Origin of the sequence: Streptomyces sp. NPDC020747 (assembly GCF_044334695.1) — a bacterium.
Taxonomy (GTDB): Bacteria; Actinomycetota; Actinomycetes; order Streptomycetales; family Streptomycetaceae; genus Streptomyces.
Map to the genome: position 1 here is coordinate 57,143 of NZ_JBIRTJ010000014.1, position 56,416 is coordinate 113,558.

A 56,416-nucleotide genomic window follows, 5' to 3' on the forward strand; every position below is an offset into this window, starting at 1 on the left:
ACCCTCAAGGCCCTCACCTACGCGCCGAGCGGCGGCATCGTCGCGGCGCCCACGACGTCGCTCCCAGAGGAGATCGGCGGCGTACGCAACTGGGACTACCGCCACTGCTGGCTGCGCGACTCCACACTCACCCTGGGCGCGCTGCTCGCGTGCGGCTACCAGGAGGAGGCGGCGGCCTGGCGCGACTGGCTGCTGCGCGCGGTGGCGGGCGACCCCGCGGAGCTGCAGATCATGTACGGCCTGGCGGGCGAGCGGCGGATCCCCGAGTTCGAGCTGGCGTGGCTGCCCGGTTTCCGCGGCTCGGCGCCGGTCCGGATCGGCAACGACGCCGTACGGCAGTCGCAGCTCGACGTGTACGGCGAGGTGATCGACTCGCTCTCGCTGGCGCAGCACGCGGGGCTGCCCGCCAAGCCGCACGTGTGGCGGCTGCGCCAGGCGCTGATGGACTTCCTGTGGTCGGCGTGGCGCGAGCCGGACGAGGGGCTGTGGGAGGTCCGGGGTCCGCGCCGCCACTTCGTGCACTCGAAGGTGATGGCGTGGGTGGCCGCCGACCGCACGGTCCGCACGCTGGAGGAGAACCCGGGCCTGAGCGGCGACGTGGACCGCTGGCGCGCGATGCGCGACGAGGTGCACCGCGAGGTGTGCGAGCGCGGCTACGACCCTGAGCGCAACACGTTCACACAGTCGTACGGCTCCCGCGAACTGGACGCCGCGCTGCTGCTGATCCCCCGCCTCGGCTTCCTGCCGCCGGACGATCCGCGGGTGGTCGGCACGGTCGACGCGGTCCGGGCGGAGCTCACGCGCGACGGCCTGGTGCGCCGGTACGACTCGGACCCGACGGCCATCGACGGCCTGCCGGGCGACGAGGGCTCGTTCGTCGTCTGCTCGTTCTGGCTCGCGGACGCGCTGCACCTGACGGGCCGTACGAAGGAGGCCCTCGACCTGTTCGAGCGGCTCGTCGCGCTCCGCAACGACGTGGGGCTGCTGGCCGAGGAGTACGACCCCGTGGCCGGCCACCAGCTCGGCAACTTCCCGCAGGCGTTCAGCCACATCGGCCTGGTGGGCACCGCCCTCGCCCTGTTCGACGGGGAAGGGCACCGGGGCGGCTCTGGAGGGCCGGACGAGGAGGGGGCAGGATAGGGCCATGGATCTTGGACTGAAGGACCGCGTCTACGTCGTCACCGGAGCCACGCGCGGCCTGGGCCACGCCTCCGCGCGTGAGCTCGTCGGCGACGGCGCGAAGGTGATCATCACGGGGCGCGACGAGAAGACGGTGGCGGAGGCCGCGACGGCGCTCGGCCCGAACGCGCACGGCGTGGCCGTGGACAACTCGGACCCGGCGGCCCCGCAGAGCCTGATCGCGGCCGCGCGCCAGCACTTCGGCGGTTTCGACGGCATCCTGATCAGCGTCGGGGGCCCGCCGCCCGGGTTCGTCGCCGACAACACCGACGAGCAGTGGCAGTCGGCGTTCGAGTCCGTCTTCCTGGGCGCGGTCCGGCTGGCCCGCGCGGCCGCCGCGGAGCTCGGCGAGGGCGGGGTCATCGGGTTCGTGCTCTCCGGTTCGGTGCACGAGCCGATCCCGGGGCTGACCATCTCCAACGGCCTGCGCCCCGGCCTCGCGGGGTTCGCCAAGTCGCTCTCCGACGAGCTGGGGCCGCGGGGGATCCGGGTGGTCGGGGTGCTGCCGGCCCGGATCGACACGGATCGCGTGCGTGAGCTGGACGGGTACGCGCCGGATCCGGAGGCCGCGCGGGCCGCCAACGAGGCGCGGATTCCGCTCCGCCGGTACGGGACGCCGGAGGAGTTCGGCCGGACGGCCGCGTTCTTGCTGTCCCCGGCCGCGTCCTACCTGACGGGGATCATGGTTCCTGTTGACGGTGGGGCTCGGCACGGGTTCTGAGGCTGCGGGTTCGTCTGTGGCGCCCTAGTTGACCCTCTCCGCCCCGTGCTTGACCCCTCGCAGGCGTACCTCCGCCGGGAGGGCTGCCAGGCCTGCCGAGTCCCTTGCGTGGGCCAGGGCCTCCGTGGTCAGGCGGTGGAGGGCGTCGCCGGGGTCGGCGTGGGGCTCCAGGAGGAGTTGGACGCGTGCCTCGGGGACCGTGCGGCGCCCGGTGAGTGCCACCTGGGCCCGCTCGACCCCGTCCAACGCGCCCGCCTCACCGGCCAGTACGCCTTCCAGGGCCCGACCCCGCAGCAGCGCGCCCTCGCCGTCGCCGGTGTCGACGAACACCTCGGCGAGCCGGCGCCGCCGCAGTACCGCCGAGAGCCACCACAGGGCGAGCAGCACGGCCACGGCGAATACGGCGATGACGGTGGGCCACCACCAGCCGTCGTCCCGCCACCGCGCCCGGTCCGCGTCGCTCAGCAGCACGTCGTGCCGTCCGTCGTGGATCCACCACGAGGGCGGGTCCGCGCCGAGGCCGACGGCCAGCGCGGAACCGCCGAACACGACGAGGAGCAGGCCCGCGAGACCCAGCAGCACCCGGTTCACGATCCTCAGCATCCGGCTCATCCCTTCCGGCCCGGCCGTGCGACATGCACCGACAGCGCGGGACGCCGGGCGAGCCCGAGTCCCCTGATGCCGTCGGCGAGCGTGGCGTCCAGATCGGCGCGTACGTCGTCGAGTTCACGGAAGTGCGACACCGCGCGGACGTCGACCTTCCTGCGCCCCACCCGGACCCGCACCGACCGTACGCCGGACACCTCCATGGCCCGGTCGCGCAGAACCATGGCGGCGGCGCCCCGGTGGAGGCCGGCCCGTACGTCGGTGTGGGCGCGGCGCATCGGCAGGACGTCCCGCAGGCCAGGTGTCACGGCGAGCACGAGCAGCCAGACGCCGAGGGCCGTCGCGAGCCCCGTGCCGACGAGGACCCAGGTGTCGTCGAGGGGCCGCTCGGCGAGTTCGTGGGCCAGGGACCTGCGCCAGTGCATGGCGGGCCGGTCGGCGCGGACCGCGGTGACGTCGTACAGCAGGAGGCCCGCGCCGACCACGACCAGCAGCGCGAGGATGCCCGCGGGGACGCGGCGGGACGACCAGAAGCGGCCTTCCGCGTCGTCGGCCTCTTCGAGGACGGGCAGGGGTTTGTAGTCCGCCGCGGAGGCGGACTGGCCGAGTTCGCTCTCGGCCGTCTTCTCGATGACGGGCAGGTGCTGGGTGCTCTCGGAGCCGTGGGACTCGCTCATTGCGTCCTCCCCTGTGCCGCGCCGCGCGTCTGCGCCGAGTGCAGCCGCTCCACCTGGACGGAGACCTCGGGCACTTCCATCCCCGCCAACGCCTCTACCCGCTGAGCGACTTGGTGACGCACGGCAGCGCACTGGCCACCGATGTCGGAGGGGTAGTCGAGTTCGACGCTGACCCGGACACGGGCGACCTCGTGGTGGACGATCACGGTGGCGTGCGGGCGCGCGGCGTCGGGCGGCAGCACGTCGAGGGCCTCGCGCGCCGCGTGTGCGGCGATCTTCGCGACGACCCGGTCGGCGATCCGGAGCGCGCCCCGGTCGGCCGCCACGACGGTCCGGCCGGGACTGCCGGGCCGGACGACCGCACGGGACCCGGCGGACTCACCGGCCTCCCCGGCCGCGGTGGACTCACCGGACACGCGCGTCACCGCCGCCGGTCGTCGCGGGTACCGCGGGTGCGGAAGAAGGCACCGGGGTCCAGATCCCCTTCGAGGAACCGGCCCACCACGAAGCCGATGGCGCCCAGCGCCGCCACCAGGAGGAAGGCACCGAACCCGCCGAAGTACCCGGCGAAGCCCAGCGCCATTCCGGCGATCATGCCGATCACGGCCAAGCTCATGGTGCGCTCCTCAGCAGGTCACTGGCTGACACGGGCGGGTCGGGTCAGGTCTCCGGCGAGCACCGGCGGATCACCGGTACGGCGTCACTGGAGCCTGGTCTCCGGTTCCTCGTCCTCTTCCTCCGGCAGTTTGACGTCGCTGACCGCGATGTTGACCTCGACGACCTCAAGGCCCGTCATGCGCTCGACGGCCGCGATGACGTTCTCCCGTACGTCACGGGCGACGTCGGCGATCGATACGCCGTAGTCGACGACGATCTCCAGGTCGAGCGCGGTCTGCACCTCGCCGACCTCGGCCTTCACACCGCGTGTGGCGGACTTCGAACCGCCGCCGCCGGGGACCCGGTCGCGCACCGCGCCGAAGGTCCGCGAGATACCGCTGCCCATCGCGTGCACGCCGAGGACGTCGCGGGCGGCGAGCCCGGCGATCTTCTCGACCACGCCGTCGGCGATGGTGGTACGTCCCCGGCCGGCCGGGTCTCCACCACCACGCTTGGTCACACCGGACTTCCGTAGCGGCTGCGGGTCGGGCTGCTCGACCTCGGGGGTCTCCGGACGCTTCCGCTGAGTCGTGTCGCTCATCGCCGTACATCCCTTTCGGTAGCCCCCTCCACCCACACTAGGTCGGGTTACCCGGTCGCGCGCCGGGGATGCGGCAGGCTGGGGCAATGACGGCGGACCGATGGACCCAGGCGGTCAGAAATCAGCTCGGCCTCGGCAGACTGCTGCCCCTCGGCGGCCCGCACGACGGCGCGTGGCTCACCGAGGCGGCGGCCACCGCGGTACTGCGCCACGCGGCCCGCGACGTACCTGGCGTACGCCTCACCGCCGTACGCCTCTCCCTGACCGACCCGGACAGCGCACCCGAGCCGGCCGTACCGCCGCCCCCGAGCGCGCTCCCGCCGGGCCCCCTGCGCATCACCGCGGATTTCGCGGCCACTCCCGCAGAGCCCCTACCGGCGACCGCGTCCCTCCTGCGGACGGCCCTCGCCACGGCGGCGACGGACCGGCTGGGGCTGACGGTCACGGAGGTGGACCTACGGGTGACGGAGTTGCTGGAGGAGGGCGCGGACACGGCGGACGAGGACGAGTCCGACGGACGCCCTGGGGACCCTGATCTCCGGCTGGACGCCGACGAGTCCCGCGTGGCCGCGGCCGTACGATCCGTCCCTGGCGTCACTCGTCTGGGCGCGGTCCACATCGCAGCCCGCCCCGGCACCATGTCCCTCCCCCGCCGCCATGTCCGCGTGGAGTTCGAGACGGGGGCGTCCGTACGCACGCTGGACGTGGCGAGAGCAGTCCGCACGAGGGTCACCGAGGCACTGCCCGATCACCCGTCGGTGGCTGCCTTGGTAACAGCAGTGACCCAAGGCACCCTAGGGGCGCGGGGCTGTGACATTGTGCGGCTCCGCCGCGGGGCGCACTAAGCCCTCGCTCACCCGCACACAACGAACAACCTCAGTCACCCACACCCGCAAGATCCCGAAGCCGCCGCCCCTGAGCGGCCCGCTCGGCAACCCGCTGATCCTCATACGTACGCGCCACGGCCCCCTGCAACAGGGCCTTGGTCTCGATCAGCGCGTCCCGAGGCGCGGCAAGCAGCGCCCCGGCGAGATCACGCGCGGCGTCGTCGAGCTGATCGGCAGGCACGGCGATACTCGCGAGCCCGGTCCGCTGCGCCTCCTCGGCCGGCACGAACCGCCCGGTCGCACAGATCTCCAGCGCCCGCGCGTAACCGACGAGCCCCACCAGCGGATGCGTACCCGTCAGGTCGGGTACGAGCCCGAGGCTGGTCTCGCGCATGGCGAACTGCACGTCGTCCGCGACGACGCGCAGGTCACAGGCGAGTGCGAGCTGGAAGCCCGCCCCGATGGCATGCCCTTGCACAGCGGCGATGGACACGATGTCGCTCCGTCGCCACCAGGTGAAACCCTCCTGGTATTCGGCGATGGCAGCGTCGAGCTCGGCGTCGGAACGGCGCGCGAGATCGATGAAGGACGGCTCGCCGTCGAACCCCTCGGGCGTGAACGCCTGCCGGTCGAGCCCCGCGGAGAAGGACTTGCCTTCCGCGCGCAGCAGGACGACACGGACGGTGCCCGGCAGCAGCTGTCCCGCCTCGGCCAGTGCCCGCCACAGGGCGGGGCTCTGCGCGTTGCGCTTGGCCGGGTTGGTAAGCGTCACCGTGGCGATCGCGTCGTCAACGGTGAGCCGTACGCCGTCCTTGTCGAGCAGCGGGTCGAACGAAGCCATGAAGGGCCTCCGATGTGTGCGGTCAGAGCGGGTGCCGTACGAGCACACCCTTAAGTGACTGCACAGTAACCACCCGGGCGGTCAAACGACCGACCGGGTGGCCACCATCGGAGAACGAGGAGCCGCCCGGCGTCAGGCCGACGCGGCCTTCTTGCCCCGCGTCGCTCCGCCACGCCCACGGAGCGTGACGCCCGACTCACTGAGCATCCGGTGTACGAAGCCATACGAGCGGCCGGTCTCTTCGGCCAGCGCCCGAATGCTCGCACCGGAGTCGTACTTCTTCTTCAGGTCTGCCGCGAGCTTGTCGCGCGCGGCGCCGGTTACCCGGCTGCCCTTCTTCAGAGTCTCGGCCACCCGTGCCTCCTCGTGGGAAGTGCGCTCTGGACTTCTCATGATCACCCCTCAAGAGCTTCCTGGCCACCCATTCGGCAAGGTCCGTGCGACGAGCTTTGGGTCACGGAAGCCCGTCACCATGAGCGGAATACGGAATTCCGCCCGCGCTTGTCCGTACGGCCGAACGGGTTCATCGACGAAGTGCCAGGTCAGCGAGGCGCGACGGTCGGACCCTTGGGAATGAAGGGCCCGGCCGGAAAATCGATGTAGGACACACCTCGGTACGAGGAGATCTCACACAGATGATGGATCACGGATAAGCCGAATGATCCATACGCAGTGGATCAGTGGTTCGATCAAGCACCGCTGACCGCTTCGGTGGGCCGTGCCGGGCTCAGGCGAGGGCCACCAGATCCGCGTAGTCGGACCCCCAGAGGTCCTCGACGCCGTCGGGCAGCAGGATGATCCGCTCCGGCTGGAGCGCCTCGACGGCACCCTCGTCGTGGGTGACGAGGACGACGGCACCCTTGTAGGTGCGCAGGGCGCCGAGGATCTCCTCGCGGCTGGCCGGGTCGAGGTTGTTCGTCGGCTCGTCGAGGAGGAGGACGTTCGCGGAGGACACCACGAGGGTGGCGAGCGCGAGGCGGGTCTTCTCGCCGCCGGAGAGGACGCCCGCCGGCTTGTCCACGTCGTCGCCGGAGAACAGGAACGAGCCGAGCGTCTTGCGGACCTCGACGAGGTCCAGGTCGGGGGCGGCGGAGCGCATGTTCTCCAGGACCGTGCGCTCGGGGTCGAGGGTCTCGTGCTCCTGCGCGTAGTAACCGAGCTTGAGGCCGTGACCCTCTATGACCTGGCCGGTGTCGGGCTTCTCGGCGCCGCCGAGGAGCCGGAGCAGGGTCGTCTTGCCGGCGCCGTTCAGCCCGAGGATGACGACTCGGGAACCCTTGTCGATGGCCAGGTCGACGTCGGTGAAGATCTCCAGCGAGCCGTACGACTTCGACAGGCCCTCGGCCATCAGCGGGGTCTTGCCGCAGGGGGACGGCTCGGGGAAGCGCAGCTTGGCGACCTTGTCGGACTTCCGCACGGCGTCGAGGCCCGCGAGGAGCTTGTCCGCGCGCTTGGCCATGTTCTGGGCGGCGACGGTCTTGGTGGCCTTGGCGCGCATCTTGTCGGCCTGCGAGTGGAGCGCGGTGGCCTTCTTCTCGGCGTTCTGCCGCTCGCGCTTGCGGCGCTTCTCGTCGGCCTCGCGCTGCTGCTGGTAGAGCTTCCAGCCCATGTTGTAGACGTCGATCTGGGCGCGGTTGGCGTCCAGGTAGAACACCTTGTTGACGACCGTCTCGACCAGGTCGACATCGTGGGAGATCACGATGAAGCCGCCGCGGTAGGTCTTCAGGTAGTCGCGCAGCCAGACGATGGAGTCGGCGTCGAGGTGGTTCGTCGGCTCGTCGAGGAGCAGGGTGTCCGCGTCCGAGAAGAGGATGCGGGCCAGCTCGATACGGCGGCGCTGACCGCCGGAGAGCGTGTGGAGGGGCTGGCCGAGCACCCGGTCGGGCAGGTTGAGCGCGGCGGCGATGGTGGCGGCCTCGGCCTCGGCGGAGTATCCGCCCTTGGTGAGGAACTCCGTCTCCTGGCGCTCGTACTGGCGCATCGCCTTCTCGCGGGTGGCGCCCGAGCCGTTCGCGATGCGCTGTTCGTTCTCGCGCATCTTGCGGATCAGGGTGTCCAGGCCACGTGCGGACAGGACGCGGTCGCTGGCCAGCATGTCGAGATCGCCGGTACGCGGGTCCTGCGGGAGGTAGCCGACCTCGCCGGAGCGGGTGACGGTGCCGCCGGCGGGGGTGCCCTCGCCCGCGAGGACCTTGGTGAGGGTCGTCTTGCCGGCGCCGTTGCGGCCGACCAGACCGATGCGGTCGCCCTTGGTGATGCGGAAGGTGGCGGACTCGATGAGGACGCGGGCGCCGGCACGGAGCTCGACACCGGAGGCGGAAATCACGGACAGACTCCTGGGCGGGGTTGATGACGGGGTGGGCGGCTGGGATCGTTCACGCCGTCTAGTGCGCGAGGAGAATGGCCATGGGCCAAGTCTAACGGTGCGGTGCAACCATTTTTTCTGCGTGCGGGTGTTCGGAAGTGTGACTCTCATTGCCCCGCGAGCCGGTGGTGAGGCGTCCCCCGTTCGGCCCTCCGCCCGGCGCCGCGCCCAGGGAGCCCGGCGAGGATGGCGCCAGGGGGACGACGTCCGCAGAGGGTGGTGCGCCCATGCAGTTCGACGACGACGCCGATCTGGACACCTCCGAGGTGCAGGACGTACGGGGCAGTCGGATCCCCGGCGGCAGGGCGACCGTCGGCGGTGGCGCGGCCGCTCTGATCGCGCTCCTGTTGGGGCTCTTCTTCGGTGTCGGTCCCGACCAGCTGGGCCTGTCCTCCGGCGGCGAGGAGCCCGCGGCGACCGCCTCTTCCCTCGCCCAGGTCCAGCAGACGTGCCGTACGGGACGGGACGCGAACACCAAGGAGGACTGCCGCATCGTGGCGGTGGTCAACAGCGTCCAGGACTTCTGGGCGCAGGAGTTCGAGCGCCGCAGCGGTACGTACACGCGGTCGCCCACCGTTCTCTTCGGTAATCAGGTCGGCACGGCGTGCGGCGCGGCGACGTCGGCGGTCGGGCCCTTCTACTGTCCCGCCGACCGGAAGGTCTATCTGGACCTGGGCTTCTTCGAGGAGCTGCGGACGAGGTTCGGCGCCAGCGGCGGACCGTTCGCGCAGGCGTATGTGGTGGCGCACGAGTACGGGCACCACGTGCAGGACCTGATGGGGACACTGAGCCGCTCCCAGGACGGGCGGACGGGCGCGAACAGCAACGCGGTGCGCGTGGAGCTGCAGGCGGACTGCTACGCGGGCGTGTGGGCCCACCACGCGACGACGACGAAGGACGAGTCGACGGGCAGGCCGCTGATCACCAGCCTCCACGGACGCCGACATCCGTGACGGACTGGACGCGGCGGCCGCCGTGGGCGACGACCGGATCCAGGAGCGGTACCAGGGCCGGGTGACGCCCGAGTCCTGGACACACGGGTCGGCGAAGCAGCGGCAGCAGTGGTTCTACGAGGGGTACCGCACGGGCGACATGGCGCGGTGCAACACCTTCCGCTGAGCGTCGAACTCTGCCGAATCCCTGTCGGGGCCGCCCGGATCCCGCTCGGCAGGGCGTTGTCGGTGCCGGGTGCAAGACTGTGGAGCAGGTCACATTCAGGCGATGTTCCGGCACCGGGACCAGAGGGAGTGATCGGCATGGCAGGCACGGACGGCGGGCGCCCGAGCATCTACCCGACACTGCTGTACACGGACGCGAAGGCGGCGATCAAACAGCTCACGGAGGCCTTCGGCTTCAGCGAGGCCTCGGTGTACGAGGGCGAGGACGGCAAGGTCCTGCACGCCGAGCTGGTGCAGGGCAACGGCGCGGTGATGCTCGGCTCCCGAGGCACCGGCGGCCGTTTCGACGAGGCGATGAAGGGCTCGACACACACCGGGGTGTACGTGGTCGTGGACGACATCGACGCACACCACCAGCAGGCCGTGGCCCACGGGGCGGACATCCTGATGCCCCCGACGGACCAGGACTACGGCTCCCGGGACTACATGGCCCGCGACATCGAGGGCAACATCTGGAGCTTCGGCACGTACTCCCCGGAGATAACGGCCTGACGCCACTGGCCCCGCCCGCGCCCCCACTGCCTGGGGGCGCGGGGCTGGTCGCGCCCGAACGCGCACCCCCCGCGGAGCGGCTAGCTGCCCCCGGTGTGCACCTGGAACGCGGCCCGCCGCACGGCTTTGGCGAGCGCCGGATCGGGATGGGCGGCGGCGAGCGCGACCAGCACCTGCACGGTGCGCGGATGCCCCACCGCCCGCACCTCGTCGAGCAGCGCCGGCACGGTCGGCTGCACGGCGGACTCCAAGTGCCGTACGAGAAGCGGGGCTTCGCCGTGGTCGGCGACGGCCGCGGCCGTGTCGACCCACAGCCAGGTGGCCTCCTCGCGGGTCAGTACCTCGTGGGCGTCCTCGGGGTCGTGCCCGTCGTGCTCGGCGAGCCACAGCAGGGCGTACGGCCGCAGGTGGGTCTCGTCGGACACGGAGCGGACATCGGGCTCGGCGGGGGCTCCGACGACGCGCAGGGCCTCGAAGGCGAGTCCGCGCAGGAGGGCGTCCTCGCCGCGGGCGGCGTCGAGGAGTTCGGTAACGGCGCTGCCGACGGGGCGGGCCGCGAGCCAGGCCCGGTACTCGGCGCGGGCCGCGTTCGGACGCAGCTGGGCGCAGCCGCGGAGCATGGCGTCGGCGCCCTGCTCGATGTTCCCGGCGGGGCTCTGCGCGGCGACGCAGATCTGCTCCAGCTTGACCCAGACCGCCCAGCTGCCGAGCGGGGTGAGGGTGGCCTGGCCGTCGGCGCAGGTGAGGGCGCCCACGTCGGCGATCGCGTGCAGGGCCCAGTCGAGGAGGGGGGCCAGCGGGGTGTCCTCGGCGGGGCTCTCGACGGGCTCGGGCTGCGGGCCGTAGGGGATCTCGCAGCGCTCGGTGCGCAGTTCCGTGACGCGCTGTCCGAGCAGGTCGAGGAGTTGCGGTACGGGGACGGGCCCCGCGGACAGCTGGAGGAAGGAGAGGACCTGAGGCATCGCGGAGACGACCTCGGCGACGGCGGCGGGCTCGCGTCCGTCGGGGCCGGGGTGGGCGATCGACCAGGCGTCGAAGAGGGCGACCCAGCCGCGCAGCACGGCGCTGTCGTCGCGGTTCCAGGCGCGCAGCCGCCAGCCGGGGCGCGCGATGCCGCCGTGCACCTCGACGAGGCCCGCGAGACGTGCGGTGTCCCAGTCCGCGCGGGCCTGAGCCGGGGTCAGGGCCAGATCCGTGGCGGCCCGTTGGGCGGTCGCGTCGGAGAGTGTGCCGGTGCCCTCGGGGGTACCGCCTGAAGCGGTGCCCTGACGGCCCTTGGCCGGGCTCAGGACGGCGTCGGCCCAGCGGGCGACGCGGGCGGCGCCGGAGAGTACGGAGCGCGCCATGCGGGCGAGTTCCGCGGGTGCCGGTGTGCCTTCCGGCGGGCGGGGTGCGGGTCGGCGCGTGGGCCTCTGGGTCATCGCTCGGGGGGCGGCGGCCAGGGTTCGCGGGCGGACGAGTCGGAGCCTGGAGTCGCGCGGGATACGGGACGTCACGGGGGCAGTCTTCCGGTTGACGGTCCGAAAACCCAAACGGAATGCAACAAGGGGCCACGGGGGCGGCCCGCGCACCGGTCCCCGCGGGCACTCCCGGGGCGCGAACGAGTAGGTGGTACGGAGCTAAACGGAAGCTCCGGGACCGGGTGGAACGGACGCCTCGGGGCGGGCGGTGAGGGGGGCCGCGTCAGGAGATGAGGTCGCTGGACGAGACCGCTGGACCGGACCGCTGCACCGGACCGCTGGACGAGGTCGCTACATCAGGGGGGTGAGGAAGCGGCGGAGGGCCTCCTCGTAGCCGGCCGGGTCGGCGTTCCACATGGCGCCGTGCGGGGCGCCTCGGACCGTGTGCAGGGTGACGAGGTCGGGGCGGCGCTCGGCGAGGCGGCGTGAAGGGCCCCAGGGGGCGACCGTGTCGTCCGGGCCGTGCAGGACGAGGATCGGCACCTTGAGCCGTTCGGGGTCGGCCGCGCCCTCGATGCCGTCGCCGTGCAGCCCTGTGCGGCCCTGGGCGGCGCGGACGGCCAGCGGCAGCAGGACGCCGGGAGTGCGGCGGGCCGTGGCGAGGGCGCGCAGCGTGGTCTCCCAGCTGAGGACGGGCGAGTCCAGGACGAGGCCGGAGATCCTGTCGCGCAGCGCCGAGTGGGACGCGGCACGCAGGGCCATCGTGGCGCCGGTGGACCAGCCGTGCAGGACGACCCGTTCGGCGCCGTGGCGCACGGCGTGGCGGATGGCCGCGTCCAGGTCGCGCCACTCGGTCTCGCCGAGATGGTTCAGGCCGTCGGGAGGGCGGGGCGCGCCGAGGTCACCGCGGTAGGCGAGGTCGAGAACGGGGAACTGGTGGCGGTGCAGGAACTCCATGACGTTCATGGGGTGTTCGCGGGTGGCGCCGAGGCCGTGCACGGTGATCACCCAGGTGTCACGGGCGGCGGGCACGAACCACGCTGGCAGGGCTCCGAGTTCGCCGGGGACGTCCACGTCGGCGTGGTCGAGGCCGAGGGCGGCGCTCGGGTCGCCGATGTGCACGCCCGGGGTGAACCACACCTTGTCCCCGGGTTCCAGGGTGCCGTGCGTGACCCGTTCCAGTCGGCGTACGACCGTGTCGGCGGAGTGCGGGGCGGCGCTCAGGAGCGGGCCGACGACCGCGTGGCTGCCGTCGCCGGCAAGGCCGTACACGCCCGGGCGCTGTGAGGCCAGGGCGCGGGTCAGGGTGATCTGTCCCGCCGCCGTGGAGTGCACGGTGAGGCGGGGTTCGGTGGGCAGCGGTTTGCCCGGCGGCGCCTTGAGAGCGGCGTCGCCGGCGAAGCGACCTGCCGCCACCGTGGCGGCGACGGTGGCTGCGCCGGCTATGGCGACGGTGACGGCTGCTGCCGTCGGATTCACGGTGCGCACGGGTCCAGTCTCCTGACGGAACCCGTTGTCGGCCAGTCAAATGGGGCGAATGTGGGTTCGGTGCCGCCGGAACGGTGCGCGTCGGCCGACCGCCGCGGCGGCGGGGACCGACGACGCGAGCGTCGTTCACACCGGCGATCGGCCACGTCAGCACCGTGGCGACGGGGTCCGGCACGGCGGCCGCACCCGGTCGGACGGGCGGCCGCGGTCGGATGGGCGGGCCTACCCGGTCAGGTCGGCGGCTGCATCGGCCGCCCCCAATCGCCCGCCTCCCCCAGTGACCGTCACCGGCCCCCGGTCACGGCCTCTGGCCGTACCCCCCGAGCCTTTCGCCCACCTCGTTCACCTGTTCCCGGGTCAGCAGTGTGGGTGTGTGGCCGGGGAGGGACGAGGCGGTCAGCCAGAGGTGGCACATCCACTCCAACTGGGCCGTGCGGTCGTAGGCCTGGGGGAGAGAGGCTCCGTATGTGAGGGTCCCGTGGTTCTGAAGGAGACAGGCGGTGCGGTCCCTCAGGGCCCGGAGCATGTTCTCGGCCAACTTTTCCGTGCCGTAGGTGGCGTAGGGGGCCACCCGGACGGGACCGCCGAGCGCGGCGGCCATGTAGTGGATGAGCGGCAGCTCGGTGACAAGGGTCGAGACGGCCGTGGCGTGCACCGCGTGGGTGTGGACGATCGCCCGCGCGTCGGTGGCACGGTAGACCGCCAGATGCATGGGCAGTTCGCTTGTCGGAACGAGCGAACCGAGCACCTGCCGGCCGTCGAGCGAGACCCCGCAGAGATCCTCGGGGGCCAGCCGGTCGTACGGGACTCCGCTCGGCGTGACCAGGACGGTGTCGCCCACGCGCACCGACACGTTGCCCGAGGTGCCGACGACCAGACCGTCGGCCGCCGTCCGACGGGCCGTCGCCACGAGGTCGTCCCACGCCCGCTCCAGCGCCTCCCGCGCCGGGGGCGCGTCCCGCTGCCCCGAGTCACGTCCGTCTCCTGGGTCCCGCCGCCGCTCAGCCATGCCGCGATCCTGCCAGCCACGCGGCTCAACCCCGGCGCGGGCGGGGCACTTTAAGGCGCAATCGACGCAACCGAAAGGTCACACACGGACATGAATCGCCCGCCGGGAGCGAATGACCGGCATGCGACGGGCTTTCGGGGATCTTCCAGTAGCCTCTGGGAGATTTTTCGTGCACGTCGCCATTCCGGGGGGAAACATGGCTCGTGATCGCAAACCGTCCCTTCAGCGCGCTCGGTTCGTCGCCGCCTCCGTGGCGACACTGGCGCTCGGCGGCACCGCTCTCGCCGAGGTGCCGGCCTCGGCGGCCGCCAAGCCCAAGGGCCACGACGTGTCCTCGCACCAGAAGAACGTCAACTGGTCGAGCGCGAAGAGCAAAGGCGCCAAGTTCGTCTATGTGAAGGCCACCGAGTCGCACACGTACCGCAACCCGTACTACAACCAGCAGTACAACGGGGCGCGCGGCGCGGGCATCGTCCGCGGGGCGTACCACTTCGCACTGCCGCACAAGTCCTCGGGGACGAAGCAGGCCGCGTACTTCGTGCGCAACGGCGGCGGCTGGCGGGCGGACGGCTGGACGCTGCCGCCCGCGCTGGACATCGAGTACAACCCGTACGGCAAGAAGAAGTGCTACGGCCTGAGCAAGACCGGGATGGTCAGCTGGATCAAGGCCTTCAGCAACGAGGTGAGGCGGCAGACCGGCCGTCGGCCGGTGATCTACACCAACTACAACTGGTGGAAGATGTGCACGGGCAACAGCGCCGCGTTCGCCGCGAACCATCCGCTGTGGCTGGCCCGCTACAGCTCGACGGCGGGGTCGCTGCCGTCCGGCTGGAACTTCTGGACCTTCTGGCAGTACGACAACGGCGGCAGCCTGCCGGGTGACCAGAATCTCTTCAACGGATCCCTGAATCAGCTCAGGGCGTTCGCGAGGGGACGGTAGAGGTAGCGGACCACTGAATTCCGCCTCTGTTCGAGGGCTCCCGCCGCCACTCCGACACAAGCGGAATGCCGGCACCTTCATCGGGCCACCCTGTCGCCCTCCCCAGTTCATCTTCCGTTCATCCAGGTTGCCTACGGTCCCTGTGCCACTGACGTCCAAGAGAAGCCTGGGTAAATGGAACACATCACGCTCCTCCTCGGAATCGTGATCGTTACCGCTCTCGTGTTCGATTTCACGAACGGTTTCCACGACACAGCCAACGCGATGGCGACGACCATCTCGACCGGTGCCCTGAAGCCCAAGACGGCGGTGGCCATGTCCGCCGTGCTGAACCTCGTCGGTGCGTTCCTCTCCGTGGAGGTCGCCAAGACGATCTCCGGCGGCATCATCAACGAAGAGGGCATCCGCACCGAAGTGATCTTCGCGGCGCTCGTCGGCGCCATCCTGTGGAATCTGCTGACCTGGCTCCTGGGTCTGCCCTCCAGTTCCTCCCACGCACTGTTCGGCGGCCTGATCGGCGCCGCGGTCATGTCGGCCGGCTGGTCGTCGGTGAACGGTTCGACCGTCGTCACCAAGGTCCTGCTCCCCGCGATCGCCGCGCCGCTGGTGGCCGGACTCGCCGCAACGCTGGCCACCCGGCTGACGTACCGCATCAGCAGCAAGGCCGGCGAGCAGGCGACCTCCAAGGGCTACCGCGCGGGTCAGATCACCTCCGCGGGCCTGGTCTCGCTGGCCCACGGCACGAACGACGCGCAGAAGACCATGGGCATCATCACGCTCGCCCTGGTCACCGGCGGTGTGATCGTGCCCGGGTCGAACCCTCCCCTGTGGGTCATCGTCTCGGCCGGTATCGCCATCGCGCTCGGCACCTACCTGGGCGGCTGGCGCATCATCCGCACCATGGGCAAGGGCCTCACCGACCTCGCGCCGCCGCAGGGCTTCGCCGCCCAGACCAGTGCCGCGACGGTCATCCTGGCCTCCTCGCACCTCGGCTTCTCGCTCTCCACCACCCAGTCCTGCTCCGGCGCCGTGATGGGTTCGGGCCTCGGCCGCAAGGGCGGTGTCGTCCGCTGGTCGACCGCGACCCGGATGTTCGTCGCCTGGGGCCTCACGCTGCCCGCCGCCGGACTGGTCGGCGCGGGCGCCGAGTTCCTCACCAAGCAGGGCACCTGGGGCATCGTCCTCACCGGCGCGCTGCTGGTCGCGGGCTCGGCGGTCATCTGGGTCCTCTCCCGCCGCCAGCCGGTCACCCGCGACAACGTGAACGACGTCGAAGGCGAGCCCGCGGGCGTCGTGACCACCGCCATCGCCGCCGTCACCCCGCCGCCCGCGGGCACGGTCGCCCCGGCGGAGGACCTCAAGACCACCATCCCGGGCCCGGACGCCACCGAGCCCGCCCGCCCGGCCACGGTGTAAGGAACCCACAGAATGAAGATCGACTGGGCAGCCCTCGGCTCCGTCTTCGGAGTCAGCCTCATCGTCACCGTCGCCCTCGTGGGCCTCTTCACCCTCGGCATCGTCGGCCTCTCCAAGCGCGAGTCGGCCTCCGCCCAGGGCGGCACCGCGACCCTCGCGGTCACGGGCGCGTACGCCTGCTTCGCCGCGTGCGCAGCGGCTGTGACGTACGGCATCTATCTGATCGTCGCCTGACGCGCACGGCACCTCCGTCCCGTACGACTCCGCCCCGTCGCCCCCCGGTCGGCGGGGCGGAGTCGTGTCCGTGTGTGGGCCTCAGCACACTCTCCCGTCGCAGGTCAACAGCAAGTTGACGGGTGTTCGTGGGCGTGGTGGACTGCCGGAGCCATGTACGGCGGCAGGAGAGGAAGCCGGTGCGAATCCGGCGCGGTCCCGCCACTGTTACCGGGGATTCGACACCCCGGGAGCCAGGAACTCTCGCCGTCTGTCTCGTCGAACCAGGGCGTGGACACCCTGAGTGAGGACAAATCGCCATGCGCGGCTGCCCAAGTGCCTTTCCAGCGACGGTTGTGCCCGACCTGACGGTCGGCTGAACCGATGCGTGCCGATCGCGTCTTCGCGTACGGCGCCGCCGCCGGCCTTCTCGGTGACCTGCTGCTCGGCGATCCACGCCGGGGGCATCCGGTCGCCGCGTTCGGACGTGCCGCGGGTGCCGTGGAGCGGGTGTTGTGGCGGGACCACCGGGGGTGGGGCGCGCTGCACACCGCCGTGTGTGTGGGTGGCGCTGTATCCCTCGCCGCCCTGGCCGACCGTTCCGTACGGACCTCTCGCATCGCGTCCGTCGCGTTGACAGCCGCCGCCACCTGGTCCGTCGTCGGCGGTACGTCGCTCGGCCGGGAGGCCCGGGCCATCGGCGGGGCGCTCGCCGCCGGGGACGTCGAGGTGGCCCGGGAGCGGCTGCCGCACCTGTGCGGGCGGGATCCGCAGGCTCTGGACGCCGACGGGATCGCCCGGGCCGTCGTCGAGTCCGTCGCCGAGAACACCTCCGACGCCGTCGTGGGCGCCCTCGTGTGGGGTGCCGCGGCCGGTGTGCCGGGGCTGGTCGCGTTCCGTGCCGTGAACACGCTCGACGCGATGGTCGGGCACAGGTCGGCCAAGTACCGGCGGTACGGGTGGGCTTCCGCGCGGCTCGACGACGTCGCGGGGTGGCCGGGGGCTCGGCTCACCGCCGTCCTCGCGGCCGTCGCGGGAAGCGATCCGCGCGGGGCCGTACGCGCCTGGCGTGCCGACGCCGTCAAGCATCCGAGCCCCAACGCCGGGCCCGTGGAGGCCTCGTTCGCGGGGGCGCTCGGCGTGCGGCTGGGCGGGACGCTCTCGTACGCCGGAAGGGTCGAACACCGGCCCGTACTCAATGGTGGTGGCCGGGCCGTGGAGGTCGGGGACATCGAGCGGGCCGTACGGCTCTCGCGGCGCGTGGGTCTGCTCGCGCTCGGCGTGAGTGTCGCCGGGCGGCTCCTCGTCAGCGGCCTTCGCGCGAAGGGGCGTACGTCATGAGCCGGGGAACGAGCGGGGGAACGGGTGGCGGGCTGCTCGTCGCCGGTACCACCTCCGACGCGGGCAAGAGCGTCGTCACCGCCGGGATCTGCCGGTGGCTGGTGCGGCGCGGCGTCAAGGTCGCGCCCTTCAAGGCGCAGAACATGTCGCTCAACTCGTTCGTCACGCGGGAGGGCGCCGAGATCGGGCGGGCGCAGGCCATGCAGGCGCAGGCCGCTCGTGTGGAGCCCACCGCGCTCATGAATCCCGTGCTGCTCAAGCCCGGCAGCGACCGGAGCAGTCAGGTCGTCCTCATGGGTAAACCCGTCGGTGAGATGAGCGCCCGCGGCTATCACGGCGGGCGGCAGGAAAAGCTCCTCGGGACCGTGCTGGAGTGCCTCGCCGAGTTGCGGGGCACGTATGACGCGGTGATCTGTGAGGGGGCGGGCAGTCCCGCCGAGATCAATCTGCGGCGGACTGACATCGTGAACATGGGCATCGCGCGCAACGCGCGACTGCCCGTGCTCGTCGTCGGCGACATCGACCGCGGGGGCGTCTTCGCCTCCTTCTTCGGGACCGTGGCGCTGCTCTCGCCCGAGGACCAGGCGTTCGTCGCCGGGTTCCTCGTCAACAAGTTCCGCGGGGACGTGTCCCTGCTGGAGCCCGGCCTCGACATGCTCCAGAACCTCACCGGACGTCGTACGTACGGCGTCCTGCCCTTCCAGCACGGTCTCGGCATCGACGAGGAGGACGGGATGGCGGTCTCGCTGAGAGGCTCGGTCCGGGAGTCGGCTGTCTCCTCCCCCGTCGGCGAGGACATCCTGCGGGTGGCCGTCTGCGCGATTCCGCTGATGTCCAACTTCACGGACGTGGACGCGCTGGCCGCCGAACCGGGCGTCGTGGTGCGGTTCGTGGACCGGGCGGAGGAACTCGTCGACGCGGACCTCGTCGTGGTGCCCGGCACCCGCGGCACGGTCAGGGCCCTGGAGTGGCTGCGGGAGCGCGGCCTCGCGGACGCCCTCGCCAGAAGGGCCGCTCAGGGGCGTCCCGTCCTCGGCATCTGCGGTGGCTTCCAGATCCTCGGCGAGCACATCGAGGACGAGGTCGAGTCGCGCGCGGGCCAGGTGGACGGGCTCGGACTCCTTCCCGTGCGCGTGCGGTTCGCGCGGGAGAAGACCCTCACCCGGCCCGTCGGCGAGGCACTCGGCGAGCATGTCGAGGGGTACGAGATCCACCACGGGGTCGCCCAGGTCACGGGCGGGGAACCCTTCTTGGACGGCTGCCGGGTTGGCGAGGTCTGGGGGACCCACTGGCACGGCTCGCTGGAGTCGGACGGCTTCCGCCGGGCCTTCCTTCGCGAGGTGGCGGCCGCCGCGGGGCGCCGCTTCGTACCGGCCGCCGACACGTCGTTCGGGTCGCTGCGCGAGGAGCAGCTGGACCGGCTCGGCGATCTGATCGAGGAACACGCGGACACGGACGCGCTGTGGCGGCTCATCGAGTCCGGCGCGCCGACAGGACTGCCTTTCATTCCACCGGGAGCGCCCGCATGAGCACAGTGTTGTTGTTGTCGACCGCCGACACGGATCTGCTGGCGGCACGCGCCGCCGGCGCCGCGTACCGGATCGGCAATCCGACCCGCGTGGATGTCGCGGAGGAGCTTCCCGCGCTGGTCCGGGGCGCGGACGTCGCGGTCGTACGGCTGCTGGGCGGCAAGCGTGCCTGGGAGGAGGGGCTCGCCGCGCTCAGGGCGTCCGGCATTCCGACCGTGCTGCTCGGCGGGGAGTCCGTCCCCGACGCGGAGTTGATGGCCGAGTCGTCCGTGCCCGCCGGGGTCGTGGCGGAGGCGCTTCGCTATCTGGTCGAGGGCGGTCCGGAGAACCTGGCCGAGCTGGCCCGCTTCCTGTCCGACACCGTGCTGCTGACGGGCGAGGGCTTCGAAGAGCCGCGGAAGATGCCCGAGTTCGGGATCCACGGCGAGCGCGCGCACGTCGAGGGCCGTCCGACCGTGGGTGTGCTCTTCTACCGGGCGCACCAACTGAGCGGCAACACCGGTTTCGTGGACACCCTGTGCGACGCGATCGAGGCCCGGGGCGCCAACGCCCTTGCCGTGTACTGCGGTTCGCTGCGCGACGCCGACGCGGGCCTGTACGAGCTCCTCGGCAAGTCCGACGCGCTGGTGGCCACGGTCCTCGCCGCCGGTGGCACGCACGCCTCGCAGGCGTCCGCGGGCGGCGACGAGGAGGCCTGGGACATCGGCGCGCTCGCCGACCTCAACGTCCCTGTCCTGCAAGGGCTCTGCCTCACCTCGTCGCGGGCAGCCTGGGCCGGGTCGGACGCCGCCCTCTCCCCCATGGACGCGGCGATGCAGGTCGCGATCCCGGAGTTCGACGGACGCCTCATCACGGTCCCGTTCTCGTTCAAGGAAGAGGGTCCCGACGGCGTTCCGGTGTACGTCGCCGACCCCGAGCGGGCCGCGCGGGTCGCCGGAATCGCCGTGCGCCACGCCCGGTTGAAGCACAAGCCGAACGCGGAGAAGAAGCTCGCGCTCGTCTTCACCGCCTATCCGACCAAGCACTCCCGCGTCGGCAACGCGGTCGGTCTCGACACCCCCGCCTCGGCGGTACGGGTGCTCGACGCGCTGCGGGACGCCGGGTACGCCCTGACCGAATACCCGGACAACGGCGACGAGTTGATCCACCGGCTCATCGCGGCCGGCGGCCACGACGTCGAGTGGCTGACCGAGGAGCAGCTCGCCTCGGCCCCCGCGCGCGTGCCGCTGGCCGACTACCGGGCGTGGTTCGACAAGCTCGACCCCGACCTGCGCAGCGGGATGCTGGAGGCGTGGGGCGAGCCGCCGGGCAACCTGTACGTGGACGGCGACGACATCGTGCTGGCCTCCCTCCAGTTCGGGAACGTCGTCGTGATGATCCAGCCGCCGCGCGGTTTCGGCGAGAACCCGATCGCGATCTACCACGACCCGGACATGCCGCCGTCGCACCACTACATGGCCGCCTACCGCTGGCTGGACAACAGCTTCGGCGCCGACGCCGTGGTGCACATGGGCAAGCACGGCACGATGGAATGGCTGCCGGGCAAGGGACTTGGGCTGAGCGGTGGCTGCGCACCGGACGCCGTCCTCGGTGAACTCCCCCTCGTCTACCCCTTCATCGTCAACGACCCCGGCGAGGGCACTCAGGCCAAGCGCCGCGGCCACGCCACGGTCGTCGACCACCTGGTGCCGCCGATGGCGCGCGCGGACACGTACGGCGATCTGGCGAAGCTGGAGCAACTCCTCGACGAGTACGCGCTCGTGTCCGACCTGGACCCGACGAAGGCCCCGGCCGTGCGGGCCCAGATCTGGACGCTGGTCAAGGCGGCCGAGCTGCACCACGACCTGCATGTGGACGACCAGCCGGACGACGACGCCTTCGACTCGTTCGTCATGCACATCGACGGCTATCTGTGCGAGATCAAGGACGTGCAGATCCGCGACGGCCTGCACATTCTCGGCGGCGGCCCGGAGGCCGAACCGCGTGTGAACCTCGTACTGGCCGTGCTGCGGGCCTCTCAGGTGTGGGGCGGGACAGCGAACGCGCTGCCGGGGCTGCGGGCCTGCCTCGCCGAGCACTTCGGCCTGGTCGAGAAGGAGTTGCTGCACGAGCCCGGCACCCCGGTGAAGGTGCCGGTCGAGCTGACCGACCTGGTGGCGGGTCCTGCCCGGACGGCGGCCGACGCGATCGACCTCCTTGAGCAGCTGTGCCGCCGGTTCGCGGAGGGCATGGAGGAGCGCGCCTGGGCCGTAGCGACCGTGCCCGCTCTCGTGCGCGAGGTTCTCGGCGGCACCGAACTCCCCGACGCCGTAGCCGTGTTGGAGTTCGCGTGCCGTGAGGTGGTGCCGCGTCTGGCCCGTACGACGGACGAGATCGACCACATCCTCCTTGCCCTGAACGGCGGTTACGTCCCGGCGGGCCCCTCGGGTTCACCGACCCGCGGACTCGTGAACGTCCTGCCGACCGGCCGCAACTTCTACTCGGTCGACCCCAAGGCGATCCCGTCCAGGCTGAGTTGGGAGGTCGGGCAGTCGCTCGCCGACTCGCTCGTGCAGCGGTACCTCCAGGACACCGGCGACTACCCGAAGTCCGTCGGTCTGACGGTCTGGGGCACCTCCGCGATGCGCACCCAGGGCGACGACATCGCGGAGATCCTGGCGCTGCTCGGCTGCCGGCCGGTGTGGGACGACGCCTCGCGGCGCGTCACCGGCTTCGAGGTCGTCGGCCTGGAGGAACTGGGCCGGCCGCGCATCGACGTCACGGTCCGCATCTCCGGTTTCTTCCGGGACGCCTTCCCGCACGTGATCGGGCTGATCGACGACGCGGTACGCGCGGTGGCCGACCTGGACGAGCCCGCCGACCGGAACTTCGTGCGCGCGCACGCCGACGAGGACACCGCCGAGCACGGCGACCGACGGCGCGCGACGTCCCGTATCTTCGGCTCGAAGCCGGGCGCGTACGGGGCCGGTCTCCTCCCCCTCATCGACGCGCGCAACTGGCGCTCCGACGCCGACCTCGCCGAGGTGTACGCGGTCTGGGGCGGCTACGCCTACGGGCGCGGGCTCGACGGGCGGGCGGCGCGCGGGGACATGGAGACCGCGTTCAAGCGGATCGCCGTCGCTGCCAAGAACGTCGACACCCGCGAGCACGACCTCGTCGACGCGGACGACTACTTCCAGTACCACGGCGGCATGGTCGCCATGGTCAGGCATCTGACGGGCGCGAGCCCCGAGGCGTACGTCGGCGACTCCGCCACCCCCGACCAGGTCAAGACCCGCACCCTCGGCGAGGAGACCCACCGCGTCTTCCGCGCCCGCGTGGTCAACCCGCGCTGGATGGCGGCCATGCGGCGGCACGGCTACAAGGGTGCCTTCGAGATGGCGGCGACCGTCGACTACCTCTTCGGGTACGACGCCACGGCCGGGGTCGTGGACGACTGGATGTACGAGAAGCTCAGCGCGGAGTACGTCTTCGACGCGGAGAACCGGGACTTCATGAAGAAGTCCAACCCCTGGGCCCTGCGCGGCATCACGGAACGGCTCCTTGAGGCGGCGGACCGCGGGCTGTGGGCCGAGCCGGACGCCGAGACGCTGGAGCGGCTGCGCGCCACGTATCTGGAGCTCGAAGGCGACTTGGAGGGCGACGACCAGTGAGTACCCCCTTTCCGTTCACGGCTGTCGTCGGGCAGGACGACCTGCGGCTCGCGCTGCTCCTGAACGCCGTGTCGCCCGCGGTCGGCGGTGTGCTCGTACGCGGCGAGAAGGGCACCGCCAAGTCGACGGCTGTCCGCGCTCTCTCGGCGCTCATGCCCGAGGTGGACGTCGTCGCCGGCTGCCGGTTCTCGTGCGCTCCCGCCGCTCCCGACCCCGCGTGCCCGGACGGGCCGCACGAGGTGGGGCCGGGAGCTCAACGGCCCGCGCGCATGGTCGAGTTGCCGGTCGGCGCCTCCGAGGACCGACTCGTGGGCGCGCTGGACATCGAGCGTGCGCTGGCCGAGGGCGTGAAGGCCTTCGAGCCCGGCCTGCTGGCCGACGCGCACCGCGGGATCCTGTACGTGGACGAGGTCAACCTCCTCCACGACCATCTGGTCGACCTGCTGTTGGACGCGGCGGCGATGGGTGCCTCGTACGTGGAGCGCGAGGGTGTCTCCGTACGGCATGCCGCGCGGTTCCTGCTGGTGGGGACCATGAACCCCGAAGAGGGCGAGCTGCGACCGCAGTTGCTCGACCGGTTCGGGCTGACGGTCGAGGTGGCCGCCTCGCGCGAGCCCGATCAGCGGGTCGAGGTCGTGCGGCGGCGGCTCGCGTACGACGACGATCCGGACGGCTTCGCGGCGCGCTGGGCCGACGAGGAAACGGCGGTACGGGCACGGATCGTGGCCGCGCGGAAGCTGTTGCCGTCGGTCGTGCTCGGCGACGGGGCGCTGCGGCAGATCGCGGCGACCTGCGCCGCCTTCGAGGTGGACGGCATGCGGGCCGACATCGTGATGGCCCGGACCGCCACCACACTGGCCGCGTGGGCCGGGCGCACAGAGGTGCTGCCCGAAGACGTACGGCAGGCCGCGCTGCTCGCGCTGCCGCACCGGCGTCGGCGAAACCCCTTCGACGCGCCGGGACTTGACGAGGACAAGCTCGACGAGACGCTGGAGGAGTTCGGGAGTGACGACGGCTCCAACGGCTCGGGCGGTTCCGATGATTCGGGCGACTCCGGCGACGAGGATCCGGATCCGGACGGGCCCGACGGGGGCGGCGGACAGCCCCCTCAGGACGGGCCCGACGACGACGGCAGCGGTGAGAGCTCCGGTGAGGTGCCCGCGCAGGGCGAGCCCTCCGAGAGCGGGCAGGCGCCGTCGCCCGGCGCGGGCGAGCAGGCCCCCGTGCGGGCCGCCGAGCCGTTCCGTACGAAGATGTTGAGTGTGCCGGGTCTCGGCGAGGGTGCCGCCGGGCGGCGGTCGCGGGCGCGGACCGAGCACGGGCGGACAACCGGGGCGCGTCGGCCTCAAGGGGCCCTGACCAAGCTGCACTTGGCGGCCACCGTGCAGGCCGCGGCCCCGCATCAGCGGGCGCGCGGCCGGTCGGGACCGGGTCTCGTGGTCCGGCGTGACGATCTACGGCAGGCCACCCGGGAGGGGCGCGAGGGGAACCTCGTGCTGTTCGTCGTGGACGCCTCCGGGTCGATGGCGGCCCGGCAGCGGATGAGCGCGGTCAAGGGGGCGGTGCTGTCGCTGCTCCTCGACGCCTACCAGCGGCGGGACAAGGTGGGGCTCGTGACCTTCCGCGGTTCGACGGGCGAGGTCGCCCTGCCGCCCACCTCCTCGGTGGACGCGGCGGCGGTACGGCTGGAGTCGCTGCCCACCGGCGGGCGTACGCCGCTCGCCGCCGGGCTGCTGCGGGCGCATGACGTGCTGCGGGTGGAGCGGTTGCGGGATCCGGCTCGGCGGGCGTTGGTGGTCTTGGTGACGGATGGCAGGGCGACGGGCGGGCCCGAGCCGGTGGCACTGGCGGGGCGGGCCGCTCGGCTGTTCGCCGCCGACGGGGTCGCGTCCGTGGTCGTCGACTGCGAGTCCGGGCCCGTACGGCTCGGGCTCGCGGGACAGCTCGCGGGCGAACTCGGCGGTACCGCCGTGACGTTGGACGAGCTGCGTGCCGACTCGATCGCCGGACTCGTCAGGGATGTTCAGGGCAACAACAGGAGGGCCGCGTAATGCCGCAGGGACAGCCGAGTGTCGTACCCGACGACGGGCTGACGACTCGTCAGCGGCGGAACCGGCCGCTCGTGATCGTGCACACCGGGATCGGGAAGGGCAAGTCCACCGCCGCCTTCGGGCTCGCGCTGCGGGCCTGGAATCAGGGCTGGCCCATCGGGGTCTTCCAGTTCGTCAAGTCCGCGAAGTGGAAGGTCGGCGAGGAGAACGCGCTTCGGGTGCTGGGAGCATCCGATGAAGGTGGGGCCGTCGACTGGCACAAGATGGGCGAGGGGTGGTCGTGGGTGCAGCGCGACTCCCAGATGGACAACGAGGAGAAGGCCCGCGAGGGCTGGGAGCAGGTCAAGCGCGACCTCGCCGCCGAGACGTACAAGCTGTACGTGCTCGACGAGTTCGCCTATCCCATGCACTGGGGGTGGATCGATGTCGACGAGGTCGTCTCCGTGCTGCGGGACCGGCCCGGGACCCAGCATGTCGTGATCACCGGGCGCAACGCTCCCGAGAAGCTCGTCGAACTCGCCGACCTCGTAACGGACATGTCCAAGGTCAAGCACCCCATGGACGCCGGTCAGAAGGGGCAGAGGGGCATCGAGTGGTGAGTTCTTCCGTCCCTCGGCTGGTCATCGCCGCGCCCTCCTCGGGCAGCGGCAAGACCACCGTCGCCACGGGGCTGATGGCCGCGTTCGCCTCGCGGGGGCTTGCCGTGTCCCCGCACAAGGTGGGGCCCGACTACATCGATCCCGGGTATCACGCGCTCGCCACCGGGCGGGTGGGGCGGAATCTCGACGCCTATCTGTGCGGGGCGGAGCTGGTCGCGCCGCTGTTCGCCCATGGGGCTCGGGGGTGTGATCTCGCCGTCGTCGAGGGCGTGATGGGGCTGTTCGACGGGGCCGCGGGGGAAGGGGAGCTCGCCTCCACCGCTCATGTGGCGAAGTTGCTGCGGGCGCCTGTGGTGTTGGTCGTGGATGCCTCGTCCCAGTCTCGGTCCGTGGCCGCGCTCGTGCATGGGTTTGCGTCCTGGGATCCGGAGGTGCGGATCGGTGGGGTGATCCTCAACAAGGTGGGGTCCGAGCGGCATGAGGGGATGCTGCGGGAGGCGTTGGACGCGTCCGGGGTGCCTGTGTTGGGTGTTCTGCGGCGGGTTGAGCGGGTGGGGACGCCTTCTCGGCACCTGGGGCTGGTGCCTGTTGCCGAGCGGCGGGCCGAGGCGGTTGCTGCTGTTGACGCGATGGCCTCGCAGGTGCGGGGTGGGTGTGATCTGGATGCGTTGTTCGCGTTGGCGCGCAGCGCTGGAGGGTTGTCGGGGGCGGCTTGGGATGCGGCTGAGGCCTTGGCTTTTTCGCCCCCGCCGCCCCTTCCCGTTCCCGTCCCTGGGGGCTCTGCCCCCAGACCCCCGTATCGCGCTGAACGCGCTCGTCCTCAAACGCCGGACGGGCTGAAAGTTGCCGTTGCCGGCGGGGCCGCCTTCACCTTCTCCTATGCCGAGCATGCCGAGTTGCTTGCCGCCGCCGGAGCGGAGGTTGTCACCTTCGATCCGCTTCGGGATGAGGAACTGCCCGAGGGGACGCGGGGGTTGGTCATCGGGGGCGGGTTTCCCGAGGTGTACGCCCCTGAGCTGTCCGCGAATGAGCCGCTGCGCAAGGCCGTTGCCGCGTTTGCCGGGAGTGGGGCGCCGGTCGCCGCCGAGTGTGCGGGGCTGCTGTATCTCTCGCGTGAGCTCGACGGCCTGCCCATGTGTGAGGTGATCGACGCGAAGGCGCGGATGGACGAGCGGCTGACGCTGGGGTATCGGGATGCCGTCGCCGTGTCCGACAGTGTGCTGGCCGAGGCCGGCAGCCGGATGCGCGGGCATGAGTTTCACCGGACCGTCGTCGAGCCCGGGGCGGGGGTCGCTCCGGCCTGGGGCGTCCGTGCTCCGGCACGGCGGGTCGAAGGTTTCGTACAGCAGGGCGTGCACGCGAGTTATCTGCACACGCACTGGGCATCGGCGCCCGGTGTCGCCCGTCGGTTTGTGGAGAGGTGTGTCGGGTCATGGGCAACAGCAGGCTGATCGGGGTCGGGGTCGGGCCCGGGGATCCCGAGCTCGTGACCGTCAAGGGGGTCAACTGCCTTCGGGCGGCCGATGTCGTCGTCGTGCCCGTCATGGCTGCGTCTGATGGAAAAGACGGCGGCGAGCCGGGGCGTGCCGAAGCCACCGTGCTGCACTACGTGCCCGACGAGAAGGTCGTACGCGTCGTCTTCGCGCTCAACGAGCGGTCCGACCGGGAGCGCCGTGAGGCCGCCTGGGACGCCGCCGGGGAGCGGGTGGCCGGGCTGCTTCGTACGCACGGGACCGTGGCGTTCGCGACCATCGGGGATCCGAACGTGTACTCCACGTTCACCTATCTCGCGCAGACCATCGAGCACGTCGTGCCGGGGACCGTCGTCGAGACCGTGCCCGGTATCACCGCCATGCAGGATCTCGCCGCCCGGTCCGGGGCCGTGCTGACGGAGGGCACCGAGCCGCTGACGCTCGTGCCCGTCACCGCCGGGTCCGGTGCGCTCAAGGACGCGCTCAACGGGCCCGGGACCGTCGTCGCGTACAAGTTCGGGCGGCTGGCGCAGGAGGTCGCCGCGGCACTGCGGGAGACCGGGCGGCTCGACGACGCCGTGTGGGGGTCGGCCCTGGGGCTGCCGGACGAGTCCATCCGGCCCGCCGCCGAACTGGACGGCGCCCAACTGCCCTACCTCTCGACGCTCATCGCGCCCGCGCGGCGCGACGGCGGACGCGGCGGCAAGCTGTGACTCCCGTCAGAACAGTGACTCCCGTCAGAGGGCGGTACCGGCACGTCGTCTCACTCCGCGATGCCCACCACCAGCCAGATGAAGGACGCCCCCGCGATCGTGCACAGCAGCGTGGAGCGGGCCGGGTGTTCGTGGTGGGCCTCGGGGAGGATCTGGGCGGCGGCGAGATAGAGCAGCGCGCCGCCGAAGAAGCCGAGATAGCCGCCGAGCAGATGCTCGGGGATGGTGAACAGGAGCGTCGAGGCGGCGCCCACGACCGGGGCCGCCGCGTCCGCGAAGAGCATCGCGACCGCCTTGCGGCGGGCGTTCCCGTACAGGGTCGTGATCGTGTACGTGTTGAAGCCGTCCGCGAAGTCGTGGGCGATCACGGCGACGGCCACGGCCGCTCCCATGCCGCCGCCGACCTGGAAGGCCGCGCCGATCGCCACGCCGTCCATGGCGCTGTGGCCGACCATCGCGGCGGCGGCCGTCAGGCCCACTTCGGGGGCGCGGCCGTTGTCTTCCTCCCCGCCGTGCGCCGCCTGCCGTACGGCCAGCAGGCGTTCCACCATGTGCGCCAGCAGGAAGCCCGCCACGAACAGCAGCAGCGCGGCCGGGACGCCGAAGATCTCGTCGCCCGCCGCGTCGAGCGCCTCCGGCAGCAGGTCCAGGCCGACGACGCCCAGCATCAGACCGCCTGCCAGACCGAGTACGAGGTGGCGGCGGTCGGTGACGCGTTGCGCCGTCCAGCCGCCGGCCAGCGTCATGAGGAACGCGCCGAGCGCGACGAACACCGCCATGTGCCCTTGCTATCCGATCGACCCGTGTTCACGCACGTCCGCCGCACGTCCGAGGCTTCACGGCTTCCGGAATCCGTGCGCTGATGTCCGCAAGCACCCGTGAGAACCGCAGTACTCGTAGGACTCATAGGAGAGGACCCCATCCCATGGCCGATGCCCCCACCGGCAAGGTGACCTTCGTCGGGGCCGGGCCCGGTGCCGCCGACCTGTTGACGTTCCGCGCCGCGCGCGCCATCGCCGAGGCCGACGTCGTGATCTGGGCGGCCAGCCTGGTGCAGGCCGAGGTCCTCGAACACGCACGTGAGGGTGCGGAGATCCTGGACTCGGCGACGATGTCGCTGGAGGACGTCGTCGCCGTCTACGAGCGCGCTGCCGAGGCCGGGCTGAAGGTGGCCCGCATCCACTCGGGCGATCCCGCGCTCTGGGGCGGTACGCAGGAGCAGGTCGACCGGTGCGCGGCGATCGGCATCGAGACCGAGATCGTGCCCGGTGTCTCCTCCTTCTCCGCCGTCGCCGCGCTCGCCCAGCGGGAGCTGACCATCCCTGAGGTCGCGCAGTCCGTGATCCTCACCCGGCTCGGCGGCGGCAAGACGCCGATGCCGCCCGGTGAGGAGGTACGGGAGTTCGCGCGGCACGGGACGACGATGGCGCTGTTCCTGTCGGCCGCCCGCAGCGGGCAGCTCGTACGGGAGCTGCTGGAGGGCGGTTATCCGACGTCGACGCCGGTCGTGGTCGCGTACCAGGCGACCTGGCCGGAGGAGCTGATCGTGAAGTGCACGATCGGCACGCTGGAGGAGACCGTCAAGGAGCACAAGCTCTGGAAACACACGCTGTTCCTGGTCGGCCCGGCCCTCGACGCGCACGGCACGCGCTCGCACCTCTACCACCCCGGCCACTTCCACGGCTTCCGCAAGGCCGACCCCGAGGCCCGCAGGGCACTGCGGACCCAGGGCGCACAGGGTGCGCGAGGTACGCAGGGCGCGCAAGGTACGCAGGGTGTCACGCCGTGATCACCGTCGTCGGTACGGGCACGGGGGCGCCCCTTCCTCCGGACGCCGGGGCCGCGTTGGCCGGGGCGGGGCTCGTCGTGGGCGGCCGACGGCATCTGGCTGCCGCGACGGCGATGCCGGACACGGCCGAGCGGGTCGTCCTGGGGCCGCTCGCGCCCGCCCTCGACGCGATCGAGCAGTTCCTGGAGAAGCCCGCCGACCAGGGGCGGGTCGTCGTGCTGGCCTCCGGGGACCCCGGGTTCTTCGGGATCGTCCGGGCCCTCGCCGAGCGTTTCGGAGCCGAGCGTCTTGACGTCCACCCGGGGGTGTCGTCCATCGCCACCGCCTTCGCACGGCTCGGCCTGACCTGGGACGACGCGGTGGTCGTGAGCGCACACGGGCGCGATCTGCGGACCGCCGTCAACGTCTGCCGGGCCCATCCCAAGGTGGCGGTGCTGACGGGGCCAGGTTCCGGGCCCGCGGAACTCGGCGCCGCGCTGCGGTCCAGCGGGCGGGTGCTGGTGGTGGCTTCGGCGCTGGGGGCGGGCGCGGGCTCTGGCCCCGCCCCGGGCTCGGACTCCGCCCCGCACACCAGCGAGCGGGTCGAGCGGGTCACGCCCGCCGAGGCCGCCGCCCGGGACTGGGGGGCGGCGGTGAGTGTCGTGCTGTGTCTCGACGAGTCGCGTGTCCTCTCCCCCGTGCGTACGGTCGCCGGGCCGCCGCCCGGGCCCGCCCGATGGGCGCTGGAGGAGGGCGAGTTCGCCCACCGTGACTCGATGATCACCAAGTTCGAGGTGCGGGCGTTGGCGCTGGCCCGGCTCGGGCCGCGGCTCGGTGAGCATGTGTGGGACATCGGCGCGGGCTCCGGCTCGGTCGCCGTGGAGTGCGCGCGGCTCGGGGCCGCCGTGACCGCGGTGGAGAAGACCCTGGACGGTGTGGGGCGGATCCGCGCCAACGCCGCCGCGCACGGGGTCGACGTGACCGCCGTGCACGGCGCCGCGCCGACCGTGCTGTCCGACCTGCCCGACCCCGACGCCGTGTTCATCGGCGGGGGCGGACGGGAACTGCCCGCCATCGTGACCGCCTGTGCCCGGCGGGCGCGGCGGTCGGTCGTCGTGGCGATGGCCGCCCTCGACCGGGTTCCGGCGGTCCGGGACGCGCTGGTCGCGGCCGGGCTCGACTGTGACGGCGTACTGCTGCAGTCGTCCCGGCTGGCGCCGCTGCCGGGGGACGTCACCCGGCTCGCGGCGACCAACCCCGTTTTCCTGCTGTGGGGCGTCCGGCCTCCGGTGCGTAGTGAAGGAGTCGCTCAGTGATCGGCCTGATTTCCGCGACGGCCGCCGGTTCGGCGGGCTGTCGGCGGGTGGCCTCGGCCTGGCCGGGCCGTACCCGCGTGTACGAGGGCCCCGTGGGGGACGCCGTGCGGCGGGCCTTCGCGGAGTGCGAGCAGCTCGTGTGCTTCCTCGCCACGGGGGCCGTGGTGCGGCTCGTCGCGCCGCTGCTCGGCGACAAGGCGTCCGACCCCGGGGTGGTGTGTGTGGACGAGGGCGGGCGGTTCGCGGTGTCCCTGGTCGGGGGCCACGGCGGCGGAGCCAATGAACTCGCCCGCGAGGTCGGCGAGTTGCTCGGTGCCGAGCCTGTGGTGACCACGGCTACCGACTCCGTGGGCGTGCCGGGGCTCGACACGCTCGGCCTGCCGGTCGAAGGGGATGTGGCCGGGGTGTCCCGGGCCATGCTGGACGGGGAACCGGTCGCGCTGAACGCCGAGTTGGCCTGGCCGCTGCCGCCACTGCGGGTCGCCGAGGCCGGTGAGTACTCAATTCGCGTCAGCGACAGGGCTGTTGAACCCGCCGAGCGTGAGGTCGTCCTCCGGCCGCCCTCCCTCGTCGTCGGCGTCGGCGCCTCCAAGGGCGCCCCCGTCGACGAGGTGCTCGGGCTCGTCCGGGACGCGCTCCGGGACGCCGGTCTTTCGGTGAAGTCCGTCGCCGAGCTCGCCACCGTGGACGCCAAGGCCGAGGAGCCCGGCATTCTCGGGGCGGCCGAGCGGCTCGGGGTGCCCGTGGTGACGTACGGCGCCGAGGAGTTGGCGGCGGTCGACGTGCCGAACCCCTCGGACGCGCCCCTCGCCGCCGTCGGCACCCCGTCGGTGGCGGAGGCCGCCGCCCTGCTGCGCGGCGGCGAACTCCTCGTCCCCAAGCGCAAGTCGGCCGCGCGGCCCGCGATGGCGACCTGCGCGGTCGTACGCCGGCCTGGGCGCGGGCGGCTCGCGGTGGTCGGCCTCGGACCCGGCGCCCGGGACCTGCTGACGCCCCGCGCGAGGGACGAGTTGCGCCGCGCCTCGGTGCTCGTCGGGCTCGACCAGTACGTCGACCAGATCCGCGACCTGCTCCTGCCGGGCACCCGGATCCTGGAATCGGGGCTCGGGGCCGAGGAGGAGCGGGCCAGGACCGCCGTGGCCGAGGCCCGGCTCGGGCAGGCGGTCGCGCTGATCGGCAGCGGTGACGCGGGCGTGTACGCGATGGCCTCGCCCGCGCTCGCGGAGGCGTCCGACGACATCGACGTGGTCGGGGTGCCGGGGGTGACCGCCGCGCTCGCGGCTGCGGCGATCCTGGGAGCGCCGCTCGGCCACGACCATGTGTCGATCAGCCTCTCCGACCTGCACACGCCGTGGGAGATCATCGAGCGCCGGGTGCGCGCGGCGGCCGAGGCAGACATCGTCGTCACCTTCTACAACCCGCGCAGCCGGGGCCGCGACTGGCAGCTCCCCAAGGCGCTCACGATCCTCGCCGGGCACCGGAAGCCGACGACGCCCGTGGGGGTCGTACGCAACGCCTCGCGGCCGGACGAATCCAGCCGTGTCACCACCCTCGCGGGACTCGACCCGGCGACGGTGGACATGATGACGGTGGTGACCGTGGGCAACACGGCGACCCGTGAGATCGCCGGCCGTATGGTGACGCCGCGCGGCTACCGCTGGCAGGAGGAGCCCAAGTGAGCGCAGTCAGCCGGGTGTTCCCGGAGAGCCGGATCACGGACCCCGGGACCGGGACCATAGATCCCGGGACCCGGACCGTGGACCCCGGGACCCGGATCGTGCACCCCATCGAGCAGGAGTCCTTCCGGCGGCTGCGAACCCGCCTGGACACCTCGCACTTCCCGCCGCTGACCCGTGCCGTCCTGGAGCGGGTGATCCACTCCGCGGCCGATCTCGACTACGCGACCGACCTCGTGACCGACGAGGGCGCCCTTGAGAAGGCCCACCGGGCGCTGCACGACGGGGCGCCCGTCGTGGTGGACGTGGAGATGGTCGCGGCGGGTATCACCCGGCGCGACACCGTCTGCCGCCTCAAGGACGCCGTGTCCGGTCCGGGGCTGACCCGCTCCGCCCATGCGATCCGGCTCGCGTACGAGCAGGTCGGGCCCGGCGCGCTCTGGGTGATCGGCTGCGCCCCGACCGCGCTGGAGGAACTGCTCACCCTGGACGCCGCCCCGGCGCTCGTCATCGGGCTGCCCGTCGGCTTCGTCGGCGCGGCGGAGTCCAAGGCCGCGCTGCGCGAGAGCGGGCTGCCCGCCGTGAGCAACGTGTCCGAGAAGGGCGGTTCGGCGGTCGCCGCGGCCGCGCTCAACGCCCTGCTGTACCACCCCGTTTCCCACCCGGTGCCTGACGCCGTGTCCCACCCCGCGCCCGAGGCCGAGTCCCGGGCCGGTTCCCCGTCCGAGTCCAAGGAGAAATCGTGACCACCCCCGCCCCCGCCCTGCTCATCGCCGGACACGGTACCCGGGACGAAGCGGGTGCCGAGGCTTTCCGCGACTTCGTACGGGAGTTGGGCCGCCGCAACCCCGGGCTGCCCGTCGCGGGCGGCTTCATCGAGCTCTCCCCGCCGCCGCTGGGCGACGCCGTGACCGAACTGGTCGAGCAGGGGGTGCGCCGGTTCGCGGCCGTCCCGCTGATGCTGGTGTCCGCCGGGCACGCCAAGGGCGACATCCCGGCCGCGCTGAGCCGCGAGAAGGAGCGGCACCCCGGGATCTCCTACACGTACGGGCGTCCGCTGGGCCCGCACCCGGCGTTGCTCGCGGTGCTGGAGCGGCGGCTCGACGAGGCGCTCGGTAGTTCGGCGCGGATCCCCGCGGACCGTGCCGAGGTGACCGTCCTGCTCGTCGGGCGCGGCTCGACCGACCCGGACGCCAACGCCGAAGTGCTCAAGGCGGCAAGGCTGTTGTGGGAGGGGCGGGGCTACGCGGGCGTGGAGACGGCGTTCGTGTCGCTGGCCGCGCCGGACGTGCCGTCGGGCCTGGACCGCTGTGTGAAGCTGGGCGCGCGCCGGATCGTGGTGCTCCCCTACTTCCTGTTCACGGGTATCCTCCCGGACCGGGTGCGGCAGCAGACCGAGGGGTGGGCGGCCGCGCACCCGGAGACCGACGTGGTCTCCGCCGATGTCATCGGGCCGGAGCCGGAGCTGCTCGACCTGGTCATGGAGCGCTATCGGGAGGCGGTCGAGGGTGATCTGCGGATGAACTGCGACTCCTGCGTCTACCGCATCGCGCTGCCCGGCTTCGAGGACAAGGTGGGGCTGCCCCAGCAGCCGCACTTCCACCCGGACGACGACGGGCACCACCACGGGCATCACCACCACGACGGCCACGCGCCCTCCCATGCACACTGACGGGGGCGACGGAGACGGCCCGGGCGGGCACCGCCACCGCCCCGGCCGCGGACAGGGCGTCGGGGCGCGGGACACCGGCGGACAGGGCTCCGGCGGACACGGTGAGGCGCACGACCTCCGGCACCACGGCGACGCCGAGGTGCGCGATGACGGATCGGCGCTCGTCGACCTCGCGGTGAACGTCCGCGCGGACACTCCGCCGGCCTGGCTGCGCGAGCACATCGCCGAGTCGCTGACCGGGCTCGCCGCCTACCCGGACGGGCGGGCCGCGCGGGCCGCGGTGGCGGCGCGGCACGGGCTGCCCGTGGAGCGGGTGCTGCTCACGGCCGGCGCCGCCGAGGCCTTCGTGCTACTGGCTCGCGCCCTGAAGGTCCGTCAACCCGTGGTCGTACACCCCCAGTTCACCGAGCCGGAGGCGGCGCTGCGGGACGCGGGGCACACCGTGGATCGGGTGCTTCTGCGGGCCGGGGACGGTTTCCGGCTCGACCCGTCGGCCGTCCCCGAGGACGCGGACCTGGTCGTGATCGGCAACCCGACCAACCCGACGTCCGTCCTCCACCCGGCCGCTCTGATCGCCGAACTCGCCCGTCCCGGGCGGACGTTGGTGGTCGACGAGGCGTTCATGGACGCGGTTGTGGACGAACGGGAAACCCTCGCGGGGCGCACGGACGTGCCGGGTCTGGTCGTGCTGCGCAGCCTCACCAAGACGTGGGGCCTGGCGGGGCTGCGTATCGGGTACGTCCTGGCCTCACCCGAGACGATCGACGAACTCGAACGGGCCCAGCCGCTCTGGCCGGTGTCCACGCCCGCGCTGGCCGCCGCCGAGGCCTGTATGACTCCCCGGGCGCTGGCGGAACAGGAGCACGCGGCCCGTCGCGTCGCGATCGACCGGGCCCATCTGGTCGCCGGGCTCAGGGAGTTCGCGTCCGACGGCGTCCGGGTCGCGGAGCCCGCCGAGGGCCCCTTCGTCCTCATCGGGCTCCCCGGGGCGGCGGCCGTCCGCGCCCGGCTGCGCCGGCTGGGCTTCGCCGTGCGGCGCGGCGACACCTTCCCGGGGCTCGACGACACCTGGCTGCGCCTGGCGGTGCGCGACCGCGCGACGGTCAACCGCTTCCTCCAGGCCCTGGACCAGGCCCTGAGCGTCTCTGATCAGCTTAGGGAAACGTAGTCAGGCCTAGTGTCTGGTACGTGTTCCCACCGGGGAGGAGTGGCGTGGTTGTGCAGGTGGAAACCTGCACCCCGTGCTGCTCCTCGCGGATGGTGTGTGCTGATCGTTGTCACGCCCTGGTTCCGGAGGGCTGCACGAGGCAGCCGGGTCCGGTCCGTGTGAGCGTGTCCCTCCGGACGCTGGCCCGCCGGGGCGGGGGAGGGTGTCCGGCGTCGCCTGGGCGTCGGACATGCTGCTTTCGTCGGGCCGGTCTTGGACCTGTCCCGACTGGTCTGGGTGGCAGTCGGTGTGATGACTCCCTTGGTTTCGAGTTTGTCGAGCACGTTGCGGATGGCCATGGCGCCGCTGGTGCGGTCGGTGACCGTCTTGGCCTGGTGGGTGAGTCCGCGTGCGGCGATACGGCGCCAGGCGCCCTGGTCCCGGTCGCCCTGCCAGTTGCATGACGGGCAGATCGCCCACTTCCAGCCCGGCACGGTCGGCCGGTCGGGGGCCTTGCGGTGGCGTAGCGGGACCAGACACTGCGGGCAGTGCTTGGAGGTGTTGCGGGCCGGGACGGTCACCACGGCGATGCCGGTCTCGGCGGCCAGGTGGCACATCCGGTCCACGATCTGCCCGCGCACCCTCTGTGACATGCGGGTGTTGTGGCCCTGGCCCATCCCGCGGGCCTCCATCGAGCGGAGATCCTCAACGTAGATGACCGTGGCCCCGGCGCTGATTGCCTGGTCCACCGCCCACCGGGCGGCCGACCACGCCAGAGCGTCGTTCAGGTTCGACCGGCGGGCCGAGACGTGTCGGATCTCGTCGGTGAGAATCTGACGCCTGCCCGTCAGGGCGTGGTGCTCCGCACCGCTGATGAGCCGGTCGTAGTGGTCGGCCTTGGTGTGCAGGGACTCGCCCTGTCGACGCAGCCGGTGCTGCCTGGCGAGGACACCGCAGGCGCGGAACATGCCGCCACTGCCGAGCGTGGTGATCCGTCCGTCGTCGTGGAGCCGGGTGGCACCCGCGCTGAGCAGGGTGTTCAGGCCCCAGTCCACACCGAGAGCGACCGTGTGGCCGGTGCGCTGCGTCTTCGGGACGGCATGCGTGAAGGCAAGGTCGGCCCGCACGTGGTCCTGGTGAAGACGCAGAGTCGGCAGGTGCAGCACGGCACTGGCGGGAACGGTCGGCGGAAGTGTGATCGGACAGACCACCCACGTCCAGTCCGCATACGACTGCGGATCCGGACGGGTCGGCAGCTGAAGTCGCAGCAGCGCCCGGCCCGGATCATCAGATCGTTCGATGCCGGCCTGCTGGCTGTCGCAGGCGGACAGAAGCAGCATTCGGGCCATGCGAGGCTCCCCTTCCAGCTCGAAGACGTCGGCCGGAAGCCGGTCGTGCTTCTGCTGGAAGGCGGTGATCTGCCGGGTGCGTGAGGTGATGACGGTGGACGGCAGGAACTGTCCGCCCGGCACCGCCTCACGCACGCCGTCCCACTCATCGGCGGTGCGCTTTTTCGGGTCCGCGGGCCACGTCTTGAGGATTGAGGCGGTCAGGTCGGCCCGCCACTTCACCGCACGCAGGGTACGCCCGGCCTGCTCCTGCGCCATGCGGACGATCCGGTCATTGACCTTGGCGCCAGGCTTCACGGTCCAGCCGAGGCGGCGCAGGGCCATCCACGCGTTCGACGGCAGCTTCTGGCCTCCCGCATCCACACCGCAGGCCAGCACATCCACATCAAGGGTGTTCCAGCGCTCGGCCAGCAGGGAGGCGACCATGCCCGACACCAGATCAGCGGCCCAGCCCACCCTCCCCGCCAGCACCGAAGCGGACAGGAGTTCACCCGTCTTCTCCTCCACGCCCATGCGCAGCAGACCACGGGCGCAGGCGGTGCGGGCACTCTCACCCTCAGCAAGCGGCAACTTCCGGCTCACCCGTGCCCCCTTCCCACCCGCGATGCTGTCATCCGATCAACGACACACCCCGCACAAGGTCACGCATTCGATCCACGTACTCACACACGACCCCGACACCGAGCACACAGCATGACACCGACGCATGCCGAATCACTACGGACACCTAAGGAAATGCGAGACCCTGCGGGACTGCTGACCTCGCGCAGGCGCCGCGTCGCCGAGCGGCAGCCTGGGGACCCGCGACGCGTCACCCCTGCCGTCCTCGTCGGCGGCCTCAGGTCGGGGTCGACTCCCTTGCGTGGTCGAGTACTTCGTCGGGTCCGGCGCACGCCACCAACCGTTCCAGGTCGCCGGGCCGTACGAAGCCCTGTCGCACGGCGTGTTCGAGGAACGCGAGCAGACAGCGGTAGTAGCCGTCGGTATCGAGCAGTGCACGAAATCACCTGCGCGGGCGCCGAACACGCGAACTCCCCTCTGCCGCCGAGGAGTTCGCACGTCCGGCCGCCGAGAGTGTGCTCAGCCCCTCTTGCGGCGGGCCAGTACGACGGCTCTGCCGCCCGCCGCCAGCAGGGCGACCGCGCCCGCAGCGACGTACGGTGTCGCCGAACTGGCGCCGGTCTCGGCGAGGTTGGCCTCGTCGGCGGGCGCGCCCTGCGGCTTCACCTCGGTCGCCGGCTCGACGGGGTCCGCGGACGCGGGTGCGGGTGCGGGTGCGGCCGGTGTCTCGCAGGTGGCCTCGGCGAGGGTGACCGTGCCCCCGACCTCGGCTACGTTCAGCTTCAACGGGTTGATGGAGACCTTGAGTTGGAGCGCGGTGGCGGCGGCCGTACGCGAGGTGGTGCGGGTCGACGCCACGTCGAGGCGCACCTCGCCGACGCCGGGCACCTTCACCTCGGTCGGACCACCGGCGGTCACCGTGGTCTTCTTGCCGAGGACCGTCACGGCGCCCAGCGGATTGGCGGTGGCGACCGGCTTCTCGCCCGCCGCGCAGACCGCCTTCGCGCTGACCTGCTCGATCTCGATCAGGGACAGCAGGGGCAGCCCCGGCACATGCACCTTGGCATGGGCGAGGTTCACCGAACCCTCTGCCTTCTTCGCGGAGACCTTCGCGCTCGACCGGGCCACCTCCGCGTCCAGCACGGTGAACGGCTGCCCGCCGTCGACTCCGTCCAACTTGGCGGTGAGCGCGGTCTTTTCGGCGCTGCGCGGTGCCTGTACGTCGTTGAGCGAGACCGTGAGCGGGACGTTCACGGACTTGTTGAGCAGGGAGACGTCGAGCCCGGTGCGCAGGACGACGGCACTGGCGCGGCCGTGGTCCTCGGTCGCGTGGGCCGGGCCCGCACCGGCCAGGGCCGCGGGACCTGCGGCCAGGACGGTGGCCGCCGCGGTGGCGGCGAACCTGCGTGCGGGCAGGCGTGTGGGCATACGTGCGGGCATGCGGAAAGCGTTGCTGTTCAAAGTGGTGGGACCCCCACGGGAGACAGAACTGGAGACGCGACGCCGCCGGACGCTCCGCTCACGGGGACCTGCGGGGAGCGCCGACGGCGTCGATGCGGGAATCCTTACGCACGGAGAGTGAACAGTCAGCAGCCTGACGGGAGTTCACTCATACGTGGAGTTTCCGTGCGCTTCTTCGATTCTCTCGGCACGCGCGTTCCTCATCTCCACCCGGATGCACCAACCGGCTCGAACGCGCCGGTTGACGCGCCGGAGCATGCGCGGAAGTGCCGAACGAGCGATCCCGGCGGACGGTTACGCTCCGTCAACTCACCGCCCGTCGACCGGGATGCGCCCGTGCAGGCGAGTTGAGCACCGCCCCAGGACAGGCCCTAGCCGACGACCTTGCCGTTCAGCACCACCCGCCGGGGCGCCGCCAGCACCCGTACGTCCGCCCGCGGGTCGCCCTCGTACACGACGAGGTCGGCCGGTGCTCCCTCGTCCAGACCGGGCCGTCCCAGCCAGGCACGGGCGCCCCACGCCGTCGCCGAGAGCGCCTCGACCGGCGGGATTCCGGCGGTCACCAGCTCGGCGACCTCGCCCGCCACCAGGCCGTGCGCGAGCGTGCCGCCCGCGTCGGTGCCGACGTACACGGGGACTCCGGCGTCGTAGGCGGCGCGCACGGTGTCGTAGCGACGCTCGTGGAGCCGTCGCATGTGCGCCGACCACTGGGGGAACTTGGCCTCGCCGCCGGCCGCGAGCTGCGGGAAGGTGGCGATGTTGACGAGGGTCGGGACGATGGCGACGCCGCGTTCGGCGAAGAGCGGGATGGTGTCCTCGGTCAGGCCGGTGGCGTGCTCGACGCAGTCGATGCCCGCCTCCACCAGGTCCCGCAGGGAGTCCTCGGCGAAGCAGTGCGCGGTGACCCGGGCGCCCAGGCGGTGGGCCTCGGCGATCGCCGCCTCGACCGCGTCGCGGGGCCAGCAGGCGCCGAGGTCGCCGGTCTCACGGTTGAGCCAGTCCCCCACGAGCTTCACCCAGCCGTCGCCCCGGCGGGCCTCCTGGGCGACGTACGCGACGAGGTCGTCCGGCTCGATCTCGTGGGCGAAGCCGCGGATGTAGCGGCGGGTGCGGGCGATGTGGCGGCCCGCCCTGATGATCTTCGGGAGGTCCGCGCGGTCGTCGATCCAGCGGGTGTCGGAGGGCGAGCCCGCGTCGCGGATCAGCAGGGTGCCGGCCTCGCGGTCGGTCAGGGCCTGCTTCTCCGCGGTGTCGTCCGCGACTGGGCCGCTGGGGCCGAGGCCCACGTGGCAGTGGGCGTCCACCAGGCCGGGCAGGGCCCAGCCGTTCACGGTGCGGGTGTCACGGGCGCCTTGTGGGCGCTCGTAGGTGATTCTGCCGCCGACGATCCAGAGCTCGTCCCGGATGTCGTCGGGGCCGATGAGTACACGGCCCTTTACGTGCAGTACCGCCTGATCGCTCATGGGTGCACTTTAGTTCGGCGACCGCGGGTTGGTTGTGGTCCCCCAGCCTTCGGCCGGGAGGTGCCCCCAGGTCGCGCCCCTACGGGGCGCTGTCCTCCTCCACGTCCGCCATCGCCGGGTCCAGGAGGCGGGACAGGAAGTGGCGGGTCCGCTCGTGGGTCGGGTTGGTGATGACCTGGGCCGGGGGGCCGTCCTCGACGATGACGCCGGCGTCCATGAAGACCACGCGGTCGGCGACCTCGCGGGCGAAGGTCATCTCGTGGGTGACGACCATCATGGTCATGCCCTCGTCGGCGAGCATGCGCATCACGGCGAGGACGTCGCCGACGAGCTCCGGGTCGAGGGCGGAGGTGGGCTCGTCGAAGAGCATCACCTCGGGGCCCATGGCGAGCGCGCGGGCGATGGCGACGCGCTGCTGCTGGCCGCCGGAGAGGGAGGCGGGGTACGCGTCCGCCTTCTCGGAGAGGCCGACCCGCCGGAGGTTCTCGGCGGCGACCTTCGCGGCCGCCTCCTTGTCGCGGCCGAGCACCCGGCGCTGCGGCAGCGTGAGGTTCTCGGTCACCGTCAGGTGCGGGAAGAGGTTGAACTGCTGGAAGACCATGCCGATCCGGCGGCGTACGGCGTCGATGTCCACGTCGGGGTGGGTGACTTCGGTGCCGCCGACGAAGACCTGGCCCTTGGTGGGCTCTTCGAGGAGGTTCACGCAGCGCAGGAGCGTGGACTTGCCGGAGCCGGAGGGGCCGATGACGCACACGACCTCGCCGGAGCGGACCTCCAGGTCGATGCCGCGCAGCACCTCGTTGTCGCCGAACGACTTGTGCAGGCCGCGGACCTGGATCTCCGGCGTGCCGCTCGCGTCCTTCGCGAGGGCCGGACTGCTCGTAGTGCTCACTTGGTGGCCTCCCCGGCCTTCGCCTCAAGGCGGCGTACGACGAAACCGAGCGGGATCGTGACCAGCAGATAGCACAGGCCCGCCACCAGGATCGGTGTCGAGTTGGCGGTCTCGCTGGCCAGGTCGCGGCCGAACTTGGAGAGTTCGCGTTCCTCCAGGGTGACCCCGAGGAACAGCACGAGCGAGGAGTCCTTGAAGAGGAGCACCAACTCGTTGGTGAGCGGCGGGATCACGATCCGGAACGCCTGCGGAATGATGATCGAGACCATGGCCCGGGCATGCGAGAAGCCCAGCGAACGGGCCGCCTCCATCTGCCCCTTGGGGACGGCCTGGATGCCCGCGCGGATCGTCTCCGCCATGTACGCGGCGGCCACCAGGCCGAGCGCGAGCGCGACCTTCCCGTACGTGCCGCCGGGGATCTCCGTGCCGGGGAACGCCAACGGCACGGCGACGCCCACGAAGATGAAGATCAGCAGGGCGGGCAGCCCGCGGAAGATCTCGATGTAGATACCGGCGAGCCAGCGGTACGGCCCCACGGAGGAGAGCCGCATCAGGGCGACGACCACACCGAGGGCGAGGCCGAAGACGAAGCCGGACACCGTGTAGAGGACGGTGTTCTTGAGCGCCAGCGTGATGATGTCCGGGAACATCCGCTCGGCCAGGTCGACTTGGGCGAACTGGTTCCGCAACTGCCCCCAGTCGGCCGTGACGCCGAGGGCGACCAGGGCGGCGACGAACACCGCGTACTGGACGCCGCGCGACACGGCCCGCTTCTGACGTCTGGTCAGACCGCTTCTGCGTGGCTGGACTTCGGTGTCCGTCCCACTCATGAGGCGGCGGACGGGGAAGCGGAGGCGGCGCTCTCGTCGTACGGGCCGATCCACTTCTCGTACAGCTTCTTGTAGGTGCCGTCGGACTTCGCGTCCGCCAGCGCCTTGTTGACGGCTTCGAGGAGCTTGGTGTTGCCCTTCTTCATCGTGAAGCCGTACTCCTCACCGGTGTTGATGTTGTCGGCGACCTCGAAGGCGTCGGCGTTGGCCTTGTTCTTCAGCCAGCCCTGGACGACCGGGTAGTCGATGACGACGGCCTTGACCTGGCCGGTGCGCAGGCCGTTGAGGAGCGCGTCGGAGGACTCGAAGGAGACCGGGTCGACGCCCTTGCTCTTCGCGAACTCCTCGCCGGTGGTCTGCGCCTGGGCGCCGACCTTCTTGCCCTTGAGGTCGGCGAAGGAGGAGATGCCGCTCTTCTTGTCGGCCAGGACGGCCTGGGTGGCCTCGAAGTACGGGTCGGAGAAGTCGACGTTCTTCTTGCGCTCGTCGGTGATCGTCATGCCGGCCGCGGCGAGGTCGCACTGGCCGGCGTTGAGGGACCCGCCGGTCTTGAAGTTCTCGAAGGGCTGGTCGAGGATCACCTGCTTCACGCCCAGGTCCTTGGCGACCAGGTCGATCAGCGAGACGTCGAAGCCCTGCACCTTGCCGTCGATCTCCGACTGGAACGGCGGGTACGGCAGGTGCGTGCAGGTGGTGAGCTGCCCGCCCTTCGCCAGTTCGACCCCGTTCGCGGTGGTCTTCTTGCCCCCGTCGTCGTCCGAAGAACAGCCGGCGACGAGCAGCAGCCCGGCCGTCGCGGTGGTGGCGGCCAGCATGCGGGACCGGCGCCCGAGGACCATCTTCACGGGGGTTGACCTCCTGTGGGGAAACTGTGGCTTCTGATTATAAGGAAAGGTTTGAGGCTCTCAAACCATTCCCATGGCCATTGGGCCGTCCGGCCTCAGAAGTCGTCGGTGGGGTGGGCGGGAACCCGCCCGTTACGCTCGTGTGCGTCTACCCCGTGAGCGCCATCCGTGAACAGCGCCATCCGTGAACGAAGAGAGCACTGCTGTGACCCACCCCTTCCTGGACCTGGCGCCGCTGAGCGCCGCGCACTTCGCGTCGATCGAGGACCGCGTGGCGCGGCTGCTCTCCACCGAGCAGGACGTCCTGATCACCCAGGGCGAGGCGCTGCTGCCGCTGGAGGGTGCCATCCGCGGCGCCGCCGGTCCCGGCACGACGGCTCTCAACGTGATCACCGGTCCGTACGGGCAGACGTTCGGCGACTGGCTGAGGGACTGCGGCGCGACGGTGTACGACCTGGCCGTCCCCTTCCACTCAGCGGTCACGGCCGCGCAGATCGAGGAGGCCTTCGCCGAGCACCCGGAGATCGACTTCGTCTCGCTCGTCCACGCGGAGGCGGCCACCGGCAACACCAACCCGGTCGCGGAGATCGGCGAGGTCGTACGGGCGCACGGTGCCCTCTTCTACCTGGACGCGGTGGCGTCGATCGGCGCGGAGCCGGTGCTGCCGGACGCGTGGGGCGTGGACCTGTGCGTGATCGGCGCGCAGAAGGCGATGGGCGGGCCTGCCGGGGTCTCCGCGGTCTCGGTGAGCGAGCGTGCCTGGGCCCGGATGTCCGCCAACCCGCACGCTCCGCGCCGCTCGTACCTCTCCCTCCTGGACTGGAAGGAGCGCTGGATCGACACCGGGCGCCGGGTGCTCCTGCACGCCCCGGCCCAGTTGGAGATGCTCGCGCTGGAGGCGTGCGTGGTCCGTATCGAGGAGGAGGGGCTCGACACGGTGATGTCCCGCCACGCGGCGGCGGCCGCCGCGACCCGGGCGGGTGCGCTCTCGCTGGGCGGGGGCATCGAGCCGTACGTGTACGAGGACTCGGCGGCGGCCCCGGTCGCCACGACGCTGCGTACGCCGGTCGGGGTCGACGCCTCCGCCGTGGTGGCCGGGGCGCTGGCCACCGACCCGACGTTGCCGCTGGCCGCGGGCGGCGGCGCCCTGGCCAAGGAGATGATCCGGGTCAACCACTACGGGCCTGCGGCGCCCCTGGACACCGTCCAGTCCTGCCTCTCCGCACTGCGCACGGCGCTGGCCGAGGACTGATTCCGTCTGCGACCAGCCACAACGAACCCGCAGGCACGGGAATGCCCCAAGCCCATTGAACGTTCACGTATCGAGCGGAGGCAGCCTCCGCGTCCGTCCGTACGAGCCGAAAGAGCCGAAGACATGCGCGTCGAGATCTGGAGCGACATCGCCTGCCCCTGGTGCTACGTGGGCAAGGCCCGCTTCGAGAAGGCGCTCGACGCCTTCCCGCACCGCGACGACATCGAGGTGGTGCACCGCTCCTTCGAGCTCGACCCGGGGCGTGCCAAGACCGACATCCAGCCGGTGATCAGGATGCTCACCAAGAAGTACGGCATGAGCGAGGCGCAGGCGCAGGCCGGTGAGGAGAACCTCGGCACGCAGGCCGCCGCCGAGGGTCTGGAGTACCGCACCCGGGACCGCGACCACGGCAGCACCTTCGACATGCACCGGCTGCTGCACCTCGCCAAGGAGCGGGGCCGGCAGGACGAGCTGATCCAGGTCTTCTACAAGGCGAACTTCGCCGAGGAGCGGTCCGTCTTCGGCGACGACGAGCGGCTCGTGGAGCTGGCCGTCTCCGCCGGGCTCGACGCCGACGAGGCCCGCAAGGTGCTCGCCGACCCGGCCGCGTACGCCGACGAGGTCCGCGCCGACGAGCGCGAGGCGGCCGAGCTGGGCGCGAACGGCGTGCCGTTCTTCGTCCTCGACCGGAAGTACGGCGTCTCCGGCGCCCAGCCCGCCGAGGTCTTCGCGCAGGCCCTGGAGCAGGCTTGGGGCAGCCACTCGCCGCTCAAGCTGATCCAGCAGGACGACGCCGAGGCGTGCGGCCCCGACGGATGCGCGGTGCCGCAGAACTGACGGGGACGGCAAAAGCGCAGGTCGGGGCCGATCCATAAGCGCTGCTTGGCGAAACCACGTAGAAGTCGGCAATGGACGGGGAGATCCGCGGGCCGCAGAGTGGTCCCATGGAGACCTTCGAGACCCTCGTCCGAGCCGAGTTCGCCGCGAAGAACACCTATCTCAACACCGCGAGCACCGGGCTGCTCCCGGCCCGCGCGGTCGACGCCATGCGGGCCGGTGTCGAGTCCGTGGCGGCCGGGCAGCCGCAGGACATGTTCGCCGACGTGGAGGCGGCCCGCGCCGCCTTCGCCCGCCTCGTCGGGGTCCCGGACCGCCGGGTCGCGGCCGGGGCCTCCGTCGCCGTCTACAGCGGACTGATCGCCGCCTCGCTGCCCGAGGGCGCCGAAGTCCTCACCGCCGAGGCCGACTTCACCTCCGTGGTGAACCCCTTCCACATGCGCCGCGACCTCAAGGTGCGCACCGTGCCGCTGGAGCGGGTCGCCGAGTCGGTGCGCCCGGGCACCGCGCTCGTCGCGGTCAGCGCCGCACAGTCCGCGGACGGCCGGATCGTCGATCTGCCGGCCCTGCGCGAGGCCGCGCGCGAGCACGGGGCCCGTACGTACATCGACGCGTCGCAGGCCACCGGCTGGCTGCCCGTCGAGGCGGACGCGTACGACTACGTGTCCTCCGTCGCCTTCAAGTGGCTCGTCTGTCCGCGGGGCGTGGCTTTCCTGGTCGTTCCGGAGGACCTGGGAGGGCTCAACCCGATCTTCGCGGGCTGGGTCGCGGGAGAGCACCCCTGGGACAGCTGCTACGGACCGGTCGAGGAACTCGCCCGCTCCGCACGGCGGTTCGACGAGAGCCCGAGCCTCTTCTCGTACGCGGGTGCCCGCCATTCACTGGAGCTGATCGAGGAGTTGGGCGTGGAGGCCGTGCACGCCCATGACCTCGCCCTCGCCGACCGCTTCCGCGCTGGACTGGCCGGTCTGGGCCAGGAGCCGGTTCCGGCGCCGGGATCTGCGATCGTCTCCGTGCCCGGACTCGGCCGAAGGCAGCCGGAGTTGAGCCGGGCGGGGATCGAAGTCTCGGACCGCGCGGGCAACTTGAGGGCCGCGTTCCACCTGTACAACACGGCCGCGGACGTCGATCGTCTGCTGGACGTCCTGTCGGGCTGATCGCGAGACCCACTGGCGCGGGCTCCAAGGGGACGCTAGGAAGGGCATCACGAGGTGGTGGTGCCGGTGGAGCCAACTCTCCACAAGTCCGAACGGCCGCCCGCGGATGCGGAGTTGCATCAGCGGCTGGTGTACGGCGACGAGTCCGCGCTGTCCGAGGCCTACGCGGCGTACGGCGGGCTCGTGCGGCGGATCGCCGGGCGCGTCACGAACAACCCCGCGGCCGCCGAGGACGTGGCGCAGGAGGTCTTCGCCCAGCTGTGGAGCAGGCCGTACGCGTTCGACGCGCGCCGGGGCTCGCTGCGCACCTGGCTGTCCGTGCTCGCGCACCGGCGGGCCGTGGACTGGGTGCGCGGCGAGGCCCGGCACCGCAAGGCCGCCGGGGCGGACGACTCCGCGCTGCACGCCATCGCCGACACCGGGCCCAGGCCCGACGAGGCGGTCGTCGACCGTGAGCGCTCGCTGCTGCTGCACTCCGCGCTGGCCGAACTCCCGCAGCCGCAGCGGGAGGTGGTCCACCTCGCCTACTTCGCGGGCCGCACCTACCGCCAGGTCGCCGTCGAGCTCGGCATCCCGGAGGGCACCGCCAAGACCCGCCTACGGTCCGCGCTGCGCAAGTTGGCCGAGACTTTGGCCGAGCCGCCGGATCCGGTGTGGGAAAGGGGCGCATGATGGCGACAGGGGAAGGGGGCGTCCGGTGACCGACGACCACGACGGTGTGCCCGAGCTGCTGGCCGCCTGGGCCTTCGGCGCGCTGCGGCCCGCGGACGAGAAGGCGGTACCGGCGCACCTGGCCCGCTGCGAGAGCTGCGCGGCGGAGGCGGAACGGCTCCGCGAGACCGTACGGCTGCTGGACGTGCCACCGGGGTCGGCCGCGGGCAACGGCTCGCCCGCGACGGCCGCGCGGAACGGTTCGGCCGCGGTCTCGCAGAACGGTTCGGCGGCCGGGGTGACGGGCGACGGTTCGGCAGCGGGGGCGACGGGCGGCGGTTCCGCGGGAGCGTCCGTCGGCAGCGGTTCCGCCGCCGCGGACGGTGTGCTCGCCCTCGCCCTGCGGTCCCGGCCCGCCCTGCCGCGGGTCGCCGCGCACGCGGCCCCGTACGCGGCGGCCGTCGCCGGACTGCGCGCGCTGCTGCGGGAGGTGGACGGCCACGGGCCGTGGGGCACGCCCGTCGTGCACGACTGGGACGTCCGCGACACCGTCGCCCATCTGATCGCCGCCGACGAGCATCTGGCCGTGCGCCTGGGCCTTCGGACCCACACACCGCCCTCGCGGACAGGCGGGGACACGCCGTGGGAGGAGGCCTGGAACACGCGGACCGCCGACGTCATCGCGTACGAGCGGACGCGTGACCCCGAGGAGACGGTGGCCGCCTGGGCCGCGCGGGCCGCCGCGCTGCTGGCCACACCCGAGGCCCGCGATCCCGAACGGGCCTCGCACGCGACGACGTTGATGGGGGTACGGCTGCCGGTCGCCGACCACTTCGTCGTGCGCGCCTTCGAGACGTGGATCCACACGGACGACATCGGCCGCGCGCTCGGTCTCGCCGTACCGCCGCCCCCGGACGCCCAGTTGTGGCGGCTGGTCCGGCTCGCCGTCCGCATCCTCGGCATGGCCCTGGGGCCCACGGCACCGCCGGTGCTGTTCGCGGTGACCGCCGGCGAGAGTTCCACCGAGTGGGTGCTCGGCTCCGAGGACGAGGCGGTCCGGGGCGAACTCGTCCTGGACGCAGTGGACTTCTGCCTGCTCGTGGGCGGCCGGTACACACCCGACGAGGTACCGAGGGGCATGGCGGGCGACGAGGGCGCCGTACGCGACGTACTGGAGCGGGCGGCCGCCCTGTCCTGGCTGTAGGCACACAGCCCACAGGGGCTGCACGGACTGCACGGTGCTGTAAGGCAGTTGGCCCGGTGTCCGACTCCCCCTGAGTCGGACACCGGGCCAATCGCCTTCAGGCGTACGTCACTTCACTCTCAGACGTGTGTCACCTCACCGGGGTGAAGTCCCTCGCTCCGATGAACTCGGGCCGGCGTACCGGTGCCGAGAACGGCTCCACCGCCGTGTTCTCCACGCTGTTGAACACGATGAAGACGTTCGAGCGCGGGAACGGCGTGATGTTGTCGCCCGAACCGTGCATGCAGTTGCAGTCGAACCAGGTGGCCGAGCCGGCCTTGCCCGTGAAGAGCTTGATGCCGTGCCTGGACGCGAACTTGGTGAGCGCCTCGTCGGACGGCGTGCCCGCGTCCTGCATCTGCAGCGACTTCTTGTAGTTGTCCTTCGGCGTGGCTCCGGAACAGCCGAGGAACGTGTGGTGCGACCCCGGCATGATCATGAGGCCGCCGTTGGTGTCGTGGTTCTCCGTCAGCGCGATCGAGACGGACACCGTCCGCATGTTCGGCAGACCGTCCTCGGCGTGCCAGGTCTCGAAGTCCGAGTGCCAGTAGAAGCCGCTCGCGCCGAAGCCGGGCTTGACGTTGATCCGCGACTGGTGGACGTACACGTCGGAGCCGAGGATCTGCCGGGCGCGACCGACCACGCGCTCGTCGCGTACGAGCTGGGCGAAGATCTCGCTGATCCTGTGGACCTCGAAGACCGAGCGGATCTCCTGCGACTGCGGCTCGACGATCGAGCGCTCGTCGGCACGGATCGCCGGGTCTGTGACGAGGCGCTCCAACTCCGCGTGGTAGAGCGCGACTTCGTCGTCACCGATGATCTGGTCGACGGCGAGGAAACCGTCACGCTCGTACGACTGCAGGTCGGCCCCGGGGATCGGTCCCGGTGTGCCGGGCTCGCTCCAGACGACCGGGTCCTGCCGGGGCACGGACACCTCGCTGGTGCCACGGCTGGGATACAGGTCGGTGATGGTCGTCATCGGTTCAGACCTCCTCGGGCTCGGTCAGCAGGGGGTAGACGCCGTTCTCGTCATGGTCCTCCCGTCCGGTCACCGGCGGATTGAAGACACAGATGCAGCGGAAGTCCTGCTTGATCCGCATCGTGTGCCTCTCGTGCCCGTCGAGGAGGTACATGGTTCCCGGCGTGATCGTGTACTTCTCGCCGGTCTCGTCGTCGGTGAGCTCGGCCTCGCCCTCGACGCAGACGACGGCCTCGATGTGGTTCGCGTACCACATCGACGTCTCCGTACCCGCGTACAGGATCGTCTCGTGAACGGAGAAGCCGACCCTCTCCTTGGCGAGGACGATGCGCTTGCTCTCCCAGGTACCCGACGCCGATTTCACGTGTCGGTCAGTGCCTTCGATCTCCTTGAACGAACGGACTATCACGGTGCTGCGAAGCCTCCTTCAGGCTGGTGCTCGGCTGTTGTGGCCTTGTTGGCCGTGGTGGTTCAGGCCGTCTCGTGGACGGCGCGGGCGAGGATGCGCAGGCCCTCGTCCAGTTCCTCGGGGGTGATGGTGAGCGCCGGGAGGAGTTTCACGACCTCGCTCTCCGGGCCCGACGTCTCGATGAGCAGGCCGAGTTCGAAGGCCCGCTTGGCGATCAGGCCCGCGCGCTCCTTGTCGTGGAACTCCATGCCCCAGACCAGGCCCCGGCCGCGGTACTCCTTGACGTCGGCGAGGTTCTCCTCGGTGATCGAGATGAACGCCTCCTCGACCTGCTCGCCACGGGTGCGGGTCTGCTTCTCCATGGCGGGGCCGTCGGACCAGTACGTCTCCAGGGCGGCGGCGGCCGTCACGAACGCGGGGTTGTTGCCGCGGAACGTGCCGTTGTGCTCGCCCGGCTCCCAGATGTCCAGCTCGGGCTTGAACAGGCACAGGGACATGGGCAGTCCGTAGCCGCTGATGGACTTGGAGACGGTGACGATGTCGGGGGTGATGCCCGCCTCCTCGAAGGAGAAGAACGCCCCGGTCCGGCCGCAGCCCATCTGGATGTCGTCGACGATCAGCAGCATGTCCTGGCGCTCGCACAGCTCGGACAGGGCGCGCAGCCACTCCGGGCGGGCGACGTTGATGCCGCCCTCGCCCTGCACGGTCTCGACGATCACGGCGGCGGGCTTGTTGAGTCCGGAGCCCTGGTCCTCCAGGAGCCGCTCGAACCAGAGGAAGTCCTCGACCTTGCCCTCGAAGTAGTTGTCGAAGGGCATCGGTGTGCCGTGCACGAGCGGGATGCCGGCGCCGGCCCGCTTGAAGGCGTTGCCGGTCACGGCGAGCGAGCCGAGCGACATGCCGTGGAAGGCGTTGGTGAAGGAGACGATCGACTCCCGCCCCTTGACCTTCCGGGCCAGCTTCAGCGCGGACTCGACGGCGTTGGTGCCGGTCGGGCCCGGGAACATGACCTTGTACGGCAGGTCGCGGGGCCGCAGCACCAGGTTCTGGAACGACTCCAGGAACCCGCGCTTCGCGGTCGTCGACATATCGAGACCGTGCGTGACGCCGTCGCGTTCCAGGTAGTCGATGAGGGCGCGTTTCAGTACGGGGTTGTTGTGGCCGTAGTTGAGTGATCCGGCGCCGGCGAAGAAGTCGAGGTACTCATGGCCGTCCTCGTCGAACATGCGGCTGCCCTGCGCGCGGTCGAAGACGGTGGGCCAGGCGCGGCAGTAGCTGCGCACCTCCGACTCCAGGGTCTCGAAGACGCTCAGGTCGGGCTGGGTGATGCTCACGGAGTTGCTCCTCAAGGCGTGGGGGGTTCGTCAGTGCGACAGGGGGCCGATGCGGTACAGCACCTCTGGGTCGTGCGGTCCGTCGGGGAAGTGCGCTGCGTCGAACAGGACCTCGCGCTCGACGGTCGCTCCATGGCGTCCGGCGTACGACGTGAACAGCCGCTCGGAGGCGGTGTTGCCCGGGGTGATGGTGGTCTCGACGGTGGTCAGCTCGTGTGTGCGGGCGATCCGCAGGGTCAGTCCGTCGAGGAGCGCGGCGGCGAGGCCGCGTCCGCGCTGTTCCGCGTCGACGGCCACCTGCCACACGAGAAGCGTGTGCGGGCGCTCGGGCCGGATGTAGCCGGTGACGAAGGCGACCGGCTCGCCGTCGGCCGTGCGCGCCACCGCGGAGGTGCCGGCGAAGTCACGGCACCACAGCAGGTAGCTGTAGGAGGAGTTCAGGTCGAGGTTCCCGGAGTCCTTGGCAATGCGCCAGAGCGCGGCTCCGTCCACCACGTGCGGACGGTCGATCCGCAGCCCTTCCGGCATTTCCAGGAATTCCGCTTGCAGGTCTGCTTGTGCGGCGGTCATGCGGATTGAATTTACCCAGCCAAAGTTCAAATTGCATCGCCGGATGGGGTTACGCCAACGCGCCCGCTGTGTTATCACGCGGGCGCGGACGCCGCGTAGCACTGGCCCGAAGCCACCACTTTATCCCGAAAATACCGGAGAAAGCGGGCGCCATGTGTGTTGCGTCACAGCCGCGTAATCACCACGAGATCTGCCCGAATTAAGAGGTTGGTGTTCGCGGAATCTTAGCGTTTAGGTTCGGAGAAAGCGGGCAGAAGAATACGGGAAGCTGTGCTGAATAAGTTCCCGAAAAGACCGGGGAATAGTCACCCGAATAAACCGATCCGGAATTCCCCGATCCCCCACGGCCCCGCTGGTCAGACGCCTGTGGCCCCGTCGATCCGCTCCCTGACGATGTCCGCGTGGCCGTTGTGCCGCGCGTACTCCTCGATCAGGTGGACAAGGATCCAGCGCAGACTGACCTCCAGCCCGGCCATCGGACCCTCGACGATCCGGCCGGTGTCGTCCAGCGACCGCCCGGCGGACAGCTCCTGCCCCCGCCCGACCTCGCGGCGCCAGTCCGCCAGCGCTTCGTCGAGCCCGCGCTCCGGGTCGAGTGCGTAGCCGCCGGCGCCGTCCTCGTACAGCGTCGGCACGTCGAGGCCCGCGAACACCGCCTGGAACCAGTTCCGCTCCACCTCGGCGAGGTGCTGCACCAGCCCGAGCAGCGTCAGCTCCGACGGCGCGGCGGACGCCAGCCGCACCTGGCCGTCGTCCAGCCCCGCGCACTTCGACTCCAGGGTGGCCCGGTGGAACGCGAGCCAGCTCTCCAGCATGGGCCGCTCCTCCCCGGTCATGAGCGGGAGGGGGCGGCCGTCCGGCAGGGTCTGGTACGTGTCGGTGGTCATGCTCGGCAGCATGCCACCGGGCGTCCGCCGGTACGACCCCGCCGGCCGTCTCTCAGGTGCCGTCCCTGAGGTCCGCCGGCCAGTCCGGGCGGAACTCGATGTGGTCGTAGGTGACCACGCAGCCCTCGCCCATCGGGGACTGGGTCATGAAGCCGATCAGGGCGGCGCCGGTCTCCTTCTCGTCGGCCAGGGTGAAGAGGCGGATGAAGGTCCACCGCTTGCCGTCCCTGGACGCGTGGAAGGCGAAGGCGCGGCCTGTGCGGCTGATCCTCAGCCAGACCGAACTGCCGTCCACCGTGAAGGAGTTGGCGTCGTCGGAGTGGCCCCGGGTGACGACCGTGCAGACGGTGGGCACGTCCGGCGAGTTCTCCAGGCAGAGCTTGGCCCAGGCCCGCTCGCCCACATGCGCGTACAGCACACCCGCGTCGAAGGCCCCGGCGAAACCGACCGTGACCCGGGCGATGAGCTGGAAGTCCCCCTCCGGCGACCCGAGCAGCCGGGGGGCGTCGGACGCGGGGTCCAGGCCCTCGTCGGTCGGCGGCACGAACCGGTCCTGCCGTGCCCCGGCCCACCCGGTGAGCACCCCGTCCTCGTACGACCAGTGCCCGTCGGGCCCGTACGTCCGGAGAGAAAAGGGAAGTTCAGGAAGTTCCAAGTCCATCCCCCGAGTCTGTCAGGTCCACCCCCTCGCCCAGAAAGGGGCGCGGGGTCCTTCAGGCACGCCTCTTCAGGGGCCGACCTGCGGCTCCGCCACGTGGGCCCAACCAGCCACAGCGGGCCCGCAGCCGCAAACCGGCCACGGGCCCCACGGCGCTCCGAGCGGAGCGCTACCGCTCCAGTCGCCCGTCGTACCGTCGCGGCAACCCCAGCGGATTGTCGTCACGGAGTTCCGCCGGCAGCAGCGCCTCGGGCGTGTTCTGGTACGCGACCGGCCGCAGCCACCGCTCGATCGCCGTACCGCCGACCGACGTGGACGTGGAGGTGGTCGCCGGGTACGGCCCCCCGTGGTGCTGGGCGGGCGCGACGGCGACACCGGTCGGCCACGCGTTGACCAGGACCCGCCCAGCGAGCGGCGTCAGCTCGGCGAGGATCTCCGCACCGCGCCCCTCGCCGGCCGTCTCCTCCGTGGAGAGGTGGACGGTCGCGGTGAGGTTGCCGGGCAGCCGGGCCAGCACCGCGTTCGCCTCGGCCTCGTCCTCGTAGCGCGCGACGACGGTGACCGGCCCGAAGCACTCCTCCAGGAGCAGGTCGTAGTCGCCCTCGCTCGCGAGCCGCTCGGCCGGAACCGTCAGGAAGCCGGGGCTCACCGTGTGCTCGCTGCCCGCGCCCGGGGTCACCGGGGCGTCCACGTCGGGGAGTTCGGCCCGCTCGGCGACGCCCGCGACGAAGTTGTCGCGCATGCGGTGGTCCAGGAGGACGCCCGCGTCCGTGTCGCTCACCGCGTCCGTGAGCGACTTGACCAGGCGGTCACCGGACGCGCCGGCCGGAGCCAGCACCAGACCCGGCTTCACGCAGAACTGGCCGACACCCATCGTCATGGAGCCCGCGAGCCCCGTACCGATCGCCTCGGCGCGCTCGGCGGCCGCGGCCTCGGTGATGACGACGGGGTTCAGGGAGCCCAGCTCGCCGTGGAAGGGGATCGGCGCGGGGCGGGCGGCCGCCGCGTCGAAGAGGGCACGTCCACCGCGTACCGAACCGGTGAATCCGGCGGCCGTGACCAGCGGGTGCTTGACGAGCTCGACGCCCGCCTCGAAGCCGTGCACCAGGCCGAGGACGCCGTCCGGGATGTCGTGCTGGGCGGCGGCCCGGCGCAGGACGGACGCGACCAGCTCGGACAGGCCCGGGTGGTCGGGGTGCGCCTTGACGACGACCGGGCAGCCCGCGGCGAGCGCGCTCGCGGTGTCGCCGCCGGGGACGGAGAAGGCGAAGGGGAAGTTCGAGGCCGAGTAGACGGCGACGACGCCCAGCGGCACCTTGTAGCGGCGCAGGTCCGGGATCGGCGGGGTCGCGGTGCCGTCGGGGTGGTTGATCACGACCCCGAGGAACTCGCCCTCGTCGACGATGTCCGCGAAGGACCGCAGCTGGTAACAGGTGCGGGCGAGCTCGCCGGTGAGCCGGACCGGACCGAGCGCGGTCTCCGCGTCCGCGGCCTCGACCAGGTGCTCCTTGGCGCCTTCGAGCTGGTCGGCCACGGAACGCAGGAAGGCCGCGCGGACCGTGCGGTCGGCGAGTGCTCCCCGGGCGGCGTGGGCCGCGCGGACGGCCGCGTCCACCTCCTGGGCCGTGGCTTCCACCGCAACCTGCTCGCGCTGCTTCCCGGTTCGGGGGTCGACACTCCAGACTGGTGCTGCTGCCACCGCGGGTCCCTCCAGATGTAATGCCGCAGTACATGTGCCACTCACCAGCGGCGTTCGATATGCTGAACGCTGTCTCTGGTGGTGAATATGCTGGAGACTATTTCCCGGCGAACTAGGGGGTCAAGGCGATGTCGGCAGTCGAGACGGGCGGCGGGGCACAGGTCAAGTCCGCGGTGCGGACGGTTGAATTGCTCGAGTACTTCGCCGGACGCCCCGGGATGCACTCCCTGGCCGCCGTGCAGGAGGCCGTCGGATACCCCAAGTCCAGTCTTTACATGCTGCTGCGCACGCTTGTCGAGCTCGGCTGGGTGGAGACCGACGCGACGGGCACGCGGTACGGCATCGGCGTACGGGCCCTGCTCGTCGGCACGTCGTACATCGACGGCGACGAGGTCGTGGCAGCCGCGCGGCCGACCCTGGACCGGCTCTCCGACGACACCACGGAGACGATCCACCTGGCACGCCTCGACGGCACGAACGTCGTCTACCTCGCGACCCGCCAGTCCCAGCACTACCTCCGCCCCTTCACGCGCGTCGGCCGCCGGCTGCCCGCGCACTCCACGTCGCTCGGCAAGGCGCTGCTCGCCACACACACCGACGAGCAGGTACGGAAGCTGCTCCCGGAGACGCTGCCCGCGCTGACCGAGCACACGATCACCGACCGGGAGAAGCTCATCGAGGAGCTGCACCAGGTGCGGGAGCAGGGCTTCGCGGTGGACCGCGAGGAGAACACGCTCGGGCTGCGCTGCTTCGGCGTCGCGATCCCCTACCGGACGCCCTCTCGGGACGCGATCAGCTGCTCGGTGCCGGTGGCGCGGCTGACGCCCGCGCACGAGCAGATGGTGAAGGACGCGCTGTTCGACGCGCGGGACCGGCTGACCCTCGCCACCCGGAGGCTCTGACATGTCCGGCATGCCCGACGCGGAGGTCGTGCTCCGCGAGATCCACGACAGCGATCTGCCGGTGTTCTTCCGGCAGATGATGGATCCCGAGTCGGTGCGGATGGCCGCGTTCACCGCGAAGGACCCGACGGACCGGGACGCCTTCGACGCCCACTGGAAGCGGATCCGCGGCTTGTCCGACGTCGTCAACCGTACGGTCCTCGTCGACGGTGACGTGGTCGGCAACGCGGCGGTGTACGGCCCGCCGGACGAGCGCGAAGTGACGTACTGGATCGACAGGGCGTACTGGGGGCGCGGGATCGCCACGGGGGCGTTGCGGGCGCTGCTCGACGCCGTGCCCGAGCGTCCGTTGTTCGCTCGGGCCGCCGCGGACAACGTGGGATCGCTGCGGGTCCTGGAGAAGTGCGGGTTCCGCGTCTCCGGGCACGACAGGGGGTTCGCGAACGCGCGGAGCGAGGAGATCGACGAGGTGGTTCTGGTGCTGGAGGGGGCGCCGTAGGGCAGATGTCCGCCTCCCCCGTGCGGCGGAGGTGGATCGTCATCGCGCAGGACGTGTTTCGGTGGGGCGGGACGGGAGCGTGGGTGACATGACGCAGCTGCTCCCCTCCGGTCTCGTGGCGAAGCGGTCGGCGTGACCGTACTGGCCCGGACCCTGTTCGGGAGGCGGGCGTGTCGGCGGTGGATCCATCTGATCCTCGGTGGCGCGCTCGCCATGCCGTACGTCTTCGTCGGCGAGCTGATCGTCGGCCCGTTCACGAACTCGCAGAACCTGTTCAGTTCGCTGCCCCACCAGCTTCTCGCCTTCGGCGCCGGGCTGCCGCTCGCCGCGGTCACCGGGGTGTTCCCGCTGACCCGGCCGATGTCGGTGGCCGTGGTCCGGGCGCTGTGCGGGGTCGACGGCGACCGTCTCGCCGACGGGCCCGCGCGCACCCGGCAGGCGAAGGGGCGTA

Annotated in this window: 54 protein-coding genes, 1 pseudogene and 1 riboswitch (2 of these 56 cut by a window edge); of the genes and pseudogenes, 29 read left to right on the forward strand and 26 right to left on the reverse strand. The window is 71.5% G+C overall.

Annotation, left to right across the window (positions count from 1 at the left end; genetic code table 11):
* Together ACH4YP_RS32645 and ACH4YP_RS32650 are read left to right on the forward strand one after the other, a co-directional pair.
* Window positions 1-1,140: the 3' portion of a glycoside hydrolase family 15 protein gene (locus ACH4YP_RS32645; RefSeq protein ID WP_361058670.1), read on the forward strand. 681 nt of this gene lie to the left of the window's left edge; the window shows 1,140 of its 1,821 coding nt (coding positions 682-1,821); its start codon lies beyond the left edge, outside the window; it ends in the stop codon at window positions 1,138-1,140.
* 4 nt (window positions 1,141-1,144) lie between these two features.
* Window positions 1,145-1,900 carry an SDR family oxidoreductase gene (locus ACH4YP_RS32650; protein ID WP_398494355.1) on the forward strand — a complete coding sequence of 252 codons (756 nt, stop codon included), beginning with the start codon at window positions 1,145-1,147 and terminating at the stop codon, window positions 1,898-1,900.
* Between the two features lie 24 nt (window positions 1,901-1,924).
* Here the strand turns inward: ACH4YP_RS32650 and amaP are convergent, their stop codons facing one another.
* From amaP to ACH4YP_RS32675, 5 genes are all read right to left on the reverse strand, one after another.
* On the reverse strand, window positions 1,925-2,503 hold the full coding sequence (gene amaP, locus ACH4YP_RS32655) for an alkaline shock response membrane anchor protein AmaP (RefSeq protein WP_398494357.1): 579 nt from the start codon (window positions 2,501-2,503) through the stop codon (window positions 1,925-1,927).
* A gap of 5 nt (window positions 2,504-2,508) precedes the next feature.
* The gene (locus ACH4YP_RS32660; protein WP_361058676.1) at window positions 2,509-3,183 is read right to left on the reverse strand and encodes a DUF6286 domain-containing protein; all 675 of its coding nucleotides are present in this window, start codon (window positions 3,181-3,183) and stop codon (window positions 2,509-2,511) included.
* The gene (locus ACH4YP_RS32665; RefSeq protein ID WP_398494359.1) at window positions 3,180-3,599 is read right to left on the reverse strand and encodes a hypothetical protein; all 420 of its coding nucleotides are present in this window, start codon (window positions 3,597-3,599) and stop codon (window positions 3,180-3,182) included. The genes ACH4YP_RS32660 and ACH4YP_RS32665 overlap by 4 nt, the downstream gene beginning before the upstream one ends.
* 5 nt (window positions 3,600-3,604) lie before the next feature.
* Window positions 3,605-3,799: a hypothetical protein gene (locus ACH4YP_RS32670; protein WP_398494361.1), complete on the reverse strand. Its 195-nt coding sequence runs from the start codon at window positions 3,797-3,799 to the stop codon at window positions 3,605-3,607.
* Between the two features lie 84 nt (window positions 3,800-3,883).
* Window positions 3,884-4,381, reverse strand: a complete 498-nt coding sequence (locus ACH4YP_RS32675; RefSeq protein ID WP_361058679.1) for an Asp23/Gls24 family envelope stress response protein — start codon at window positions 4,379-4,381, stop codon at window positions 3,884-3,886.
* A gap of 86 nt (window positions 4,382-4,467) precedes the next feature.
* Here ACH4YP_RS32675 and ACH4YP_RS32680 point away from each other — a divergent pair, with 86 nt between their 5' ends.
* A complete protein-coding gene (locus ACH4YP_RS32680; protein ID WP_398494363.1) occupies window positions 4,468-5,226 on the forward strand; it encodes a nucleopolyhedrovirus P10 family protein in 759 nt (252 codons plus the stop codon).
* Between the two features lie 31 nt (window positions 5,227-5,257).
* Here the strand turns inward: ACH4YP_RS32680 and ACH4YP_RS32685 are convergent, their stop codons facing one another.
* From ACH4YP_RS32685 to ACH4YP_RS32695, 3 genes are all read right to left on the reverse strand, one after another.
* Window positions 5,258-6,049 carry an enoyl-CoA hydratase/isomerase family protein gene (locus tag ACH4YP_RS32685; RefSeq protein ID WP_361058683.1) on the reverse strand — a complete coding sequence of 264 codons (792 nt, stop codon included), beginning with the start codon at window positions 6,047-6,049 and terminating at the stop codon, window positions 5,258-5,260.
* Window positions 6,050-6,181: 132 nt separating this feature from the next.
* Window positions 6,182-6,403, reverse strand: coding sequence for a helix-turn-helix domain-containing protein (locus tag ACH4YP_RS32690; RefSeq protein WP_006123601.1), 222 nt, complete (start codon window positions 6,401-6,403; stop codon window positions 6,182-6,184).
* 373 nt (window positions 6,404-6,776) lie between these two features.
* Complete coding sequence (locus tag ACH4YP_RS32695; RefSeq protein WP_361058685.1) at window positions 6,777-8,375, reverse strand: ABC-F family ATP-binding cassette domain-containing protein; 1,599 nt, start codon at window positions 8,373-8,375, stop codon at window positions 6,777-6,779.
* A gap of 266 nt (window positions 8,376-8,641) precedes the next feature.
* On the opposite strand from ACH4YP_RS32695, the pseudogene ACH4YP_RS32700 reads away from it, so the two are divergent.
* Window positions 8,642-9,533 (forward strand): annotated as a pseudogene (locus ACH4YP_RS32700) (neutral zinc metallopeptidase).
* A gap of 137 nt (window positions 9,534-9,670) precedes the next feature.
* Window positions 9,671-10,084: a VOC family protein gene (locus ACH4YP_RS32705; RefSeq protein ID WP_361058689.1), complete on the forward strand. Its 414-nt coding sequence runs from the start codon at window positions 9,671-9,673 to the stop codon at window positions 10,082-10,084.
* Between the two features lie 80 nt (window positions 10,085-10,164).
* Here the strand turns inward: ACH4YP_RS32705 and ACH4YP_RS32710 are convergent, their stop codons facing one another.
* The 3 genes from ACH4YP_RS32710 to ACH4YP_RS32720 all read right to left on the reverse strand — a co-directional run bounded on the left by ACH4YP_RS32710 (window position 10,165) and on the right by ACH4YP_RS32720 (window position 13,981).
* Window positions 10,165-11,580 carry a hypothetical protein gene (locus ACH4YP_RS32710; protein ID WP_398494366.1) on the reverse strand — a complete coding sequence of 472 codons (1,416 nt, stop codon included), beginning with the start codon at window positions 11,578-11,580 and terminating at the stop codon, window positions 10,165-10,167.
* A gap of 255 nt (window positions 11,581-11,835) precedes the next feature.
* Window positions 11,836-12,972 carry an alpha/beta fold hydrolase gene (locus ACH4YP_RS32715; RefSeq protein ID WP_361058693.1) on the reverse strand — a complete coding sequence of 379 codons (1,137 nt, stop codon included), beginning with the start codon at window positions 12,970-12,972 and terminating at the stop codon, window positions 11,836-11,838.
* Between the two features lie 298 nt (window positions 12,973-13,270).
* The gene (locus ACH4YP_RS32720) at window positions 13,271-13,981 is read right to left on the reverse strand and encodes a class II aldolase/adducin family protein (protein ID WP_398494368.1); all 711 of its coding nucleotides are present in this window, start codon (window positions 13,979-13,981) and stop codon (window positions 13,271-13,273) included.
* A gap of 196 nt (window positions 13,982-14,177) precedes the next feature.
* Here ACH4YP_RS32720 and ACH4YP_RS32725 point away from each other — a divergent pair, with 196 nt between their 5' ends.
* From ACH4YP_RS32725 to cobI, 10 genes are all read left to right on the forward strand, one after another.
* Complete coding sequence (locus ACH4YP_RS32725) at window positions 14,178-14,921, forward strand: lysozyme (RefSeq protein WP_361058696.1); 744 nt, start codon at window positions 14,178-14,180, stop codon at window positions 14,919-14,921.
* 174 nt (window positions 14,922-15,095) lie between these two features.
* Complete coding sequence (locus ACH4YP_RS32730) at window positions 15,096-16,337, forward strand: anion permease (RefSeq protein ID WP_398494370.1); 1,242 nt, start codon at window positions 15,096-15,098, stop codon at window positions 16,335-16,337.
* Between the two features lie 12 nt (window positions 16,338-16,349).
* Window positions 16,350-16,571, forward strand: coding sequence for a hypothetical protein (locus ACH4YP_RS32735; protein ID WP_143637099.1), 222 nt, complete (start codon window positions 16,350-16,352; stop codon window positions 16,569-16,571).
* A gap of 129 nt (window positions 16,572-16,700) precedes the next feature.
* A riboswitch (cobalamin riboswitch) is annotated at window positions 16,701-16,837 on the forward strand.
* Window positions 16,838-16,934: 97 nt separating this feature from the next.
* On the forward strand, window positions 16,935-17,891 hold the full coding sequence (locus ACH4YP_RS32740) for a cobalamin biosynthesis protein (RefSeq protein ID WP_398494372.1): 957 nt from the start codon (window positions 16,935-16,937) through the stop codon (window positions 17,889-17,891).
* Window positions 17,888-19,420 carry a cobyric acid synthase gene (locus ACH4YP_RS32745; RefSeq protein ID WP_398494374.1) on the forward strand — a complete coding sequence of 511 codons (1,533 nt, stop codon included), beginning with the start codon at window positions 17,888-17,890 and terminating at the stop codon, window positions 19,418-19,420. The genes ACH4YP_RS32740 and ACH4YP_RS32745 overlap by 4 nt, the downstream gene beginning before the upstream one ends.
* Window positions 19,417-23,073, forward strand: a complete 3,657-nt coding sequence (cobN, locus tag ACH4YP_RS32750) for a cobaltochelatase subunit CobN (RefSeq protein WP_398494376.1) — start codon at window positions 19,417-19,419, stop codon at window positions 23,071-23,073. The genes ACH4YP_RS32745 and cobN overlap by 4 nt, the downstream gene beginning before the upstream one ends.
* Complete coding sequence (locus ACH4YP_RS32755) at window positions 23,070-25,124, forward strand: putative cobaltochelatase (protein ID WP_398494378.1); 2,055 nt, start codon at window positions 23,070-23,072, stop codon at window positions 25,122-25,124. Before cobN ends, ACH4YP_RS32755 begins: the two co-directional genes overlap by 4 nt.
* Entirely contained in the window at window positions 25,124-25,723 is a 600-nt protein-coding gene (cobO, locus tag ACH4YP_RS32760) for a cob(I)yrinic acid a,c-diamide adenosyltransferase (RefSeq protein ID WP_361056769.1), read from the forward strand. The genes ACH4YP_RS32755 and cobO overlap by 1 nt, the downstream gene beginning before the upstream one ends.
* Window positions 25,720-27,174 (forward strand): cobyrinate a,c-diamide synthase, encoded by a 1,455-nt coding sequence (locus tag ACH4YP_RS32765; protein ID WP_398494380.1) that lies wholly within the window; start codon window positions 25,720-25,722, stop codon window positions 27,172-27,174. Before cobO ends, ACH4YP_RS32765 begins: the two co-directional genes overlap by 4 nt.
* Window positions 27,156-27,908, forward strand: coding sequence for a precorrin-2 C(20)-methyltransferase (gene cobI / locus ACH4YP_RS32770; RefSeq protein WP_361056775.1), 753 nt, complete (start codon window positions 27,156-27,158; stop codon window positions 27,906-27,908). The genes ACH4YP_RS32765 and cobI overlap by 19 nt, the downstream gene beginning before the upstream one ends.
* Before the next feature lie 50 nt (window positions 27,909-27,958).
* Here cobI and ACH4YP_RS32775 read toward each other — a convergent pair whose 3' ends face one another.
* Window positions 27,959-28,687, reverse strand: coding sequence for a ZIP family metal transporter (locus tag ACH4YP_RS32775; RefSeq protein WP_361056778.1), 729 nt, complete (start codon window positions 28,685-28,687; stop codon window positions 27,959-27,961).
* Between the two features lie 146 nt (window positions 28,688-28,833).
* Here ACH4YP_RS32775 and cobM point away from each other — a divergent pair, with 146 nt between their 5' ends.
* The 6 genes from cobM (at window position 28,834) to cobC (ending at window position 35,508) form a co-directional block, all read left to right on the forward strand.
* Window positions 28,834-29,697, forward strand: coding sequence for a precorrin-4 C(11)-methyltransferase (gene cobM, locus ACH4YP_RS32780; RefSeq protein ID WP_361056781.1), 864 nt, complete (start codon window positions 28,834-28,836; stop codon window positions 29,695-29,697).
* Complete coding sequence (gene cbiE / locus ACH4YP_RS32785) at window positions 29,694-30,992, forward strand: precorrin-6y C5,15-methyltransferase (decarboxylating) subunit CbiE (RefSeq protein WP_398494383.1); 1,299 nt, start codon at window positions 29,694-29,696, stop codon at window positions 30,990-30,992. The genes cobM and cbiE overlap by 4 nt, the downstream gene beginning before the upstream one ends.
* Window positions 30,989-32,671: a precorrin-3B C(17)-methyltransferase gene (gene cobJ, locus ACH4YP_RS32790; RefSeq protein WP_398494385.1), complete on the forward strand. Its 1,683-nt coding sequence runs from the start codon at window positions 30,989-30,991 to the stop codon at window positions 32,669-32,671. Before cbiE ends, cobJ begins: the two co-directional genes overlap by 4 nt.
* A 77-nt stretch (window positions 32,672-32,748) precedes the next feature.
* Window positions 32,749-33,414, forward strand: coding sequence for a precorrin-8X methylmutase (locus ACH4YP_RS32795; RefSeq protein ID WP_361056938.1), 666 nt, complete (start codon window positions 32,749-32,751; stop codon window positions 33,412-33,414).
* Window positions 33,411-34,340, forward strand: coding sequence for a sirohydrochlorin chelatase (locus tag ACH4YP_RS32800; protein WP_361056790.1), 930 nt, complete (start codon window positions 33,411-33,413; stop codon window positions 34,338-34,340). The genes ACH4YP_RS32795 and ACH4YP_RS32800 overlap by 4 nt, the downstream gene beginning before the upstream one ends.
* Window positions 34,330-35,508, forward strand: a complete 1,179-nt coding sequence (gene cobC / locus ACH4YP_RS32805; RefSeq protein ID WP_398494387.1) for an Rv2231c family pyridoxal phosphate-dependent protein CobC — start codon at window positions 34,330-34,332, stop codon at window positions 35,506-35,508. Before ACH4YP_RS32800 ends, cobC begins: the two co-directional genes overlap by 11 nt.
* Here the strand turns inward: cobC and ACH4YP_RS32810 are convergent.
* The 7 genes from ACH4YP_RS32810 to ACH4YP_RS32840 form a co-directional block, all read right to left on the reverse strand.
* Window positions 35,490-37,418 carry a zinc ribbon domain-containing protein gene (locus tag ACH4YP_RS32810; protein WP_398494389.1) on the reverse strand — a complete coding sequence of 643 codons (1,929 nt, stop codon included), beginning with the start codon at window positions 37,416-37,418 and terminating at the stop codon, window positions 35,490-35,492. The two genes, cobC and ACH4YP_RS32810, sit on opposite strands and share 19 nt — an antisense overlap.
* Window positions 37,419-37,674: 256 nt before the next feature.
* On the reverse strand, window positions 37,675-37,830 hold the full coding sequence (locus ACH4YP_RS32815; protein WP_361056941.1) for an LOG family protein: 156 nt from the start codon (window positions 37,828-37,830) through the stop codon (window positions 37,675-37,677).
* An 86-nt stretch (window positions 37,831-37,916) separates the two neighbouring features.
* Window positions 37,917-38,837, reverse strand: a complete 921-nt coding sequence (locus tag ACH4YP_RS32820; RefSeq protein WP_398494391.1) for an SCO1860 family LAETG-anchored protein — start codon at window positions 38,835-38,837, stop codon at window positions 37,917-37,919.
* A 392-nt stretch (window positions 38,838-39,229) separates the two neighbouring features.
* Window positions 39,230-40,321, reverse strand: coding sequence for an amidohydrolase family protein (locus tag ACH4YP_RS32825; RefSeq protein WP_398494393.1), 1,092 nt, complete (start codon window positions 40,319-40,321; stop codon window positions 39,230-39,232).
* A gap of 79 nt (window positions 40,322-40,400) precedes the next feature.
* Window positions 40,401-41,213: an amino acid ABC transporter ATP-binding protein gene (locus ACH4YP_RS32830; protein ID WP_361056805.1), complete on the reverse strand. Its 813-nt coding sequence runs from the start codon at window positions 41,211-41,213 to the stop codon at window positions 40,401-40,403.
* A complete protein-coding gene (locus tag ACH4YP_RS32835; protein WP_361056808.1) occupies window positions 41,210-42,043 on the reverse strand; it encodes an amino acid ABC transporter permease in 834 nt (277 codons plus the stop codon). Before ACH4YP_RS32835 ends, ACH4YP_RS32830 begins: the two co-directional genes overlap by 4 nt.
* Window positions 42,040-42,888 (reverse strand): transporter substrate-binding domain-containing protein, encoded by an 849-nt coding sequence (locus ACH4YP_RS32840; protein ID WP_398494396.1) that lies wholly within the window; start codon window positions 42,886-42,888, stop codon window positions 42,040-42,042. The genes ACH4YP_RS32835 and ACH4YP_RS32840 overlap by 4 nt, the downstream gene beginning before the upstream one ends.
* 184 nt (window positions 42,889-43,072) lie before the next feature.
* Here ACH4YP_RS32840 and ACH4YP_RS32845 point away from each other — a divergent pair, with 184 nt between their 5' ends.
* The 5 genes from ACH4YP_RS32845 (at window position 43,073) to ACH4YP_RS32865 (ending at window position 47,989) form a co-directional block, all read left to right on the forward strand.
* Complete coding sequence (locus tag ACH4YP_RS32845; RefSeq protein WP_398494398.1) at window positions 43,073-44,140, forward strand: pyridoxal-phosphate-dependent aminotransferase family protein; 1,068 nt, start codon at window positions 43,073-43,075, stop codon at window positions 44,138-44,140.
* Window positions 44,141-44,263: 123 nt separating this feature from the next.
* A complete protein-coding gene (locus ACH4YP_RS32850; RefSeq protein WP_361056817.1) occupies window positions 44,264-44,977 on the forward strand; it encodes a DsbA family oxidoreductase in 714 nt (237 codons plus the stop codon).
* A 107-nt stretch (window positions 44,978-45,084) separates the two neighbouring features.
* A complete protein-coding gene (locus ACH4YP_RS32855; protein WP_398494400.1) occupies window positions 45,085-46,134 on the forward strand; it encodes an aminotransferase class V-fold PLP-dependent enzyme in 1,050 nt (349 codons plus the stop codon).
* 54 nt (window positions 46,135-46,188) lie between these two features.
* Window positions 46,189-46,806 carry an RNA polymerase sigma factor gene (locus ACH4YP_RS32860; RefSeq protein ID WP_398494402.1) on the forward strand — a complete coding sequence of 206 codons (618 nt, stop codon included), beginning with the start codon at window positions 46,189-46,191 and terminating at the stop codon, window positions 46,804-46,806.
* Between the two features lie 25 nt (window positions 46,807-46,831).
* Window positions 46,832-47,989 (forward strand): maleylpyruvate isomerase family mycothiol-dependent enzyme, encoded by a 1,158-nt coding sequence (locus ACH4YP_RS32865; RefSeq protein WP_361056826.1) that lies wholly within the window; start codon window positions 46,832-46,834, stop codon window positions 47,987-47,989.
* A 130-nt stretch (window positions 47,990-48,119) separates the two neighbouring features.
* On the opposite strand, the gene thpD is transcribed toward ACH4YP_RS32865, so the two are convergent.
* From thpD to ACH4YP_RS32900, 7 genes are all read right to left on the reverse strand, one after another.
* On the reverse strand, window positions 48,120-49,007 hold the full coding sequence (gene thpD / locus ACH4YP_RS32870) for an ectoine hydroxylase (RefSeq protein WP_361056829.1): 888 nt from the start codon (window positions 49,005-49,007) through the stop codon (window positions 48,120-48,122).
* A 4-nt stretch (window positions 49,008-49,011) separates the two neighbouring features.
* Window positions 49,012-49,416, reverse strand: a complete 405-nt coding sequence (locus ACH4YP_RS32875; RefSeq protein WP_361056832.1) for an ectoine synthase — start codon at window positions 49,414-49,416, stop codon at window positions 49,012-49,014.
* A gap of 62 nt (window positions 49,417-49,478) precedes the next feature.
* A complete protein-coding gene (gene ectB / locus ACH4YP_RS32880) occupies window positions 49,479-50,750 on the reverse strand; it encodes a diaminobutyrate--2-oxoglutarate transaminase (RefSeq protein WP_361056835.1) in 1,272 nt (423 codons plus the stop codon).
* Between the two features lie 30 nt (window positions 50,751-50,780).
* Window positions 50,781-51,320, reverse strand: coding sequence for a diaminobutyrate acetyltransferase (gene ectA, locus ACH4YP_RS32885; RefSeq protein ID WP_361056837.1), 540 nt, complete (start codon window positions 51,318-51,320; stop codon window positions 50,781-50,783).
* Between the two features lie 356 nt (window positions 51,321-51,676).
* Window positions 51,677-52,207, reverse strand: a complete 531-nt coding sequence (locus ACH4YP_RS32890; RefSeq protein WP_398494405.1) for a DinB family protein — start codon at window positions 52,205-52,207, stop codon at window positions 51,677-51,679.
* A 52-nt stretch (window positions 52,208-52,259) separates the two neighbouring features.
* Window positions 52,260-52,868, reverse strand: coding sequence for a DUF1349 domain-containing protein (locus tag ACH4YP_RS32895; RefSeq protein WP_361056843.1), 609 nt, complete (start codon window positions 52,866-52,868; stop codon window positions 52,260-52,262).
* A 166-nt stretch (window positions 52,869-53,034) separates the two neighbouring features.
* Window positions 53,035-54,564, reverse strand: a complete 1,530-nt coding sequence (locus tag ACH4YP_RS32900) for an aldehyde dehydrogenase (NADP(+)) (protein WP_361056846.1) — start codon at window positions 54,562-54,564, stop codon at window positions 53,035-53,037.
* 128 nt (window positions 54,565-54,692) lie between these two features.
* Between ACH4YP_RS32900 and ACH4YP_RS32905 the strand changes: the two genes are divergently transcribed.
* The 3 genes from ACH4YP_RS32905 to ACH4YP_RS32915 form a co-directional block, all read left to right on the forward strand.
* Window positions 54,693-55,466 (forward strand): IclR family transcriptional regulator, encoded by a 774-nt coding sequence (locus ACH4YP_RS32905; protein WP_361056849.1) that lies wholly within the window; start codon window positions 54,693-54,695, stop codon window positions 55,464-55,466.
* A 1-nt stretch (window position 55,467) separates the two neighbouring features.
* Window positions 55,468-55,965 (forward strand): GNAT family N-acetyltransferase, encoded by a 498-nt coding sequence (locus ACH4YP_RS32910; protein ID WP_361056852.1) that lies wholly within the window; start codon window positions 55,468-55,470, stop codon window positions 55,963-55,965.
* A 132-nt stretch (window positions 55,966-56,097) separates the two neighbouring features.
* On the forward strand, window positions 56,098-56,416 hold the 5' portion of the coding sequence (locus ACH4YP_RS32915) for a sensor histidine kinase (RefSeq protein ID WP_398494409.1). The gene runs 971 nt beyond the window's last position; 319 of the gene's 1,290 nt are visible here — the first part of the coding sequence; its start codon is at window positions 56,098-56,100; its stop codon lies beyond the right edge, outside the window.

Coding starts and splice junctions, on each gene's coding strand:
- ACH4YP_RS32650 (WP_398494355.1), top strand. CDS start 1,145: ATGGATCTTGGACTGAAGGACCGCGTCTACGTCGTCACCGGAGCCACG.
- amaP (WP_398494357.1), bottom strand. CDS start 2,503: ATGCTGAGGATCGTGAACCGGGTGCTGCTGGGTCTCGCGGGCCTGCTC.
- ACH4YP_RS32660 (WP_361058676.1), bottom strand. CDS start 3,183: ATGAGCGAGTCCCACGGCTCCGAGAGCACCCAGCACCTGCCCGTCATC.
- ACH4YP_RS32670 (WP_398494361.1), bottom strand. CDS start 3,799: ATGAGCTTGGCCGTGATCGGCATGATCGCCGGAATGGCGCTGGGCTTC.
- ACH4YP_RS32675 (WP_361058679.1), bottom strand. CDS start 4,381: ATGAGCGACACGACTCAGCGGAAGCGTCCGGAGACCCCCGAGGTCGAG.
- ACH4YP_RS32680 (WP_398494363.1), top strand. CDS start 4,468: ATGACGGCGGACCGATGGACCCAGGCGGTCAGAAATCAGCTCGGCCTC.
- ACH4YP_RS32685 (WP_361058683.1), bottom strand. CDS start 6,049: ATGGCTTCGTTCGACCCGCTGCTCGACAAGGACGGCGTACGGCTCACC.
- ACH4YP_RS32705 (WP_361058689.1), top strand. CDS start 9,671: ATGGCAGGCACGGACGGCGGGCGCCCGAGCATCTACCCGACACTGCTG.
- ACH4YP_RS32720 (WP_398494368.1), bottom strand. CDS start 13,981: ATGGCTGAGCGGCGGCGGGACCCAGGAGACGGACGTGACTCGGGGCAG.
- ACH4YP_RS32725 (WP_361058696.1), top strand. CDS start 14,178: ATGGCTCGTGATCGCAAACCGTCCCTTCAGCGCGCTCGGTTCGTCGCC.
- ACH4YP_RS32730 (WP_398494370.1), top strand. CDS start 15,096: ATGGAACACATCACGCTCCTCCTCGGAATCGTGATCGTTACCGCTCTC.
- ACH4YP_RS32735 (WP_143637099.1), top strand. CDS start 16,350: ATGAAGATCGACTGGGCAGCCCTCGGCTCCGTCTTCGGAGTCAGCCTC.
- ACH4YP_RS32740 (WP_398494372.1), top strand. CDS start 16,935: ATGCGTGCCGATCGCGTCTTCGCGTACGGCGCCGCCGCCGGCCTTCTC.
- ACH4YP_RS32745 (WP_398494374.1), top strand. CDS start 17,888: ATGAGCCGGGGAACGAGCGGGGGAACGGGTGGCGGGCTGCTCGTCGCC.
- cobN (WP_398494376.1), top strand. CDS start 19,417: ATGAGCACAGTGTTGTTGTTGTCGACCGCCGACACGGATCTGCTGGCG.
- cobO (WP_361056769.1), top strand. CDS start 25,124: ATGCCGCAGGGACAGCCGAGTGTCGTACCCGACGACGGGCTGACGACT.
- cobI (WP_361056775.1), top strand. CDS start 27,156: ATGGGCAACAGCAGGCTGATCGGGGTCGGGGTCGGGCCCGGGGATCCC.
- ACH4YP_RS32775 (WP_361056778.1), bottom strand. CDS start 28,687: ATGGCGGTGTTCGTCGCGCTCGGCGCGTTCCTCATGACGCTGGCCGGC.
- cobM (WP_361056781.1), top strand. CDS start 28,834: ATGGCCGATGCCCCCACCGGCAAGGTGACCTTCGTCGGGGCCGGGCCC.
- cobC (WP_398494387.1), top strand. CDS start 34,330: ATGCACACTGACGGGGGCGACGGAGACGGCCCGGGCGGGCACCGCCAC.
- ACH4YP_RS32820 (WP_398494391.1), bottom strand. CDS start 38,837: ATGCCCGCACGTATGCCCACACGCCTGCCCGCACGCAGGTTCGCCGCC.
- ACH4YP_RS32825 (WP_398494393.1), bottom strand. CDS start 40,321: ATGAGCGATCAGGCGGTACTGCACGTAAAGGGCCGTGTACTCATCGGC.
- ACH4YP_RS32835 (WP_361056808.1), bottom strand. CDS start 42,043: ATGAGTGGGACGGACACCGAAGTCCAGCCACGCAGAAGCGGTCTGACC.
- ACH4YP_RS32850 (WP_361056817.1), top strand. CDS start 44,264: ATGCGCGTCGAGATCTGGAGCGACATCGCCTGCCCCTGGTGCTACGTG.
- ACH4YP_RS32855 (WP_398494400.1), top strand. CDS start 45,085: ATGGAGACCTTCGAGACCCTCGTCCGAGCCGAGTTCGCCGCGAAGAAC.
- thpD (WP_361056829.1), bottom strand. CDS start 49,007: ATGACGACCATCACCGACCTGTATCCCAGCCGTGGCACCAGCGAGGTG.
- ectA (WP_361056837.1), bottom strand. CDS start 51,320: ATGACCGCCGCACAAGCAGACCTGCAAGCGGAATTCCTGGAAATGCCG.
- ACH4YP_RS32890 (WP_398494405.1), bottom strand. CDS start 52,207: ATGACCACCGACACGTACCAGACCCTGCCGGACGGCCGCCCCCTCCCG.
- ACH4YP_RS32895 (WP_361056843.1), bottom strand. CDS start 52,868: ATGGACTTGGAACTTCCTGAACTTCCCTTTTCTCTCCGGACGTACGGG.
- ACH4YP_RS32905 (WP_361056849.1), top strand. CDS start 54,693: ATGTCGGCAGTCGAGACGGGCGGCGGGGCACAGGTCAAGTCCGCGGTG.
- ACH4YP_RS32910 (WP_361056852.1), top strand. CDS start 55,468: ATGTCCGGCATGCCCGACGCGGAGGTCGTGCTCCGCGAGATCCACGAC.